The sequence below is a fragment of the Flavobacterium sp. genome (genome assembly GCF_043756175.1).
Lineage (GTDB): Bacteria > Bacteroidota > Bacteroidia > Flavobacteriales > Flavobacteriaceae > Flavobacterium.
Map to the genome: position 1 here is coordinate 1 of NZ_JAYURN010000112.1, position 57,671 is coordinate 57,671.

Sequence of the window (57,671 nt, forward strand, 5' to 3'; positions counted from 1 at the left end):
TAAAATTAGTATTAGAGAAGCATTATTCTTGTAACTATGTTAGTCTTGAGAAAGGTCTAAATGAATCTAACATTCGTAAGTGGGTTGGGTTTTATAGACCTTTCTCAAGACTAACATAGTTACAAGAATAATGCTTCTCTAATACTAATTTTACACATTCAAGTTTAAATGTATAATCATATTTGACTTTTCTTTCCATAAAAATACCCCCAAATAGTATCTAAACTTTTGGGGGCAGTCTAAAACTGTGATTTTTTTAATTTTTAATACACTAATAGGATAATGACTTCAACAATGAAGTTAATTGTTCAACAAAAATTAAACTTTGAAAAATGAAACAAATTATCACACATTTAATTCTGCTTTTTTCTATTACCACTTATGCACAAGATATTTCAGGTAAATGGAGTGGAATTATTGAAAGCGGAAAAAGCGAACCAGTCGTTTTTAATTTTACTTTTGAAAAAATCGGCGAAAAATATTCTACAATAATAGATATTCCTGCGATGAGGACTACAAATCTTAAACCTAAAGAAACTGTTTTTTCAAAAGCAGTGCTAGTTGTGGATGGATCTAATTTAGGGTTTAGATACCAAGGCAATTTCAATAAAGATTTATCACAAATAGAAGGAACATTTACAGAAGGATTAAATGCTTTGCCATTGGTTCTAAAAAAGGTGCAAATTGAAACTGAACATACTTTTAAAAGACCTCAAGAACCAGTAAAACCATATCCATATATAGAAGAAGAAATAACATTTTACAATAAAGAAGCAAACATAACTTTATCAGGAACACTTACACTTCCTAGCAAAACTGGTAAATATCCCATCGTAATATTAATTAGTGGCAGTGGACCGCAAGATAGAGATGAAACTTTTTATGAACACAAACCATTTTTGGTGCTTTCGGATTACTTAACCAAACAAGGAATTGGTGTACTTCGTTATGATGATAGAGGTTTTGGAAAATCTACTGGAGACCATAGTTTAGCAACCACCAAAGATTTAGCATCAGATGTATTGAGTGCTATTGATTATTTAAAATCAAGAAAAAATGTAGGTAAAATTGGTTTAATAGGACATAGCGAAGGTGCTATTATTGCCCCAATGGTATCCAATCTTAACAAGAACGTCGCTTTTATTATTATGCTGGGAGGTTCAGGAATCTCTGGAAGCGATGTTTCCTTGTTCCTTGCAAAAAAAACAAGAGGTTTTCCTGTACAAGATGAAGTTGCCTATGAATTGGCAATTAAAAAAGCGATTAAAATAGCTGCTGCAGATAAAGATCTAACTGAAATTAAAAAAGAATTAAGAATTCATTATAATGAAGCAATTGTTCCGATGCTTAAACCAATAATTAATTCTGACTCAAAAATTGAAACAATTATTTCAAATTTAATAGAAATAAGAACCACTCCTTGGAACAGGTATTTTTACAATTACAATCCTGCAAATAAACTCGAAAAAATCACTTGCCCTGTCCTTGCTTTAAATGGAAGCAAAGACACGCAGGTTGAACCAAAAATCAATCAAGAAGGAATCAGAAACGCCTTAACCAAAGCAAATAACAAAGATTTTACTGTAAATGAAATTCCAAATCTTAATCATTTATTTCAAGAATGCGAAACAGGTGAAATGAATGAATACAGTACTATAGATCAAACAATAGCTCCATTTGTTTTAAAACAATTATCAGATTGGATATTGGCTCATAGTAAGTAATTTTGATACTAACTAATTTAAGAGAATTTAATGGATAAAAAAGAAAAATTTACAACTGCCATAAAAACTAATGAAGGTATACTATATAAAATATCTTCATTCTATACAGATACTATTGATGATAGAAATGATTTAATACAGGAAATTATTTATAATCTATGGAAATCATATTACAGTTTTAATCAAAAATCGAGTTTTAGCACTTGGATGTATAGAGTGGCTATGAATGTTGCAATATATAATTTAAAAGTAGCAAAAAGGAAAGTAACAACAGTACCAATAGAATCAAAAGATATAGAGTTTAATCAGGATGAAAACCATCATTTTGAGGAAAAATTAAACCTATTGAAGCAACATATAGACAATTTAAACTTATTAGATAAAGGAATTGTAATGCTTTATTTGGAAGACAAAAGTTATCAGGAAATTGCAGAAATTATCGGAATATCTGAAAGTAATGTTGGAACAAAAATAGCACGAATTAAAGAAAAGTTAAAAAAAAAAATAAAAAAACAGGATGATTATGGAATTAGATGATTTAAAAAAATCTTGGAGCGAAGCATCAAACCAAGTAAGAATAGATAACAAAATGATTGACCAAATTACCAAATCTAAATACAAAACAGGTTTAAAAAAAATTATTTATCCAGAAATCATAGGGATTTTAATTTGTATTCTTGCCGCAATTTATATTGGATTACATTTTGATAAATTAGATACAAATCTCTTGAAAGGCACAGGTGTTTTAGCAATTATAATCTTGGTGATATTACCTGGAATTAGTTTAATGAGTCTTTTACAATTCAATACTATTGGAGATTTAAATAAACCTTATTCAGAAACGTTAAAAGATTTTGCGACTCAAAAAAATCGCTTTCATAAATTGTTTAAGATAAATAGTACGTTATCTTATTTATTATTAGTGACTGTAATTGTTTTACTTTCTAAACTTTTTGGAGAAAATGATATTACTAAAAGCAAGTATTTCTGGATTCTTTCTTTTTCATTAGGTTATATTTTCTTGTTGTTTTACTCTAAATGGGTAGCAAAACATTACACGAATTCATTAAAACAAATAGAAGATTTGTTAAATGAATTAAAGCATTAGACAGAAAAACAGCCTACAACAGCAGTTTGACGCAATTTTGGTTTTAACCAAACTTTAAAGATGGTTTGGCATTTGGATGATTTGGCAAATCCGAAAATAGGACTAAATTTAGGCCCTAAATCCGCTGTGGTAGTGGGACGCTATAAAACACCCTTGAGCGGAACTAACCGCTCAAATATATACTAAAAAAAACAATCTCATTTTTGAAAATGTGAGTATAAAACTTTCGTTTTGTAATATAAAATCTTATTTTTACGAGCGTGAAAAAAATAATTGCAATATCGTTTCTATTTGTATTCCTGTGTGCCAATACAGAAATAGGACAATTATTGAAAATTCCAACGTTAATACATCACTATTTTGAACACCACGACCACGAAGACGAGCTCAGCATTTCATTTCTTGATTTTGTAAAAAGTCATTACAATGACAACAATAAACATTCGGATACTGACAAACATGACGAGCATCAAAACTTACCTTTCAAAACAATCAATACAAACGTAAATACGGTTATTGCTTTTGAAAACCAACCAACCATTTCATTCAGAAAACCAATCAGTATTGCTATAAACAATACTGTTCCTTACCACCGAGAATTTTACACTTCCGATGTCTTTGCCTGCATTTGACTTCCTCCCAAATTGAGTTAATGATTTTTTTTATAATACTTAATTAAAAATATTCAAAACCATTTTTGATTAGATATTAAAATGCTATTTGCTATTTATTTGTAGTGAATAGTGCTTTTATCAATTTCATTAATTTCAAATTTATGCTGAATAAAATCATAGAATTTTCTATAAAAAATAAACTAATAATTGGTTTACTTACTGTTGCTCTTATTGGTTATGGCATCTATCAATTTACCAAATTACCCATTGATGCCGTTCCTGATATTACGGACAACCAAGTACAGGTAATCACTTCTGCACCATCTTTGGGCGCAACCGATATTGAAAGATTAATAACCTTTCCAATCGAACAAGCCAATAGTAATATCCCGGGACTGAAAGAAATCCGTAGTTTCTCTCGTTTTGGCTTATCGGTGGTAACGATTGTTTTTGATGATGCAACCGATGTGTATTGGGCAAGACAACAAGTAACCGAAAGGTTAAGTGCTGTAAAAGACCAAATTCCAAATGGCATTGGCGACCCATTTCTTTCTCCAGTAACCACAGGCCTGGGAGAAATCTATCAATATGTGGTTCGAGCAAAAGCAGGATTTGAAAAAAAATACGATGTTACCGAATTAAGAACCATACAAGATTGGATTGTTCGCCGTCAATTATTAGGAGTGGAAGGTGTTGCAGAAGTCAGCAGTTTTGGTGGTAAACTAAAGCAGTTTGAAATTGCTATAGACCCAAATAAACTACAATCCTATAATATTACGATTGCAGATGTATTCACAGCTCTGGAAAAAAACAATCAAAATACAGGTGGCGCTTACATAGAAAAAGGTCCAACTGTTTTATATATCCGAAGCGAAGGATTAATCAACACAATCGAAAACATAAAAGACATTTCTATTAAAAATACCAATAGTGGAAGTCCTTTGTTCATTCGTGATGTTGCCGATGTTCGTATTGGTAGCGCCATTCGCTATGGCGCAATGACTTTTAACAAAAGAGGCGTTCAATCTGGCGAAGTTTCAGGGGCAGTAGTAATGATGTTAAAGGGTGCAAACAGTAATATTGTTATCAAAAACATTAAAGAACGAATTGCACAAATTCAAAAAACATTGCCCGAAGGTGTTATCGTAGAACCATTTTTAGACAGAACAAAAATGGTCAATAATTCAATTTCTACCGTTGGCAAAAACTTAATTGAAGGTGCTATAATTGTACTTTTAGTATTAATCTTTTTTTTAGGAAATATAAGAGCTGGATTAATTGTGGCTTCGGTTATTCCGTTAGCAATGTTATTTGCTGTAATTCTTATGAATATTTTTGGCGTAAGCGGAAATTTAATGAGTTTAGGCGCATTAGATTTTGGACTTATTGTAGATGGTGCGGTAATTATTGTCGAAGCTTGTTTATTCAGTTTACACAGTCGAAAGCAAGGAGAAATTACGCAAAACCAAATGGACGGTGTTGTTTTAGAAACTTCAGTAAGAATGAGAAATGTTGCCGTTTTTGGCGAGTTAATTATCTTGATTGTTTACATTCCAATCTTCACCTTACGAGGTATTGAAGGAAAAATGTTTTTGCCAATGGCACAAACAATCGCTTTTGCTTTGTTTGGTGCTTTTGTTTTGTCATTGACTTATATTCCTATGATGACGGCTTTATTTTTGAATAAAAAAGTAACACATGAACAAAACTTTTCGAATAGAATGATGGCAAGATTAGAAAATTTCTATCAGCCAATTTTAGAAAAAGCATTAGCAATGCCAAGAAAAATAATCGGAACTACATTAGCATTATTTGTTTTAGCCATCATTACACTGTCTTTTATGGGTGGCGAATTTATGCCATCATTAGAGGAAGGAGATTTTGCAGTAGAAACCCGAGTGTTACCAGGAAGTAATTTACAAACCTCAATGACGGCTATTTCACAAGGTGCTAAAATATTATTAGAAAAATTCCCAGAAGTAGAAAAAGTGGTTGGCAAAACAGGAAGTTCCGAAGTACCAACCGACCCAATGCCTATTGATGCTAGTGATATGATGGTTATTTTAAAAGACAAATCCGAATGGACATCAGCATCCACTTTCGATGAACTATCCGAAAAAATGGCAAAGGAACTCGAAGCCGTTCCAGGTGTTTCTTACGGTTTTCAATATCCGGTTCAAATGCGTTTTAATGAGTTAATGACAGGAGCAAGACAAGACGTTGTTTGCAAAATATTTGGAGAAAACCTCGATACTTTAGCATTATATGCCAACAAATTAGGGAAAATTGTAAATACTGTTGAAGGCACTTCCGACCTATATGTAGAAACTGTTACAGGAATGCCACAAATTGTAATTAATTATAATCGCCCAGCAATTGCTCAGTATAATTTGAACATCGAAGACATTAATAAAATAGTAAACACAGCGTTTGCAGGACAAAGTACAGGATTAGTTTATGAAGGTGAAAAACGATTTGATTTAGTCGTTCGTTTGGCTGGTGAAAAAAGAAAAGATTTAGCCGATGTTCAAAATTTATTAATTCCAACGCCAAATGGTTCTCAAATTCCATTATCACAATTGGCAAAAGTAGAAAATACAGAAGGTCCAAATCAAATTCAACGTGAAGATGCAAAACGTAGAATTGTAGTTGGTTTTAATGTTCGTAGTCGTGATGTACAAAGTATCGTCAAAGAATTGCAAGACAAAGTAAGAACAAAAATCAAGTTTCCAGCAGGTTATTATCCTACTTATGGCGGTGCATTTGAAAACTTAAACGCAGCTAAACAACGATTATTAATTGCAGTTCCTATTTCATTAATCCTCATTTTTATTTTATTGTTTTTTGCTTTCAAATCAGTAAAACAAGGATTGTTGATTTATTCCGCAATTCCGTTATCAATGATAGGTGGAATATTCTTTTTAGCATTGCGAGGAATGCCTTTTAGCATCAGCGCAGGTGTTGGTTTTATTGCTTTATTTGGTGTAGCAGTTCTCAATGGTTTGGTATTAATAGCCGAATTCAACCGCATAAAAAAATCAGGCGAAACCGATTTAAAAACAATTGTTCTTCAAGGAACAAGAATACGTTTGCGACCCGTTTTAATGACTGCGCTTGTGGCATCATTAGGATTTTTGCCAATGGCATTAAGCAACGGTTCGGGTGCAGAAGTTCAAAAACCATTAGCAACAGTAGTTATTGGTGGATTAATTATTGCTACATTCTTAACTTTATTTGTCTTACCAATTTTATATATAATGTTTGAAAAAGGAATTAAATTAAAACCAAGAAAGAAAAATTCAATAGCAACAATCATTGTATTGGGAATATTTTTTTCTTTTCAAAATACCAACGCACAGGAAAAAATCTCTTTGGATAAAGCCATTGAAACTGCATTACAAAATAATTTGGAAGTTAAAACCCAAAAACTCAACTCAGACTATTTACAAAAAATGACCAAAACTGGTTATGATATTCCTAACACAGGAATTATTAGCGAATACGGTCAGTTTAACAGTAATGCGAATGATCTAAAAGTGGGTGTTTCGCAAAGTATCAAGTTCCCAACGGTTTACAAAAGACAAAAGCAACTTTTAGTAGCACATGCCAAAACAGGCGAATGGAATGAGGAATTGCAAAGAAAGGAATTGACCAAACAGGTTACAACGGTGTTTTATGAAATGGTTTATTTGAAAGAAAATGAAAAACTATTGCAAAAAAGCGATAGTATTTATGCTGAATTTTTAAGAAAATCGACACTTCGTTTTGACAAAGGCGAAAGCAATATTTTAGAAAAAGCAACTGCCGAAAACCAATCGGGGCAAATCAAAATACAATTACAAGAAGTACAAAGCGATTATAAAACACTTCAAACACAATTCAAATATCTTTTGAATGACGATAAAGATTTTGTGCCGTTTTCCGATAAATTTAAAATGACTTTTGACGAAAAATTAGCAAATAACACAATTATAAATTACCCAAGTATTAAATTATTCGAGCAAGAAGTAACCATTAATAAAGCCGAAATTGCATTAGAAAAATCAAAAAAAATGCCTGAACTCATTGGTGGTGTGTATTGGCAAACATTCAAAGCAAATACTAATTTTCAAGACAGTTACAACGGTGTTTACGGACAGTTTGGTGTTGCTTTACCCCTATTCAATTCATCTTTTAACAACAAGAAAAAAGCATTAGAAATCAATACTCAAATCGCCGAAAATGATTTGAATAACGAAAAACTAAAACTGCAAACACAGTATCAAGAATTGCTTCAAAAGTATAAAAACCAAAAAGCAATTATTGACTATTACGAAACAAAAGCATTAAAAAACGTAGATTTAGTAACCAACGCAGCTAATAAAAAATTCATCAATGGCGACATTAATTATTTAGAATGGGTTATGCTTATCAATCAAAACACAGAAATCCAAAATAATTATATTGAAGCCGTTAGAAAGGGAAATGAAACCATAATTAATTTAATGAACTTAACATCAAAATAAAATGATCAATATAAAACAATCAATACAAGAAAATAATAAAATTAAAGTGAATATCGTCATTTTCTCTTTTCTATTTTCTTTGCTCTTTGTTCTTTTTTCTTGTGGAAACAAAAAATCCGACGAAGAAACAACCGAAAACGCAACTATAGAAAACACAACAACACTTACCGATGCACAAATAAAAAATGCTGGTATTCAAACAGGAAAAATCGAACAAAAAGAAATTTCTGCCACATTAAAACTGAACGGCAAAATAGATGTACCACCACAAAATTTGGTTTCCATCAGTGTTCCAATGGGTGGTTATTTAAAAAGCACCAAATTGTTAGAGGGAATGTATGTAACCAAAGGGCAAGTTTTGTGCATTGTTGAAGACCAAAAATACATTCAATTACAAGAAGACTACCTTTTAGCCAAGGCAAAAATTGGTTATGCCAAAGCTGAATTTGAACGTCAAAAAGATCTCAACCAAAGCAAAGCCAGTAGCGATAAAGTATATCAACAAGCGCAATCCGAATACAATTCACTAGCTGTAATGGTACAATCCTATGGCGAAAAATTGAAATTTGCAGGAATAAATCCAAATAATGTTTCAGTAAACAGCATTTCGAAAAGCATCAATGTGTATTCGCCAATAAGTGGTTATATTTCTAAAGTCAATGTAAACACAGGTAAATATGTAAACCCGAGCGACATTTTATTTGAAATTGTAAATCCTTCCGATATTCATTTAGCATTGACCGTGTTTGAAAAAGACATTAATAAATTGTCAATTGGTCAATCTTTAATGGCTTACACCAATACCAATCCCGAAAAAAAATATCCTTGTAAAATCATATTAATTGGCAAAGATTTTACAGAAAATAGAAGTACAGAAATGCACTGTCATTTTAATAACTACGATAAAACACTTTTACCAGGCATGTATATGAATGCCGAAATAGAAATAAAAAGTCAACAATCTAATGTATTACCTTCAGATGCCATTGTAAGTTTTGAAAACAAAAATTATGTTTTTCTAGCCAAAGCAAACAAACAATTTGAAATGAAAGAAGTAACTGTTGGAAATACAGAAAATGAATTTACTGAAATTCTTTCAGACGATTTGAATGACGCAAGTATTGTAATAAAAGGGGCTTATGCACTTTTAATGAAAATAAAAAATACAGAAGAAGAATAACAATTTAGTAAATAAATAAAAGGGCATCCTATAACACATGCTAGAACTCTTGCCCGTTTTTTTGGTAAATTGTTCGTTCCGTTTTCATAACTTCGTTTTTTCTAATGAAAAAAACTCTGTTCTCAAACCGCCACGAGTGGAAAAAAATCGTATTATTAATTCTTTTTTCTAAATTATCTTTTTCTCAAAATTTAGAGAATGAGAAAATAAAACTTACTAAATATAAATTAAAAGTTTAGATACATTTATAATAAAGACGATTTGTGGACAAAAATGTATTTAATTATAAACGGAAAAGAAAAATTAATAAAAAAACGGAAATTTAAAAAATAACGACAGCTAATAAGAATTCCTATGTAAAGCACCATAAAGTCTTCAACAACTTTCAATACAGTGACTTACCCCAAAATTGCGAAAAAACAATATTAAAAATAAGATCATCAAACAAAAAGATAAATTATTCAACCATTTTGAAAAGTACATCAAATTAAATGATGAACTAAAAGTTGCACTAATTGACAAGATAAGTTTTGTTTCTTTTAAGAAAGGCGAAATAGTTCATAACGCAGACAAAATATGCACAAAATCCTATTTTATCCAAACAGGATTGTTCCGTACTTATTTTATTAAAGAAGGAAAAGAAATTAGCGAATATTTTCCAGCAGAAGGAGAATGGAGTAATTCGCCTAGAAGTTTTAGAACAAGAGCATTGGATATATACTATATTGATGCTATAGAAGATACTGATGCATTATGTTTAGATGTAAATGATTTAATGTATTTATTTGAACATTTTCCAGAAATGGAACGCTATGCTAGATTATCAATGGGAACAGTTTTTGGTCACTTTATGGAAAGAATAACTTCAATGCGATTTACAACTGCAAAAGAAAAATACATCCACTTTATTGAAACTTATCACGACATTCATCACAGAATTCCACTAGGAATGATAGCTTCCTATTTAGGAATCACCCAAGAAACGCTGAGCAGAATTAGATCTGAAAGATGATTTTTTGATATACATCAAAAGTTAATAAGTTTATTTGCTTCAACTTTGTGAAAACTTTAAAACTTTAAAAAATGAATATTTTAAAATTATTATTTGTAGTACTTTTCACAATTAGTTCAATTTTTATTTATGCACAAGATACAATTAGAACAAAAAATGTTGAGGCCATTTTATATCTCGGAAAAAACAAAAAACAACCTTTAATAGTTGGGCTTGGTGGCTCAGAAGGAGGAAATGCTTGGACAAGTGATTATTGGAAAAAAACTCGAGAACAGTTTATAGAAAAAGGTTATGCCTTTTTGGCAATTGGTTATTTTGGTTGTAAAAACACTCCTGCTATTTTAAATAAAATTGCAATTGATGATGTACACAATGCCCTACTTGAAGCTTCAAAAAACAAAAAAATAAATAAAAAGAAAATTGCCATTGTTGGTGGTTCTCGCGGTGCAGATTTAGCACTGTTAATCGGAAGTTATTACAAAGACATAAAATGTGTGGTAGGTTTAGTTTCAAGTCATGCTGTTTTTCCTGGACACACTCGAGAATTTAATTCTTCTTGTTGGACATTTCAAGGAAAAGAACTGCCTTTTATTCCTGTAAATGACGAAGCAGTTCCATTTTTGATTAAAAGAAATTTAAGAGGCTCCTTTGAAGCAATGCTAAAAGACACTATTGCAGAAGATAAAGCGTTGATAAAAATTGAAAACATACAAGGCCCAATTCTTTTGATTTCGGCAACTAAAGACGAAATTTGTCCGTCGACACCGATGGCCGAAAAAATGATTACAAGATTAAAATCATTCAATTTTAAATATAATTTCAATCATATTCCTATTGATGGTAGTCATTCAGAATCAATAAAACACTTTGATTTGGTTTTTGATTTTTTAGAAACAAATTTTAGGAAAAATGATAATTTAGGACTTAATTAAAGATTTTTTTGTATTTGGAAGTTCGGTTTCAAATCGATATTTTTGGTTAAACAAATCCCCAACAACAGCCAAACATTAAAATATTGACAAACATTAACTTTTAAGACATATAAAATGAAAAAAATAATCCCTCTTTTATTTTTATTTATCATTTCTTGTTCAAAAAATGAAGATTCAGTTACAAACAATCCTAATGGGACATTGGTTGATCGTGATGGTAATACTTACAACACTTTAAAAATAGGCAACCAAACATGGATGTTAGAAAACTTAAAAACAACTAAATATAACGACGGAACGCCAATTCCTAAATATGAATTTCCAATCACTTTGAATAGTACCGCTTACTATCAGTGGGCTAATACAGAAGATTTAAACAATGTATTTCTCGAAGATTTACCATTTGATTACTATGGTGCAATGTATAATGATAATGTATTAGAAAGTGGGAAACTGGCACCTTCTGGATGGAGAATACCAAACAAACAAGATTTCGGAATTTTAGAAAATTATCTAAAAACACATGGATTTAATGACAGTGAAGGTAAAGCTTTAAAATCTAAAACAGGATGGCATCGTGCTCTATTTGGTAACGATAACGATGCCATTGGTTTTAAAGGCCTACCAAATGGGTATGTAGATATTTTTGGAACATCTATAGCAAGTGAAATAATATGTACGTGGGCTACATCAAATAAAAATTTAGGTAATTTTAGCAGAACAGTTGTAAACTTAGTTAACGATGAAAACACTATTATTTATTCAGAAAACGATATAAATATGGGTGCAGGAGTTCGATGCATTAAAGAGTAAATTCTGGACAAACTGCAGTTTTAAGAAATTAGAGTCATGAGACTTAATTTGAAAAATTGAAGTTTAATAATGATTTGACATCTAAAAAAAAGAAGTTATAATTTAGTCCAATTTTAGCTAAAGAAAATAAACTTAGATTTATATAGTTTTTCATTCAAAACTCAAACCGTAGTTGAACGACTATGGTTTTTTTAATTTCCGTATTCAAATTAGCTAAAGAAATACCGAGTAATCGCACCGAATCTTTCATACGTTCTTGGTATAATAATTCTTTGACCGTTTCAAATATAATGCCTTTATCAGACACAAAATAAGGTAAGGTTTTACTACGGGTTTGTTGGGTAAAATCAGAGTATTTTATCTTTAATGTAATGGTTTTTCCTGCAATTTTGTGCTTTTGAAGCCTTTTTTCGAGTTCAGCAGCAATTCGTTCCAATCGTTCTGCCATAAATATTTCGGAAGTAAGATTGGTATCAAAAGTATGTTCGGCAGCGACCGATTTTGTAGTTCGATTTGGTTTTACTTCACTGTTGTGAATGCCACGCACGATCTTGTAATACTGAGCACCACTTTTGCCAAAATGCTCCTCGAGATATTCAGAAGTTTTTCTTTTTAAATCTTTTCCTGTAAAAATACCGTGTTGGTACATTTTTTCGGTAGTTACTTTCCCAATTCCGTAGAATTTTTTGATATCTAAAGCTTCCAAAAAAGGTTCGATTTCTTCTGGATTTATGGTTTTTTGCCCGTTGGGTTTGTTATAATCGGAAGCAATTTTTGCCACAAATTTATTAGCCGATATTCCTGCCGAAGCCGTTAGACCAACTTGTTCGAAAATGCGTTTTCTAATTTCTTGTGCAATCAATGTGGCGCTAGGATTTCCTTTTTTGTTTTGGGTAACATCTAAGTAAGCTTCGTCGAGCGATAAGGGTTCGACCAAATCCGTATATTCATAAAATATCTTTTGAATATTTTTAGAAATCTCTCGGTATCTATCAAAACGTGGCGGAACGAAAATTAAATCAGGACAGTTTCGCTTGGCTTGTGCGCCGCTCATCGCACTTCGAACACCAAACTTTCGGGCTTCGTAACTTGCTGCCGAAACAACACCACGAATTTCGCTTCCACCAACAGCCAATGGTTTTCCCTTTAGATCAGGATTGTCCATTTGCTCGACCGATGCATAAAATGCATCCATATCGATGTGGATTATTTTTCGTTGTGGATTATCGGACATGGTACAAATTTATAATTATTTCACAGAGATTCACAGAGAAAGCACAGAGGTTCACAAAGTTTGTTTTTAAAAAATAGATTCCAGCCTTCGCGGAAAGACAAAGTTCTTGCTATGAATGTTCTTCGAAATTACTGTCTTTCACGCGAAGGCAGGAATCCAAAATAATGGTTTAGTTTGTTTCTTAAAAATCATATCTTTGGCACCTGAAACCCATAGCCCAGATTACTTCACTACACATTTATTTTAATAGGAGTTCAGTGAACGTTGTTTGCAACGGAAATCCTTTTGCTTTTTTCTTTAAAAAGGAAAAGATTGTAACGAATAGCTGGGCACGAGCGTCAGCTAACTGGCGAAGCAAATAGCTCCTAAAAAATGATAGAAATAGAACGTAAATTTTTAGTTTTAAATAATGATTTTATTGCTTTGGCTGTTGCCAAAAATAGAATCGTACAAGGTTACTTAAATTCTAATCCTGAGAGAACAGTTCGTGTAAGAATTAAAGGAAGTAAAGGTTTTTTGACTATAAAAGGCAAAGGAAACGACTCAGGAACAACAAGATTAGAATGGGAAACCGAAATCCCATTAGCAGAAGCCGAAAAATTATTGTCTATTTGCGAAAATGGTATAATTGACAAAATTAGACATGAAATTCCATCAGGAAAACACATCTATGAAGTTGACGTTTTTGCTGGAGAAAACAACGGTTTGGTTGTTGCTGAAATTGAATTATCTGCCGAAAACGAAAGTTTCGAAAAACCAAATTGGCTGGGTCAAGAAGTTACTGGCGACAACAGATATTACAATGCCTATTTGAGTAATAATCCTTTTGGGAGTTGGTAAAATTATTTTTTCTTCATCACTTCGATAGTTACCGATGTTTCTCCTCCGCCTTTATTAGATGTTATTTGCATAAATGCACGTCGGGATAAGTCTATTTCTCTACCTCTTACAAAAGGGCCACGATCGGTTACTGTAACAATGACATGTTTTCCGTTGCGCTCGTTTGTAATACGTAAGATGGTTCCAAAAGCAAATTTTCTATGCGCTGCCGTGAGTTTATTATTATCGAAACGGGTGCCACTTGCCGTACGTTTTCCGTGAAATTTTTTTGCATAATAAGAAGCGTGGGCTTTTCTTTTATATAGTTTATAAGTAAAATCACCTTCAATAAGTAGACTGTCTATCGCTACAGTGTCAACCTTGACAGTATCCTGAACTGGTCTTGTAGAAAAAGATTGCTTGTCGAATTTTTTGAACGAAAAATTAGAAATCAGTATCGCTGCTATTGTTGTGGTAATTACCAGAAAAAATTTATCTTTCATCATAATTTTAATTAATTATTATTACACACTTGTCAAATACCATACCCAAAAAGAAAAAAGTCTTAATAAACAAGACTTTTTTAAATTATTAGAACCACAATGACCACGGAATTTTACTTAATATAAGTAACAATCCTAGTCCATAAAAAATTGTAATTGCTTTAAACTTATTTTTACCTTCTAATGCTTTTTTATGTTTAGACCAACCTATCGTGATTAGTACGATGGCTATTATATTAGTTAATGGATGCTCTAACGAGGTTAGTCTCAAAGCGGCGTTTTTCATCTCGCCTAAAGCTGACAACCCCAAAGGCGACAGAAAATACAAAACCAACCCTACGGTAAGTTGTATGTGCGTCACTATAAGAGCAAATAATGCAATTTTCTTGTCTTTTGCGAAAAATTCTCTTTTAGATAAGAATCCTAAAGTACTATTTGCAACCGTTACAACTAGAAGTAATAAGGCTAAATATGCCCATCCTGAGTGAAATTTTTGAATAAATTCGTACATATTTTTTGTTTTAGTTTAAACAAATATAAACAAAAAACAGAACGAATTTAAATCTTAAAAAACAAAAACATAGCCCTATAAAACCTTAACAAATAATTGATGTTTTTTTGGCGCACTATTTGAATTAATTTTATATCTTTACATTATTATACATTTCGATGAAGAAAAACTACATTTATATTACATTTTTTAGTCTTTTGTTTTCGTTGAGCGCTTTAGCTCAAGACGGAAAGCAGTCTTCATTGGCAACAAAAACCCAAGAACAACAGTTTGATAATCTAAATGTATATCCCAATCCGACAGGAAATGGGCGTGTATATATTACCTCAAAAACTACCGAACCTAAAGATGTTGAGATTTTTGATGTACTAGGAAAACGTGTAATGCAAATCACAATTGTTACAAAAGAATTGAATGTATCTTCACTTTCCCCAGGTGTTTACATAATAAAGATTAAGGAAGGCGAACAACGCGCCACCAGAAAACTAATAATCAAGTAATTGACTGTTAGCTAATTTTTAAAATTTAAAATTTAATATTTTATTTACATACGTTTCTTTTATCTTGAAGAAATTACTTAGTATCTTTGTAGTCCAAATTTAAAAAATAGGAAAAATGAAAAAAATTTACTTTTTAGGAGCTTTATTAGCTTGTACTTTGTCTTTTGGACAAACAATTTTAAATGAAGATTTTAATTATACTGTTCCAGGAAACATAGGAGGAAACTCTGGAGTAACTGCTCCCTTAGACGGAATTGCAGTAAACAACTGGATAACACATAGTAATACTTCGGGAAACACAGGTACTATTGATTTGGTTTCTGGAAGTTTAAACTATACAGGGCTTCAAGTTTCTACTGGAAATAGAGTTTTATTACCAGGTTCAAATGCGACTGTGCCTAGAGATATTAACAGAGCTATCACTACTTCTGTAACTACAGTCTATTATTCTCTTTTACTAAATGTTGTAGACAATTCTCAATTAAGCACAACCACTCCAAACTATTTTACTGGAATTGGAGCCACTGCAGGTATTAGTGTAACTACGTTGGGAGCTAGACTTGGAGTTTATTCAACAAATGCTGGTGCAAACTTCAGGTTAAGTATACAAAATATATCTGGAGGAACTCCAACTTTTACTGACTTTGCAACAGACCTAGCATATGGGACCACTTATTTAGTTGTTGTTAAATATGATAGAGCTGCTATTCCAACTGTTGCATCTTTATGGGTTAATCCTGCTTCTGCAAGTTTTGGAGCAACTGAACCAGTAGGATCAGTAAGTAATAACTCAGGAACAGGGACATTTACTACTTTTGCTTCTGTTTTCTTAAGAAACACTGCGGCTACGCCAAAAGTTGAAATTGACGAATTTAGAATCGGACAAACTTGGGCAGATGTAACTCCTCAAAATTTATCTAGAAATGAGTATGGAAATATTAACGGTTTAAATATATATCCAAATCCTGCTAAAAACTTATTAAACATTACTTCTGATAGTTTTGAATCAAAAACTGTAGCAATTTATAATGTCTTAGGAAAAGTAGTTCTTTCTGCAAATGTGACTAATGCTCCAATAAACGTTGCTTCTTTAAGTAAAGGTGTTTATGTAGTAAAAGTTACTGAACAAGGTAAAACTGCTACAAGAAAATTAGTTATCGATTAATTCTTTTTTAAATAGATTAGAAAGCTCCAATTTATGTTGGAGCTTTTTTATTTTATGTACTTTTGTAAAAAAAAGACTTGATTTCTTCAGCCGATATATTTAGTATTTCAAATCAGAAGCAATTTGAAAAAATCGCTTTGAAAATTTTTCGTTATCAATACGAGAATAATTTGGTATATCATGAATTTTGTGATTACCTAAAAACCGACGTTCATAAAGTAAAAACGATACAACAAATTCCATTTTTGCCTATTCAGTTTTTTAAAAGTCATGCCGTTCTTTCAAATTCAAATCCTATTGAAGCTACTTTTAGCAGTAGTGGAACTACGGGAATGATTACCAGCAAACATTTAGTTACAGATGTTTCTTTGTATGAAGACAGTTACCGCAATGCATTTTCGCAATTTTACGGAAATATAGAAGATTACTTAGTTTTGGCATTGCTCCCATCGTATTTAGAGCGCGAAGGTTCTTCGCTAATTTATATGGTCGATGATTTGATAAAGCTGTCAAACAATTCTGATAGTGGTTTTTACCTGCACAATCACGAGGATTTAATTAAAAAACTCATTGCTTTAGATAATGAAGGACAAAACGTAATCCTTATTGGTGTAACTTATGCTTTGTTAGATTTGATTGAAAAACAGAAATTTGACCTAAAAAATACCATTGTCATGGAAACTGGTGGTATGAAAGGCAAACGCAAAGAAATGATTCGAGAAGAATTACACGAGCAACTTTGCGATGGTTTTGGTATAAATGCGATACATTCTGAATACGGAATGACCGAATTGCTTTCGCAAGCGTATTCTCTTGGAAACGGCGTGTTTGAATGTCCTAATTGGATGCAAATCTTAGTTCGTGATACAGAAGATGCTTTAACTTACGTTGAAACCGGAAAAACTGGTGGTATTAATGTAATTGATCTAGCCAATATAAATTCTTGTTCGTTTATTGCCACTCAGGATTTGGGCAAGAAATACTCAAATAATACGTTCGAGGTTTTAGGACGTTTTGATAATTCAGATATTCGTGGTTGTAATCTGATGGTTCTGTAAAAACAGATTTATACCGTTTTATCATTGAATTTACTGAAATAACAAACACATACTTTGTCATTCCGAGGAACGAGGAATGACAAAGTACTCAACAAATATGACAGTGTTTTTAAAGCTAAAATGGGATTATCTCACAATTACACCATCTACAAACAAAATTGGCACTTCTTCTAACGGATTATCGTTTGCAAAATTAGTTTTGAAAATAAATTTCTTGTCGTATAAAGTATTCCCAATAAAGTAAGTTGCCATAAACTCATTATTAAGTCTGAGGACACTTTTTTCGATCATTTCGACTTTTTTTACCGAAACTGGAGGAACTTCTACAAAAGCGTGACGAAGTGACGAAGTTTTTTTCATTTCTCCATCAATAGTTCCAAATGCTTTCGAGACTAACATGACACCATCAAGCTGAAAATCGGAATCATTTATAAGGTAGATATTCCATATTTTTTCCATAAAGTCATCGCTCCATTCTTGGATTGCGGCTAGGAAAACATTTTCTACGGTTGGTATATTGATGTCGGATTTCATTTTAGATTGGTTAGATTTTTAGACTTCTTAGATTTCTAGAAATAATGTTGAATTCACACAAATGTTTAGCCCAGATAGAAACGAAAAGCCTTTTGAGTCTCGTTGCATTTTTTTCTGACAAGAAAGGGCGACTGAAAGAAGCTCCTTTTGTGGCTTGAAAAAAACAAACGAGAAGAAAAAGCTTGTAGTGGATAGCTGGAATATGCTCCTAATCTTCGACAAGCTCAGATTGACAATTGATTATATATTTGACTTAAATTGCTCTAGGAAACGAACGTCGTTTTCGTAAAACATTCTGATATCACCTATTTGATAAAGTAACATAGCAATTCTTTCTATTCCCATTCCGAAGGCAAATCCGTTGAATTCGTCGGGTTCGATACCGCAATTTTTTAGAACATTGGGATCGACCATTCCGCAACCTCCTATTTCTAGCCAGCCAGTTCCTTTTGTGATACGGTAATCAGTTTCTGTTTTTAGTCCCCAATAAATATCTATTTCGGCACTTGGTTCGGTAAACGGAAAGTATGACGGACGTAATCGAATTTTCGATTTTCCGAACATTTCTTTTGTAAAATATAACAAAGTTTGTTTCATATCGGCAAAGGAAACGTCTTTGTCAATATACAATCCTTCCACTTGATGAAAAATACAGTGAGAACGCGATGAAACGGCTTCGTTACGAAAAACGCGTCCTGGCGAAATGGTTCTTATAGGCGGTTTGTTGTTTTCCATATAACGCACTTGTACTGATGAAGTGTGCGTGCGCAACAAAATATCTGGATTAGTTTGTATGAAAAATGTATCTTGCATATCGCGAGCTGGATGATATTCTGGCAAGTTTAATGCTGTGAAATTATGCCAATCATCTTCGATTTCTGGTCCTTCGGACACGTTGAATCCGATATTTGAGAAGATGTCGATAATTTGGTTTTTCACTAATGATATTGGGTGACGAGAGCCTATTTTTATAGGTTCTGAAGGACGTGACAAATCGCCATAGAAGCTTTTTATTTCTTCTTTGCTTTCAAGATCTTCCTGAATGGTTTTTACTTTTTCTTCAGCAATTGTTTTTAATAAATTGATTACTTGACCAAATTCCTTTTTCTGATCGTTTGGCACATTTTTGAATTCGGCAAAAATATCTTTAACCAATCCTTTACTTCCTAAGAATTTGATTCGAAATTCTTCGAGTTTTTCTTTATTTTGCGTCGAAAATTCTTTTGCTTCGGCAATGTATTCTTTAATCTTGTCTGTCATCGTTCAGGTAATAAAGGTGCAAATTTAATGAATTTTCACCAATTTATTCAATTAGTTTTTTCTCTAAAAAGTAGTTTACAATAGCATCTTTCATAAGCACCGATTGTTCTCCTGCTTTTAATGGCGGTAACTCTTCTTTTACTTTATAATGAGGCCAGCCGTCGTTATCGAAAAATTCGAATTCGTAGTAACCATAAGGCTCTAACAAACGACAAATAGCAATGTGCATCAGGTTTAGTTTTTCGTCTTTTTTATAAGTTTGATGAAATTTCCCTAATTCTTGTACACCAATTAAATAAATGATGGCATCTAAATCTAAATCTTCTCCTTGCGAAAATTGATCTGATAATATGTTTACAAGCTGTTCCCAGCGTTCTTTGAGTTGTATATCTCTTGACATTTTAATTTTATATTTTAGATTTCGGATTTGCTTCGCCAGTTCGCTGGCGCTCGGGTTAGATTTATTCTAAAAAACAAAATCTTTCTTGGCTGTAAAGATAGTGAGTTGTATTTGGAATAAACAATTTTGATATATTTGATAAAAATAAATTTATGGGGATTATTGATATTATTTTAGGAGCTTTATTGGTTTTTGGGTTTTACAAAGGTTTTAAAAATGGACTTTTTGTAGAATTAGCTTCTTTGATTTCGTTTTTTGTTGGAATTTTTGTTGCGATCAAATTCTCTTATATCATGAGTGATTTTCTCGGAAAACATGTTTCTTGGTCGCCTAAAACCATTCAAGTTTCTGCATTTATCGTTACTTTATTACTTGTTGTTATTGCGATTCATTTTCTGGCCAAAATTTTTACAGGAATAGCAAGTTTTGCTTTTCTGGGCTGGGCAAATACTTTGGCAGGCGGTTTTTTTGCTACTATTAAAACTGCTTTGCTAATTGGAATTGTATTGAGTTTGTTTCAAAAAGTGAATATAAATTACATGATTGTATCTAAAGAAACACAGGAAAACTCTATACTTTTTAATCCTTGTATAAAAACATCGGAAACTTTATTGCCGACATTAACGGATTGGTTTACGAATTTGAAAGAGAAAGTTGCAGATGATAAAGAGCTAGTATATGAAAATTGTGAACTAGAAAGATTCTTGAAAGATTTAAAAACTCCAAAACTCGCAAAAGAATTATTCGAAAATAAAGCTAAGAATGATGTCAGAGCTCTTGAATACTTTGAAAAATTAAAAAGTTTAGACAAATGTGAACGAATTTTCTATTTTAAAGTGATTACAAACTCATATGAAATTGCTGATGGTGCTTATGCAGAAGGTTTAGGATATTCTGGACTTGATTATATTGAAACAAATACTGTAGATTTTCTAAATTATTTTGAAAATGAAAAATTCTTCACTACGAATGATTTAAAAATTTGGGCTAAGATAATAATGTTAGAATTTTCTTTAGAATATGACAATGAAAAAAATACAAATATTTTAAACAAATTCATTTCAAAGATAAATCAAAATTGTAAAGATTGTAATACATCTCAAAAAGAAACATTAAAAAAGTTTAGTTATTATTTGTCTCAAGAATGGAAAAATTATTTAGCTAAACAATAAAGTCTACAGATACAAATCCAGTACTTAATTATGATTTCTTTCTTTTATTTTTGAAATAAATAAAAACTCCAATAAGTAATATTAATAGATAAACATAAAACCAACGAGAAACTTCGAGGCGTGAACCTGTCGTTACAAAAATATAATCTGTATGATTTTCGGGAATAAATCCACCTTTTGTTTGTAATAGTATTTGCATAGATAAATTTACTTCAACTCCTTAAATAGCACTTTTTTCTATCCAACCTTGTTTTAAATCTAAAAGCTGTATTTTTTTGTAATTATTTAAGCTTTCTAAAACAAAAACTTTGGTTCCTGCATGAAGCACAAAAGCATCTTGTGCCGATGATTTTGGTTCGCTTTTTACAAATGTAATGTCTGCAAAAATAATAGCTGGTCTGTCATTATTGCTTTGGTTTTTCTCAAAAAATCCTGCAATTGTTTTTATATAACCTGCTTTCAGAAGTAATATTTCAATTTTTACATTTTCTTTCTCATTCTCGCCACAGGAATATCCAATTGCTCACGGTATTTCGCAATGGTTCTTCGGGCTATAGGATAGCCTTTTTCTTTAAGAATATCTGCCAGTTGGTCATCTGGCAAAGGTTTACTTTTGTCTTCTTCTGCGATGACAGTTTGAAGAATATTTTTAATTTCGATAGTAGAAACTTCTTCTCCTTGGTCGTTTGTCATTGCTTCCGAGAAGAATTCTTTAATTAGTTTTGTCCCATAAGGCGTGTCTACATATTTGCTGTTTGCTACACGCGAAACTGTCGAAATATCCAACCCAATCATGTCCGCAATATCCTTTAGAATCATTGGTTTTAGGTTGGCTTCATCGCCATCTAGGAAGTACTCTTGTTGAAAATGCATTATAGCATTCATCGTAACATACAATGTTTCCTGACGTTGTTTTATAGCATCGATAAACCATTTTGCAGAATCTAATTTTTGCTTGATAAACTGAACCGCATCTTTCTGCGCATTCGATTTGTCTTTAGAATCCTTATAAGTTTTCATCATGTCCTGATAATCTTTCGAAACATGAAGTTCAGGTGCATTTCTTCCGTTTAAGGTCAATTCTAATTCGTTATCTACAATTTTTATAGCAAAATCAGGCACCACGTGTTCGGTCATTTTGTTACTTCCAGTAAAAGCACCACCTGGTTTTGGGTTTAATCTCTCGATTTCGTCAATTCCATTTTTAAGTTGCTCCCTAGAAACTGAGAATTTCAATATTAATTTGTCGTAATGTTTTTTTGTAAATGCTTCGAACTGATCTTGAATAATACTAATTGCCAAGGCAACAGATTCAGTTGGTGTTTTGTGTTTCAATTGCAATAACAAACATTCCTGTAAATCTCGAGCTCCTACTCCTGAAGGTTCTAATTCGTGAACAATATGCAGAATTTTTTCGACTGTTTTTTCATCGGTATAAATGCCTTGCGTAAACGCCATATCATCGACAATATCTTGTATTGTTCTTCTGATATAACCCATATCATCGATACTCCCAACCAAAAACTCAGCAATATCACGCTGATCATCGGTCAAGATAAAAGTATTTAACTGATTTATTAAATCTTGATGAAAACTAACTGGAGCAGATAATGGTGATTCTCTCTCTTCATCATCATCACTATAATTATTGGCTTGCGTTTTGTAATCGGGTGTTTCGTCGTTACTTAAATATTCGTCTATGTTTATGTCGCCAGAGTCGATGCTGTCATTGTCTTCATACTCATCATAATCTTCATTATTATCGAATTCATCTTTTTCGTAAGTTTCTTCTTGATCATCTCCTCCTTCTAATGCCGGATTTTCGTTCATTTCTTCTAATAAACGTTGTTCGAATGCTTGAGTAGGCAATTGTATTAGCTTCATCAACTGGATTTGTTGTGGAGATAATTTTTGAGATAATTTGAGATTTAGAAACTGCTTTAACATTTTGTGTTCAGGGTTTAGAAGATTTAGAAGGTCAGAAGGTTTAGTTCTAGAAACACTCTAAACTTATAAACCTTCTAAACTTCCTAAATTATTTTTTTAAAATTCCGCATTCATTGGTGTTCTAGGAAAAGGAATTACGTCACGAATGTTTGTCATTCCAGTTACAAAAAGAACCAAACGCTCGAAACCAAGTCCGAAACCTGAGTGAACAGCGCTTCCGAAACGGCGTGTATCTAAATACCACCATAATTCTTCTTCATCAATTCCTAGTGCTTTCATTTTTTCGACAAGAACATCAAAACGCTCTTCTCGTTGAGATCCACCTACGATTTCTCCAATTCCTGGAAAAAGGATATCCATGGCACGAACTGTTTTTCCATCTTCGTTCAAACGCATGTAAAATGCTTTGATATTTGCTGGATAATCAAATAAAATCACAGGACATTTGAAGTGTTTTTCAACCAAATAACGTTCGTGTTCACTTTGCAAATCGGCTCCCCATTCGTTAATAATATAATTGAATTTTTTCTTTTTATTTGGAGGACAATCTCTCAAAATATCAATCGCTTCGGTATAAGAAACCCGTTTGAAATTGTTTTCTAAAACAAAATTTAGTTTTTCTAACAAAGCCATTTCGCTGCGTTCCGCTTGTGGTTTCGATTTTTCTTCGTCTAATAAACGACCTTCTAAGAATTTCAAATCGTCTGGACATTTGTCCATCGTGTATTTTATTACATATTGAATAAAATCTTCGGCCAAGTCCATATTGTCAGTCAAATCATTGAAAGCCACTTCTGGTTCGATCATCCAAAATTCTGCCAAATGGCGAGAAGTATTCGAATTTTCGGCTCTAAACGTAGGTCCAAAAGTATAAATCTGACCCAAAGCCATGGCAAAAGTTTCTCCTTCCAATTGTCCCGAAACCGTTAGATTGGTTTCTTTTCCGAAGAAATCTTCTTTGTAATTTACTTTTCCTTCTTCAGTTCTTGGTGTATTGTCGAAAGGTAAAGCGGTTACTTTAAACATTTCTCCAGCTCCTTCCGCATCAGATCCTGTAATAATTGGTGTATTTACATACACAAACCCTTTTTCTTGAAAATAACTATGCACAGCATATGACAAAACCGAACGCACTCTCATAATCGCCCCAAACATATTTGTTCGAACACGCAAATGGGCATTTTCACGCAAGAAATCTAAACTTGGTTTATTTTTAGGTTGTATTGGGAATTTCTCAGCATCAGAATCGCCAAGAATTTCTAATTTCAAAACTTGAACTTCATATTTCTGACCAGCACCTTGACTTTCTACTAAAGCACCAGTTACAGAAACAGCAGCGCCAGTTGTAATACGTTTTAGTGTTTCATCAGCGGTATTTTCAAAATCGACCACACACTGAATATTATGAATAGTCGAACCATCGTTCAAGGCTATAAACTGATTGTTTCTAAAAGTTCTTACCCAACCTTTTACATTTACTTCTTGAAGTGTTTGAGTGCTATTTAGTAAGTCTAAAATTCTTGTATGTTTCATTGTATTTTGATAATTGTAATATATTGTTGCAAATATAATTGATTTGTTGTAATTTTTAGAAGCTATTTCCCGCTATCCGTTCCAATCTTTTGCTTTTTAAAGGAAAAAGCAAAAGGATTTCCACTGCTATCAGGGCTAGTATCGCTGGGATTATTCATTATTTTTGAATTTTCATCAAAAACAGAAACTATTTTTTATTTTCTAACTCATCAACTTCTTCATCGGAATGTTCTAAAATATCGATAGTTGGTTTAATAAATTCTTGTTCGTTCGACAGTGTTTTGTTTAATGACAACACAAGTGCTGGCAACAAAACCAAGTTAGACAACATTCCGAAGAACAGTGTTATTGCGACCAATCCTCCAAGTGCTACGGTCCCTCCAAAACTAGACAACATAAACACCGAAAATCCGAAAAACAAGACTATCGACGTATAAAACATACTGATTCCAGCATCGTTAAACGTGGCTATAACTGATTTTTTTATCTTCCAATCGTTTCTAGCTAATTCTAATCTGTATTGGGCAAGAAAACGTAAAGTATCATCGACCGAAAGTCCGTAAGCAATTCCGAAAACTAATATGGTTGATGGTTTTAGTGGAATTCCTAAAAAGCCCATTAATCCTGCTGTAAGAACTAAGGGTAATAAATTTGGGATTAACGATACAATCACCATTTTGACAGAACGAAACATAATTAAAACCAATAATGAGGTGATAAGAAATGCAAAAGCCAATGATGACAGTAAATTATCCAACAAATATTGCGTTCCCTTCTGAAAAACCGACGCCTTTCCTGTAACAATAAAATTGTATTGCGGTGATGGAAATAATTTATTGGCTTTGGCTCTAATTTGAGCTTCGATAGCATTCATTTTTTCACCATTTTCGTCTTTAATAAAAGTCGTAATTCTGGCAAATTGTCCTGTCGAATCTACATAACTTTTCATCAAATTTTCTTTCGAATTTTGCATAGCATTTTTTGCATACGACAAAATAAAAGCTTGTTCTTGTTGTGTTGGTAATTCATAATATTCGGGATTTCCGTTATAATAAGCTTGCTTCGAATATTTAACTAAATTTACTATTGACAGTGGTTTTGCTAATTCAGGAATTTCTTGAATCGTTTCTTCGAGTTCTTCCATGCGTTTGAGCATCGATAATTTCATGACGCCTTTTTTGCGTTTGGTGTCAATCATTATCTCCAATGGCATTACACCATCAAATTCTTTTTCAAAGAACCGAATATCATCAAAAAAAGCTGTACTCTTGGGCATGTCTTCAATAATACTTCCTGAAATTCGCATTTCATAAATACCAACTATCCCAAGAATTAATAATAAAATAGCAGTGATGTAAACTCCCACACGATTGTACTTTACGGTTCGCAAAATCCAATCCATGAATGAAGTAAGATATTCTCGTTCTAAATGTCCTAAATGTCTAGGAATTGGTGCAGGAATGTAACTGTGAAATATTGGAATAATAATTAAACACAAAACATAAAGCGCAATAATATTTATCGAAGTCACGACACCGAACTCTGTTAGCAAAACATTATTAGTTGCAATAAATGTTGCAAATCCTAACGCTGTTGTCAGGTTTGTCATTAGTGTTGCCGTTCCTGTTTTTGTAATAACACGTTGTAGCGCCTTGGCTTTATTGGCGTGAATTTTGTATTCTTGATGGTATTTGTTAGTCAAGAAAATACAGTTAGGAATTCCGATAACAATAACTAATGTCGGGACAAGCGCCGTGAGTACCGTGATTTCGTAACCTAACAATCCTAACAAACCGAATGACCACATAACGCCAATAATTACAATAATTAAGGAAATTATGGTTGCTCGAAATGATCTAAAAAAGAAAAAGAAAATAAGCCCTGTAATGAGTAATGCAGCACCAATAAACAAACCTATTTCGTCTAGAATTGTTTTTGCGTTTAATGTTCGAATGTATGGCATTCCTGAAGTTCGAAGATCAACACCAGTTTCACTTTCAAACTTTTCAATTTCAGGAATTAATTTGTTAAGTACAAACTCTTTTCTTGCTTTTGTATTGATTATTTTTTTGTCTAAATATATTGCCGATCGGATTGCAGCTGATTTTTTATTAAACAGCAAACCTTCATAAAAAGGCAATTTATTTAATAATTCAGATTTCACTTGCGACAAATAAGCTTGACTTTTAGTTTTATTAGCATTTATTAATGGGGTAAGTTCAAACTTTTCGAGCGAATCATTTTTAACCAATTTCTTTAAATTACTAATAGAAATTACTAAATCAACCTCTTTATGAGATTGAATAGTAGTCATTAAATCACTCCAAGCTTTATAAACTTTTGGAGTGAATAATTTTGGGTCTTTAGTTGCAATTACTACAAGATTGCCTTCTTCGCCAAAGTTTTTTAAGAATGATCTATAATCTACATTTATCTGATCATCAAACGGAATAAGGTTGGCTTCGGTTTGTGTGAATTTAATGTTTTTCCATTGCATGGAAAATAGGATTGTAATAATTACAATTCCTGATAAAAAAACAATTCTATTTCTAAGGATTACTCGGGCAATAAACTCCCAAAAACCTATACTTAACATCTTTTTCATAAAATCTAAAATGGAAAGCAAAGGTAATTAAAACCTATAAAGTTTAACTGTTTAAATAAAAAGTTTTAATGTGTTAATTCTCTTAATATTAATTTTAAGTGATTAATTTATTGAATGTTTTTATTTGTAGGTGAATTTTGTCATCTTTGTAAAATATAAAGCTGATAATTCTCCTGTTTTTTTATGAAAAATTTAAAAAATGCATTGTTTTATTTTACTGTTACTGGCGTTTTTACGGCTTTAATATACTGGGTTGTTGGACAAGGTAAAAGCCTAGAAATTGGAAGAAAAATTATCGCTCCTTCAGCAAAAAATACAGAGTGGAATCAATTTTTAGATTCGCTAACACATAATTTACACCATCCTTTGGCCATTTTATTAGGCCAAATAATTACCATAATTATTGTGGCTCGTTTTTTTGGCTGGATTTTCAAGAAAATTGGTCAACCATCAGTGATTGGAGAAATTATAGCAGGTATTTTTCTTGGCCCATCAGTTGTAGGAATGTATTTTCCAGAGTTTTCATTGGCATTATTCCCAATAGAATCTCTTGGAAACCTTCAATTCTTGAGTCAAATTGGACTAATCCTCTTCATGTTTGTTATAGGAATGGAATTAGACCTGAAAGTACTAAAAAACAAAGCCAATGAAGCTGTTGTAATAAGTCATGCCAGTATAGTTATTCCGTTTGCGTTAGGAATTTCTTTAGCATATTTTGTATATCATAAATTTGCACCACAAGGAGTCGAATTTCTGTCTTTTAGTTTGTTTATGGGAATCGCAATGAGTATTACTGCATTTCCGGTTTTGGCAAGAATTGTACAAGAAAGAGGAATTCATAAAACAAAATTAGGAAGCATCGTGATTACTTGTGCCGCCGCTGATGACATTACAGCTTGGTGCTTGCTTGCTGTTGTTATTGCCATTGTAAAAGCTGGAACATTTGAAAGTTCTCTTTACGTTATTGGTCTAGCAATATTTTATGTTTTGATCATGTTGTTTCTAATAAAACCATTCTTCAAACGAGTAGGCGATTTGTATTCGAACAACGAAAATTTAAGCAAACCTGTTGTTGCCATTTTCTTTCTAACACTTATTTTATCATCTTATGCAACCGAGGTCATAGGGATTCATGCACTTTTTGGTGCGTTTATGACAGGTGTTATCATGCCAGATGTATCTAAATTCAGAAATATTTTTATCGAAAAAGTTGAAGATGTTGCCTTAATACTTTTACTTCCCTTATTTTTTGTTTTCACAGGGTTGCGTACACAGATAGGATTGATTAACGATCCTTATTTATGGAAAATTACGGGATTTATTATTTTAGTTGCAGTCGTAGGGAAATTTGTGGGAAGTGCCCTTGCTGCTAAATTTGTAGGCCAAAACTGGAAAGACAGTTTAACAATTGGCGCCTTAATGAACACCCGCGGATTAATGGAACTAGTCGTTTTAAATATTGGTTACGATTTAGGAGTACTAACTTCTGAAATGTTTACCATGATGGTTATTATGGCATTAGTTACCACATTTATGACTGGGCCAGCTCTGGATTTAATAAACCATGTTTTTAAAGAGAAAGAAACATTAACTCCAGAAGATGTAATTGAAATTAATAAATATAAAATTCTTATTTCGTTTGGAAACTACGAAAAAGGAAAATCATTGCTTCGATTGGCAAATAGCTTAATCAAAAAACAAAAAGAAGTTTCTACCATAACTGCAATGCATCTATCGGTTAGTGATGAAATGCATGGTTTTAATCTTGAAGACTATGAAAAAGAAACTTTCATTCCTATCCTTGAAGAATCTAAATCATTAAATCAAGATATAAATACGATATTTAAAGCAACAATCGACATTGAAACCGACATTGCGGACATTGCCAATCATGGTGACTATGACTTACTGTTAGTAGGATTAGGAAAATCTATATTTGAAGGAACTTTACTTGGTAAAGTGTTGGGATTTACCACAAGGATAATAAATCCAGACAGACTACTCGATAAGATTACTGGAAAAGAAGGCTTGTTTGCGAATTCGATTTTTGATGAGAGGACACGTCAAATTATTGCCAAAAACAAAACCCCATTGGGTATTCTTGTAGACAACGAATTGAATTATACCGACAAGGTATTTGTCCCTTTCTTTAGCACTGACGATTCTTTTCTGGTTGATTATATTCAAAAATTAGTCTATAATAACAATTCAAAAATTAAAATTATTGATGTAAATAATCAGATAGAAAACAACTTTTTGATAAAAAATGCCATACAAACTTTAGAGAAAACCTACCCAGATAATATTGCCCTAGTAAATGAGGATCAGATACTAAAATCATTCTTAATCAAACAAGATTTGATGGTTATTAGTTTAGATAGCTGGAAGAAATTAGTCGATTCGCAAAGCGTTTGGTTAAGCAATTTGCCTTCTGTTTTAATTATCAAACCTTAAGTTTTAAAGCCCTAAATCAATTTTAATACTTAATTTTATAGCAATATTGTCTTCAAAACTTGGTAATTGGTTTGGTCCATATCTATAAAAAGCAACGAATCCCAATCCTTGATATATTTGATTTAACTCAAATCCAGATTCCATAAAACCTTTCTCAAGTGTCTTAAAGTTTAGGTTTAAATGTCGGTCTAGATTCTCTAAACTTCCAATTCCGTATTTGGTAACAATAGAAAAAACAGGTTTTATTTTTTTGCTAATTTCAAATTTAGGAAACTGATGTTCTAACTGAAAAAAAGCATATTTATTCGAGAAGAACTCATTATAATACATGGTCTCAAAGCTGTCTTTTCCTGCAAAAGTGATGCGCTGTATAATTTTATCTTTGGTCAGATTATTTGGTGAATGATTGTAAACATGCGTTATTGGGACATCGCCAAATGCATAACCACCTTCCATAAGAAACATTAGTTTGTGGTTTGAGTTAAACTTTTTTTTGTAATCAAATCGAAAATCTATTTTACCAAAATCGAAATCATTATTCCATAATTTAAGAATAGTTTTTGAAAACTGAAAAGTAAATTTCGGGTAGTTTTTATCAATCTCAATTGTTTTGTTTGGAGTTTGCATGTACTTACTAAGCGGATTCCATTGCAAGGAAACGGCTAGTACAGTTGTTTTAAATTTATTATACAAATTATCATTTAGTTTGTATAAATAATCAAATCTGGGAATAATATCACTTTGCGAAATTTGCCAAATGCTTTCTGTTTTTGGAATAATTTTAGTTTCAACAAACCCTCTCCAAGTTACGTGATTATAAAAAGTACTAATATTAAACGGCCTCGGATCGTAAATTTTGAAGGTTCGTTTATCAACTTCAAAAGAAGTGCTTGCAATTTCGTTTACATCATCCTTGTACGAAAAACCCAACCAAGTTTCCGAGTGATTATCTACACGAAATGAGTTGGCAATGTATCCTTTAAAAAAACCATCTTTTGTTCCATAAACATAATATCCTTCTAGTTTGTAATTTTTAGAGAGTTTTTCATTCGTAATTCCACCTATGCCTAATCTGAATCCTTCATAATTGTTGTAACGAAAAACATAACGCAAATCGACATCAAAAAAGCCAACTGGATAATAACCTTTGAGCACTTTCCTGCCAATTTTAATTTTGTTTTCGTACTTTCTTTTCTGAATCAAACTGTCTAATGAAAAGTAAGTTGCAACACTCTTAACATCGGTCGAATCATTAAAATAATTATACCAAAGTGGTTCTTTTTTTGAAATTGCATTTTCGCTTATTGTTATGGCAATATCTGGATGTTTTATTTTTTGAATCTCATTGAATCTTGGCTCAAAATAGGTTGTATTAGATTTAATTTCGACAAAATCTGAAGCGTATTTTTTGCCTGTAGGGTTTATTTTAGAATCATTACCCTCAAAAGTAATAGTTTCACCAAGGATCTTAATAGGGAATTTACTGTTTCCTTTTTTTATAGAAAGGTTGCTTTTTATTGGAAACCAATTACCTAGTTCTTTATTGTACTGAAAATTATGATTGGATTTTATTTGTACTAATCCCGAAACTTTCAACTCTATTTTTGCAATGCTAAATTTTTGGGCATCAATAAATAAAATCCCTTCCATCTGATCTATTTTAGATTTTTTTTTGGGTTGAAATGAAACTTTATAAACTTTTCGATTCTCTAAAACACTAGTTTCTATAAAATTATAATTATATTTTCTTAATCCTTTATCAGAAATTGGGCTTGTGTATCCTTTTTCTACTAGTGAATATTTATCATCATAAACCGAAAAAGGCTGTAATTGCAAAGCAAAATATTCGAAAATAGGCTCTTTGAAACCTGCCATTTTTGTAGCCAAGATCCTTTCTTTCTGATGGTTATTTACAACCTGAAATTTTGAAATTTTTTCTGTTTGGTATAGGTGTTGCTTTGAGATAATTTTTTTAAAAAAATAATCGGAAGAGTCTATCTCAGACAATACTTTTCTCTTATGTTTGGTGACAAAAACAGAATCTATTCTGCCTTCTATTAAATCAGGATTTGCGGTAATTATAAGTTTGTTGTAAGCTGTAAATTCGTAATTATTAGGATTGTTTACTCGTTTATACAGAATTACTTTCTTTATAATTGTATCATTATTAGATGTGTTTTCTTGTGCAATAATTTTTATATTAGCAAAAAGGATAAGGAAAAAACATATAAAAGAAAGTTGCTTTTTTGAAGTCATAAATTTTCATTACTTTTTTTGCAGGAATACTTACAAATATAACTTTAATAAATAAAAAATCCGAAGAAATCGGATTAGTTATGTAATTTAAAGAATTGAAGTTTTATTACGACAAAGTAATTGTTGTATTTAGAATAACTTTAGATTTATCGAAAACATTAATAAATAAAATACCCTCTTGTAAATTAGTTACTGGTATTTCGCATTCTACTTTAATAGTTTTATTCTGATATTTAACTTTTTTTGAAGCGCTATAATTTAAAGTTTCATTACCAAATTTTTCGACATTATTACTTCCTAAAACATTGTTTTTAGTATCTATAATTTGAATGTAAAAATCTTTGTTTGTCGATTTTGCCAAATCATTTTCGGCAATCATAAAACTAACTTTTATTAGATTTATTTTGCTGGCTTTGTCAGTTTCGTTTAGTTTCCCAGAACCTTTCGATTTATAGAAATTTGTTTTAAACTCATAAAAATACAACTTTGAGGCTTCGGTAATTTTCTTTGATAACTTGTTGTTAGAAACCGTTAGTGTATCATTTTTTGTTTTTTCTTTAATCAAGCTAGCGCTAGTTTTAGTTAACGTAACATTGGTTTTGGTTAAAACAGCATTGGTACTGTCAATTTTACTTTTATAAGTGTTTATTTCGCTAAGTAATGCTTTAATCCTATTATCGGTAATACTTGCTGTTTGTTTATAATCGACAAGTGTTTTTTCAGTAATACTTTGTGACTTCAAGTCGAGTATAAGCTGTTTTACTTTATTTTGTTCTTTAAGCAATTTATTTGATAATGATTTGTTTGATGTCATTATTTGAGTTAAAAACAATTGAGATTTTTCTAAATCTTTCAGCATATTTTCTTTTTCTTCCCTAAGAGAGATGATTTCTTTTTTTGATTTGCTTGAGGATTTATATGCATAAAAAAGGCTACTTAGCATAATAAGGGACAATAGAATAATTACAATTTTAAAACTTTTACTGTTTTGTTTTTTCTTGTTTTTTTTTGACATTTTTTTTAACTATTTTTTTTTATAAAGCTATTATTTTTATTTCTAATTAAAGTAGATTATTAAACCCTTTTAGCAAGCGTTTCAAATCTGATATTTTTGTCTAGCTTGTAATAGAGTACAATACCTATGAGTCCTATAACCCCCATTAGTAACCAGTTTGAAAAATAATTAAAATTTTCGATAACACTAAGGCCTATTTTTGGGCTTAATATTTGTGCTGCACTAAAACTCATAGCATAGAAAGCCATGTATTTTCCTTCTTGTCCTTGAACAGCTCGTGTAAATGCAAAAGTATTAGAAAATGAAAAAAGCAATATTTGCCCTAAGGTTATTAGAAAAATGCTAACAATTAGTATTGCGACAGATTTTGAAAATAACAAAAAGAAGAATCCTGAAGTCATAAATACCGAACCTAATAATATTATTTTGGTTGCTTCAAAACTTTTCCTTTCTAAAAAACCTATTAATGGCATCTCAAAAAGGAATACTAATAAGCCATTTAATGCAAGCAACATTCCTATTTGAAATTCGTCAAGTTTGAGTTTATCGGAGTTATATTGTGGTATTGTTGTAAATAATTGAAAAAACAAAAAAGCAGTAAGAAAACTTGCAAATAAGAAGATGACAAAGTTAGAATCAAATTTTGAATTTCCGATTGCTACTTTATTCTTTTTTCTGTCTTTATTAATTTTTCTTCGGGCTTTATATATTTTACTTTCATCGATGAGCAACATGAATACAGAAATTGCAACAATGCACGTGATGCCATCTATCCAAAAAAGCATGTCGTAATTGTCTTTTTGTATAACTAATCCCGCTATAACAGGTCCTGATACAATTCCTAAATTTACAGCTAGTCTAATTAAAGTTAATGCTCTGGTTCTGTTTTTTTTGTTGGTAAAATTAGATACCGCAACATACATTGCGGGTTTATACATGTCAGCAATAGCCGTTACTAGAAATAACCCTATGCATATTTCTACAAAATCATATAAAAACATTAAGGAAATAATACCGAAGCCTGTTAAAAAAAGGCTAGACAACATGATAGTGTAAAACCCTAATCTGTCTGTTAGCTTCCCCCCGATCCAATTGCCAAATAATGCACCGACTCCGATACAAACAAACATCCAACCTACTTGAGTAAGGCTAAAAAAAAGGTTTTCATGCAAATATTTAGTTAGGAACAACATTACCATTGCTCCAGCACGATTGATGTAGGTTATGAATGTTAAAACCCAGACTTCTCTTGAGAAACCTCTAAAGCTATCAATGTAGGCGTTGAAATAACTTTTCATTTTATTTGGTTTTTAAATCAAAAAATAGCATTGGGATTCTACTTATCGATTTTGTTATTATAATTGAATAAAATTATTAATATATTTTTTTAACTTTTTTAGATCTATCAGCAATATAAGAGACTAGCCAGGCTATTTGTCCCTCTTTAGCGAAGTATAATTTTTTGTCATTTATTCCCGGAATTGCTTCAAGACAAACTAGAAGGATGTTACTTCCTGAGATTAAATATTTTTGTGAATAGGTTTTCAAAACTTTTTCAGCATCTTTATCAGTTTTAGCTAATTCTTCAAATTTTTTAAAATTATTTTTCAAAATTGCATCATAATTAAGTACATCTTCTAGATTAAACTTATTAAAACTTTCCTTTGCTGCTCCGTTATAAAGCGTATAAAAAGCCCATACTGCTCCACCTGACATAAATACTTTTTCTTTTTCTAAAGCTACCGGACTAGTTCCATACATTGCGTTTATTTGATCTCTTAATGTAGGAAGGAATCCGAATGATTTCTCGTTATATTCCGAAATATCGTCTTTCCTTGTTTTTTTTATTACAGCTTCTGTAAGCGTTATAGTACCATAACTTACACTTAAAGGAAAAAAGACAAATGCATCATCATTCCTTACGTCGACATATCCTCCTTTAGTGTTTCCACCACCAATATCTAAAATCATCGAATCTTTATAATCCGAAGGCGGAACGCAACCTTTTAGCAGCATTTTTCCTTCTGTTTGTGCATCAATAAAATCTAAGTTTTTGTTTGTTGACAGTTTAACTTTATCTATTAGTTCTTTTGTGTTTTTTGCCATAGCAACACCCGAGGAACCAACTATAAATATGTTTTCATCAGTTACTTTAAACTCGTTTTTTATTTTTATATAATTAGAAAGTACTGTAGCCGCTGCCTTATCTATGTCTTCTTTGGCAAGATTACCATCAATAGCTATTCCTTTTGCGATACCAACATTTTCGGACCAATAAGATTTAATAACAAAATCTCCTCTTTTGATGTTTTTAACATCTAAAACAGACATTTTTATACCTTTACTACCTATTTCAATACCTGCAAATAGATTTTCAGGAATAGTTTCTTGCGAGAATAATGTATTTTGAAAAAAGAATAATAAAACAAAGGCGCTAAGAAGTATTTTTTTTATATTCATAGTAGGTAAAGTTTAAAATTAAAAAATAGATTTTACTTTAGTTGGAGAGTAAAAATATCAAAAAAAATAACATAAACGCATTAAATTCTTTTAAATATAAAAAATCCGTTAAGTTTTTTAAAACTTAACGGATTTTTAGGCTTTTTTTTAACTAAAGTTAAACCTTCATTATCTCAGCCTCTTTGACTACTAACAGCTCATCTATTTTTCTAATAAAAGTATCTGTAAGTTTCTGAACGCTTTCTTCGGCGCTTTTACAAATATCTTCTGATGTTCCGTCTTTTTCTAATTTTTTGATATCCGAATTAGCATCTTTACGAACGTTACGAACACCTATTTTAGCATCTTCTGCTTCTGTTTTGGCTTGTTTTGCTAATTCGCGTCTTCTTTCTTCCGTAAGTGGAGGAACACTAATTATGATTAAATCTCCATTGTTCATTGGATTAAAACCAATATTAGCAATCATAATCGCTTTCTCAATTACTTGCAACATGTTTTTTTCGAAAGGTTGCAAAGTGATTGTTCTAGCATCTGGCACACTGATTTTTGCAACTTGCGAAAGTGGTGTTGCCGAGCCATAATAATCTACAAAAACACTTCCTAGCATAGCTGGAGAAGCTTTTCCTGCACGAATATTTAAAAATTCTTTTTCTAAATGGGCAATAGAACCTTCCATAGATTCTTTTGTACTATCGAGAATAAAATCAATTTCTTCAGTCATTTTATTTTAGATTGTTAGACTTCTTGGATTGTTAGGCTACTAAGATTTCTTGAACTAATATAAGTTTTATGAAAGTCTAAGAAGTCTAAAAATCTAAGTTGTCTGATTTATATATTTACTACTGTTCCAATGTTGTCTCCTTTGCAAATTTTAAGTAAATTTCCTTCTTTGTTCATATCAAAAACTATGATCGGTAATTTATTTTCTTGACTTAATGTAAATGCTGTTGTATCCATGACATTTAATCCTTTTTTGAGTACGTCTTCAAACGAAATGTAATCAAATTTTACTGCATCTTTATTTTTTTCTGGATCTTCAGAATAAATACCATCTACACGAGTTCCTTTCAGAATAACATCGGCATTTACTTCAACACCTCTTAGAACAGCTGCTGTGTCGGTTGTAAAATAAGGATTTCCTGTTCCTGCACCAAAAATTACAATTCTGTTTTTCTCCAAATGTCTTACCGCTCTTCTTTTAATGTAAGGCTCGGCAATAGCTTCAATTTTTAAAGCAGTTTGCAAACGAGTAAGCATTCCTTTTTCTTCGAGTGCACCTTGCAATGCCATTCCGTTTATGACTGTGGCAAGCATTCCCATGTAATCTCCCTGAACTCTATCCATACCATTACTTGCACCTGCAATACCTCTAAAAATATTTCCTCCTCCAATGACAATGGCGATTTGAACTCCTAAATCATGAATTTGTTTTATTTCATCAGCATATTCTGCTAAACGTTTTGGATCTATTCCGTATTGACGGTCTCCCATTAGTGCTTCACCACTTAATTTTAGAAGAATTCTTTTGTATTTCATTGCAATTTTGTGCTTGTTATGTACTGCAAATATAAAGATATTCTTCCGTTTTATAAAATTGGTTTTTATTATTTATTAATCTTCCGAAATATGTTTTTTAATAAGGTCATGACCTAAATAAATCATTGGCGTTAAAGCGATTGCAATAATTAGCTTGAAAGTGTATCCGGTTAGTGCCGAAGTAATAAATGTTTCGAAATTTATTTTACCTGGCAACCAAAATGCTATTCCTAAAACAATAAAGGAATCAAATAATTGCGAAATTACTGTAGAACCTGTTGTTCTGAGCCATATTTTTTTGTCACCTGTTTTGTTTTTGAAATACCAAAAAACACTAACATCGATGAGTTGTGAAACTAGAAAAGCTATGATGCTTCCCACGATTATCCACATACTTTGCCCGAAAACGGCTTGAAACTGATTATCATTTACAGGACTAATTCCTTTGGCTGCTGGAATTGCGATTGCAAATAACAAAACTATAAAGGCATAAGCAATTAAGCAGGCGGTTATAAAAGATAGTTTTCGCACTCCTTTTTCTCCGAAATATTCGTTTATTAAATCGGTGGTAATAAAAACGATTGGCCAAGGCAATATTCCGATACTCATGACAAATGAGCCAATTTGTATTAATTTTCCGCCTATAAGTTCTGCAACAACGGCATTGGTAATGAATATTCCTGCTAGAATTACAAAAATAAGTTCTCTTTTGGTTTTGAACATGAATTAGTGTTTTATCAAAGTTAGGTATTTTATTGTTTTAAGTAATTGAACAAAGGTTAATTAATGAAAACATTAATTTTTAAATCAAATTCCCAAAACGCTCGTTTAATTTTGAAAAAAAGTAAGTTGCATTCGTAATTCCAATACTCTCGGCTATTTCTTTTTTTGTAGCATAAGGATTCTCTAATAATAATGTTTTTGCTTTTTGAAAACGAGCTTCCATGATCAGTTCTTGTGTCGTTTGCCCTAAAATTGCTTTCGTTTTTCGGTTTAAAGTACTTTTAGAAATACTTAAATGTAAAGCAATATCCTCAACTCCAAAAGTTGATGAATGCATGTGAGTATAAATTAGTTCATTTAATTCAAGATTAAATTTATTAGCAAAAACTGATAGACTTTCTTTTTCTTCTGTTGCCAAAGTAGTCTCAAATAACTGCAAAATATCTAATGATTGCAACGATTTTTTTATCATTAAATGCAACTCTTCCTCTATAAAAGGCTTATTTAAATAGCCATCAATCCCCAATCGAAGCATATTGAGCTTTCCTTCTTGATCGCTTCTTGCCGTTAATACAATTATTGGTGTTTTTAGCTCAAGTTCTTTGATTTTTACAACCAATCCTTCCCCATCTAAAACAGGCATCATATAATCTGTAATAACAATATCAAATGATTGTTTTTGAAGAATTTCAATTGCTTCTTGCCCGTTTTCGGCTTCGGTTATTTGATAATTTTCTAAAACTTCTTTCAAATAATTTCTCATTTGTAAATTGTCTTCTACAATCAAAACGGATCTATTTAAAGTATTTGATTTATAGACACACATTTCTTTCGGAATGCTTTTTTTAGTACTAATCGTACTCATTTTCGCTTTTGTTGCACAGTATTCAATAGCTTTTTCGGGAATGGTAATCGAAAATATTGTTGCTTCGTTTGGAACACTAGACAACGAAATTTCAAATTGATGCGCCTCTACTATATTTTGAGTAAAAGACAAACCTATTCCACTACCCTGACTCTTGGTAATGTCGTTTTTAGATTGAAAAAAACGATCAAATACTTTATCTAAATCGTATTTTGGGATTCCAATTCCTGAATCCTTTATTGCGATAATCAAGTCCTTTTCTAAAAGAACTTCGATTTCAACAATTCCTCTTTTAGGTGTAAACTTTAAAGCATTGGACAGTAAATTATTGATAGATTTGGACATCAAATCCTCATCTATAAAGACAGAAATTTCAGGGATATTCATTTTTAAATTAAATTGAATTTCCTTTTTTTGAAAGACTTCTTTAAATTCTACATAATGCTTTTTTAAGAAAGGTTGCAAAGAAACCATTTTAGCATCAATTGTAAATTCATTAGAATCAATTTTACTCAAATTAATAATATCGCTAATAATACCTTGAATTAGTTGGATTTGATTATTAATGAGGTTAATTTTTTCTTGATTTTCTTCGACAGAACCTTTTAAATTAATTCTTGATGCATTTCCTTGAATTAAAGTTAATGGTGTTCTGATTTCGTGTGAAAAATTGACAAAAAAGTGCGATTTGAATTCATTAAGTTTATCGAGTTTATTTCTTTGTTCTTCCAAAAGAACTTTATCAGCAATAACTTTATCACGCTCTACTTTTAATAGATTTTCTGTTTTTTCATTTTGCTTTTTAAAATAATTAGTCAAAATATAAAACAAAATGAATAAGCAAACTAAAGCTGGACTATAAAAATTAATAGTAGCGTAATGTTTGAAAAAAGAATTTGGGATAGCAAAACACAAAAGTGCAAGAGTAAAAATACTGTAATTTATTTTCTTATTATCAGTTAGCACTAAACTTACGGCAGGCGCTAAAATTAAGTAAAATTCTAACAATTGTCCTTTTTTTAGGAAATTTCCAAAAACAAAACTATTAACAATAAGCATCATTGCAAACATAAATCGCGCAGTTTCATATTTTCCTTTGGCGTGCAAGTATTGAGCTAAAATAATAACCATTAATTGTAAAAAATGCACAACAACATTCAAGTAAAGAATGGGTGTTTTGATTAAATAATTTAAAAGTAAAATTACCGCAGTAACATACCAACAATAACAAAATGCATTGAACAGTTTGATTCTTTTAATTTCCGAATTGGATTGTATAGAATTACGAATTCCTAATGACACGAATGAGTCAAACCTACTTTTATTCATTTTATTATTTCAAATAATTGGATCCAATTTTAATCAAAAATATACTTTTTATGTGAGAAAACTCAACTTTGAATCAAATGGAAGTTTTGAGACACAAATAAAAGCCAAATGAATCAAATGGATTCTATTTTGATTTACGACGAATTATCAAATATTGCAAATTTGTCTCCTAATCAATAAAACAAATCTTATGAAATCAAAACTATTTTTTTTAGTTCTTTTATGCTCTTTAAAAGCATTAGCACAAATACCTACTACTAATTTAGATAGTGAGTATAAATTTACAAACAATACATTAGACACTTTTGGCACAGCAGAAAATTTAACCAAAACAGGAAGTGCTGCCACCTTTACAACCGACAGATTTGGAGCGGCATCAAATGCTATAAATCTAGCTGGCGACAATTTGAGTCGTGTTCCAGTACAATCAGCAACAAGTCTTAGTATGAGTTTTTGGGTAAAAACAGCTATAAACGATACTAATTTTAGAAATATTATGGAACAATCACAACGAGTTAATACTGCAAATGACTCATCTTCGAGAGGTTGGTATGTTTATTTACGAAACGGAATTGTTAGCTTATCGTGTAATTATTTATGGAGATGGACTGCTAATGGAGGTTTAAATACCTACACAGGTCATACAGGTTGGTGGGATTGTACTTCAAACACCAATATTGCTGATAACAATTGGCATCATGTGACAATAACTATAACCGGAAGAAGCTATTACAATTATGCAGGAGCACCAAATTGGGCATTTGAAAATGTTTATAAAATTTATGTAGACAATGTGCTTAAAAACACGATAACACGAACTTATAATGCAACTACCGCCACTGGTGGAAATGGCACTAGTTCGCCTGATTTTTTACCAAATAACAACCTAATAATGGGAAATAACAGTTTTGGAAATTTAGCCGTTGCAAATAGATATACAGATACGATTGATGATATTCGATTTTATAAAACCACACTAACTCCTGGAAATGTCACTAGTTTATTCAATGAATCAGCTCCACTAAGTAGAAACGATTTCAATTCCTTTTCTAATTTTAGCATTTATCCAAATCCAACAAGCGGAATAGTGACTGTAAAAAGCGTAGAAAATATCGAAAATATTGAAATTATTTCATTAGAAGGAAGAAAAGTAAAATCTTCTCATGAAGCGAAAATAGATATTTCAGATTTATCAAACGGAATATATCTCATGCAGATAAAAACTATTGACGGAAAATTAGGAATTAAAAAAATAATAAAAGAATAGGCAAGTTGTTTTTATAAAAAAATCCCATTTCAAATAAATGAAATGGGATTTTGTATTTAATTTTGGAATAAATTATCCTAAAGCTGCTCTTTTGAAACCTGTTACAATTAAGTTAGCATCGATCGATTTAACATAATTAGCAACACTCATTGAGCTATCTTTAATATAATCTTGGTTAACTAAAGTGTTGTCTTTAAAGAAACGACCTAATTTACCTTTTGCAATATTTTCGATCATTGCTTCTGGTTTTCCTTCTTGACGAAGCATATCTTTAGCAATTTCTATTTCTTTAGCAATAACTTCTGCGTTTACTCCAGCTTCGTCTAATGCGATTGGATTCATTGCAGCAGCTTGCATTGCTACGTTTCTTGCAGCTTCTTCGATACCGTCTGCTTTTGCAGAGAATGAAGTTAAAGTTGCAATTTTGTTTCCTGAGTGAATGTAAGACCCAACGAAAGCACCTTCTAATTTTTCGAAAGTTCTAATTTCTAATTTTTCTCCGATAACTCCTGTTTGCTCGATTAGTTTATCAGCAATAGTAATACCATTAAAATCAGAAGCTAAGAATTCTTCTTTGTTGTCAAAATTTAAAGCGAGATTTGCCATTTCAACAGCCATTTTCACGAAGTTTTCGTTCATACCTACGAAGTCAGTTTCACAGTTTAATGTGATAACAACTCCAGCAGTATTGTCAGCATTTACAACAGCAATTGCAGCTCCTTCAGTAGATTCTCTATCTGAACGGTTTGCAGCTACTTTTTGTCCTTTTTTACGTAAATTTTCGATTGCTAAATCAAAATCTCCATCTGATTCAACTAAAGCTTTTTTACAATCCATCATTCCAGCTCCGGTGATGGTTCTTAATTTATTTACGTCTGCAGCAGTGATAGTTGCCATATTTATTATTTTTATTAGTTATAAAAAAAATTACGAATTACAAATTACGAATTACGCTAAAAAACTCGTAATTGATAATTCGTAATTCGTAATTAAATAATTACTCTTCAGTTTTAGCAGCTTCAGCTACAATTGCTTTTTCGTCAGCTTTTGTATCTGTAACTTCTTCTTGAGCAACTTCTTCAGTAGTAGCGTCAGCTTCTTTATCAGATGATCTGTTTGCAAGACCATCAATAATAGCTTCAGTTACTAAAGTTAAAATTTTATCGATTGATTTAGAAGCATCATCGTTTGCAGGGATAACGTACTCAACAAGACGTGGGTCAGAGTTGGTATCTACCATTGCGAAAACTGGAATGTTTAATTTTTGAGCTTCTTTAATTGCGATGTGTTCAGCTTTGATATCTACTACAAATAATGCAGCAGGCAATCTTGACATATCAGAGATAGACCCTAAGTTTTTCTCTAATTTTGCACGCAAACGATCCACTTGTAAACGTTCTTTTTTAGACAAAGTCATAAAAGTTCCGTCTTTTTTCATGCGGTCGATAGTCGACATCTTCTTAACAGCTTTACGGATTGTAACAAAGTTTGTTAACATTCCACCAGGCCATCTTTCAGTGATGTACGGCATATTTGCAGCAGCAGCTTTTTCAGCTACGATGTCTTTAGCTTGTTTTTTGGTAGCTACGAAAAGTATTTTTCTACCTGATGCAGCGATTTTTTTAAGAGCTTCATTAGCTTCTTCAATTTTTGCTGCAGTTTTATATAGATTGATAATGTGAATTCCATTACGCTCCATATAGATGTAAGGAGCCATGTTTGGATCCCATTTTCTAGTCATGTGTCCGAAGTGAACACCTGCTTCTAGTAAGTCTTTAACTTCTATTTTATTTGCCATTTTGTAATAGTTTACGTTCTGTTGAATTAGCAATGATTAAGTAGCGATTGTGTAATCAGGTCTTAACCATTTAGATGCTAAACTAGTTTCCTGCCTCGACAGGAAGAGCAACAATAACTTAGTTTTTAATAAAAAAATATTAACGTTTAGAGAATTGGAATCTCTTACGGGCTTTCTTCTGACCGAATTTTTTACGTTCAACCATTCTTGGGTCTCTCGTTAGTAATCCTTCTGGTTTTAAGATTGCTCTGTTTCCTTCTCCAACTTCACACATTACTCTTGCTAAAGCCATTCTTACTGCTTCTGCTTGTCCTGTGCTACCACCTCCGTAAACATTTACTTTTACATCATAGTTAGTTACATTTTCTGTCATTGACATTGGTTGTAAAACTTTGTACTGTAAAGTAGCTGTTGGGAAATAAGTTGCAAACGCTTTTTTGTTAACAGTGATTACTCCTGTTCCTTCCGATACATAAACACGTGCAACTGCACATTTTCTTCTACCGATTTTGTGAATTGCTGCCATTACTTAAGATCGTTTAGGTTAACTGTTTTAGGTTTCTGAGCGCCTTGTTTGTGCTCTGATCCTACAACAACATTTAAATTTCTAAAAAGCTCAGCTCCTAATTTATTTTTAGGTAACATTCCTTTTACTGCTTTTTCTACTAATAGAGCAGGGTTTTTTGATTGCAAAACTTTTGCAGTCAAACTTCTTTGTCCTCCTGGATAACCTGTGTGACGGATGTAAGTCTTCTCGTCCATTTTGTTACCTGTAAGGTTGATTTTCTCTGAGTTGATAACAATTACGTTATCTCCGCAGTCCACGTGTGGTGTGTAACTTGGCTTGTACTTACCTCTAAGGATCATAGCGACCTTTGATGCAAGACGACCTAAGTTATGACCATCAGCATCTACAACAATCCACTCTTTTGTGATAGTGGCTTTGCTTGCAGATTGTGTCTTGTAGCTTAATGCGTCCATAATATTATTTTAATTAAACATTCCATTCCCAATAAAGGGAGTGCAAAAGTACGATTATTTATTTTAAATGCAAATAGGAAAGTAAAAATTCTTTTTTATTGCTTTTCAGAGAGTTACAAATCTTTTCAAACTATATTTATTTTAAAACTTTCTTCATGCATATGCTACATTCTATTCCTATATACTGTCCGTAATTTTCTGTTATAGAATATCCTGATTTTTTATATAGTGCTACAGCATTTGTTAGTGCTTTATTGGTATCGAGTATACAAGCAACATAGTTTAATTCTTTTGCCCAAAGCTCTAATTCTGATAAAATAGCAGAAGCAATTCCTTTTCCACGATACTCTTCATGTACAAACATTCTTTTTATTTCTGCAATTCCAAGTTCGTATTCTTTGAATGCTCCACAACCTATTGCGATGCCATTTTCATAACAAACCACCACATTGTTTATGCTATCAATCTGATTGTACTGATCAAAGTAGGCATGTTCTTCTCCATCAACAATCTTCAATACTTGGTCGAGTAATAGTATTAGGTTTTTGAAATCTGCATTTTGAGATGATGTACGGGTTATGGTCTGCATTTTAGTATTTTAAGTTTAATTATTTGATTTGTTCATTTTGACCAAAATAAAATATTTTTTTTAGCCCCGATTGCAGTGAAAATCCTTTTTTGAGGCTTTTCGCCGAAAAAAAGATTGTAACGTAAAGCGGGATTAGCTCCTAAAATAATTACAGCCATCAAATTTGACAGCTGTAATTATTTTTAATGTTCAATTGACTACTACGATCCACACATTTCACAATCTTCTGGACCAGCATTTTTGGCTAGTTCGATCATGGCTCGGTATTCTTCGTTTGTCATTGCGGTAGTTACTACTTCGACCTCAGCTAAAACTGGTTGCTCTTTTACTTCGATAGCAGCAATGGGCTCGGCTTTTTTGTCGTTGTTTAATGTGAATTTTATCGCATCGACAGCCGCTTTTGTTCTCAAATAATACATTCCAGTTTTTAAGCCTGATTTCCAAGCGTAAAAGTGCATCGATGTTAATTTCGAGTAATTGGCGTCTTGCATAAACAGGTTTAACGACTGTGATTGATCTACGAAATATCCTCTGTGACGTGACATATCGATAATGTCTTTCATAGACATTTCCCAAACAGTTTTGTACAATTCTTTCAGATCTTGCGGAATATTCAAATTCTGAACAGAACCATTTTCACGCATTAATTGTTGTTTCAAATCTTCTGTCCACAAGCCACGTTCTACTAAATCGTTCAATAAATGCTTGTTTACTACAATAAATTCGCCAGATAAAACACGACGTGTGTATATATTTGAAGTATAAGGTTCGAAAGCTTCGTTATTTCCTAAAATTTGAGAAGTTGAAGCTGTTGGCATTGGCGCAACCAAAAGTGAGTTACGAACTCCATTTTTCATTACTTCTTTACGCAAACTTACCCAATCCCAACGACCAGAAAGTTCTTCGTCTTTCATTCCCCACATATTATATTGGAATTCTCCTTTAGAAATAGGTGATCCTTCAAAAGTAGAATATGGGCCTTCTTCGATTGCCATTTCCATAGATGCGGTTACGGCTGCGAAATATAACGTTTCGAAAATTTCTTGATTCAGTTTTTTTGCATCATCACTTGTAAACGGTAAACGTAGCATAATGAAAGCATCAGCCAAACCTTGCACTCCCAAACCAATTGGACGATGGCGTTTGTTAGAATTTTCTCCTTCAATTACGGGATAATAATTCCTGTCAATAACTTTATTCAAATTTCTAGTCACTCGTTTGGTTACCGTAAATAGTAAATCGTGGTTGAATTTTCCATTTTCAACGAACATTGGTAACGATAATGAAGCCAAGTTACAAACGGCAATTTCGTCTTTCGATGTATATTCCATAATCTCGGTACACAAATTCGACGACCGAATGGTTCCTAGATTTTTTTGGTTTGATTTACGATTTGCAGCATCTTTGTACAACATGTATGGCGTTCCAGTTTCAATTTGTGATTCTAGAATTTTTTCCCACAATTCATGTGCTTTGATCGTTTTTCTTCCTTTTCCTGCTTTTTCGTAATCGGTGTACATTTTTTCGAATTCTTCGCCGTGCACATCGTATAATCCTGGACATTCGTTAGGACACATTAAGGTCCAATTACCGTTTTCTTCGACACGCTTCATGAATAAATCTGATGTCCACATCGCGAAAAATAAATCTCTCGCACGCATTTCCTCTTTTCCTGTATTTTTTTTCAAATCCAAGAAGTCGAAAATATCTGCATGCCAAGTTTCTATATAAATTGCAAAACTTCCTTTACGCTTTCCTCCACCTTGATCTACATAACGAGCGGTATCGTTGAAAACACGTAGCATTGGAACAATTCCGTTCGATGTTCCGTTAGTTCCACGAATGTAAGAACCTGTTGCGCGAACATTGTGAATAGAAAGTCCAATTCCACCCGCTGATTGTGAGATTTTAGCCGTTTGTTTTAAGGTGTCGTAAATTCCGTCGATACTATCGTCTTGCATTGCCAAAAGGAAACAAGATGACATTTGCGGTTTTGGTGTTCCTGCATTAAATAATGTTGGTGTAGCGTGTGTGAAAAACTTTTTAGACATTAAGTCGTAAGTTTCTATTACCGATTTTAAATCATTTAGGTGAATTCCAACCGAAACACGCATTAACATGTGTTGCGGGCGTTCAACTATTTTTCCGTTTATTTTCAACAAATAAGAACGTTCTAGGGTTTTGAAACCAAAATAATCGTAATTAAAATCTCTTGTATATATAATGTGTGAATTTAAAAACTCAGCATTTTCTTGAATAACATTATGTACTTCTTCCGACAACAATGGTGCTTCTTGTCCATTTCTAGGATTCACGTAATGATACATTTCGTTCATCGTTTCCGAGAAAGATTTGTTCGTATTAGAGTGTAAGTTCGAAATCGCAATTCTCGCCGCTAGTTGCGCGTAATCTGGGTGTGCAATGGTCATAGAAGCCGCAGTTTCTGCCGCTAAATTGTCTAATTCTGATGTCGAAACACCATCGTAAAGCCCCTCAATTACTCGCATAGCTACTTTTACAGCATCTACTAAATCATTCAATCCGTAACACAGTTTTTTAATTCTTTCTGTGATTTTGTCGAACATTACAGGCTCTTTGTGCCCATCTCTTTTTACTACGTACATAATTTGTTTGTTTTGTGAAAAAGCAAATCCCTTTGCAGTTTCGGGTTATTTGTAATCTGTCATTGTAAGAAACGAAGCAATCTCACGATTGTTATCGATTCTCATTTTTTTTGGGAAGCCAATCCCGCTATTCGCTTCAATCTTTTGTCTCGTTCCAAAAAAACGAGACAAAAGGATTTCCACTGCTATCGGGGCTAAGCTAATTTTCAGATTTGGGGGCTTTACTGAAAATTTCGGTATTTATTTGGTTTGGTTGTATTATTTTATTTAAAAATCAGCATCAAAACTAATTTTTTGTGCTTCAGAATCGGTATTCATGACGCCTGCTTTTTGGTATTCTGCTACTTTCTTCTCGAAGAAGTTCGTTTTTCCTTGCAACGAAATCATATCCATAAAATCGAAAGGATTTGATGTGTTGTATTCTCTATCACAACCTAATTCTACGAGTAATCTGTCAGCAACAAATTCTAAATATTGCGTCATTAGCACAGCATTCATACCAATTAATGAAACTGGTAAAGATTCCGTAATAAATTCTCTTTCAATATTTAAAGCATCAACAATAATACTTCTAATTCTTTCTTTTGGCACTTTGTTAACTAAATGATGGTTATGCAAATGCACTGCAAAATCGCAATGAACACCTTCGTCACGAGAAATTAATTCGTTCGAAAAGGTTAATCCTGGCATTAACCCACGTTTTTTCAACCAATAAATTGAGCAAAACGCACCCGAAAAAAAGATTCCTTCAACTGCTGCAAAAGCAATTAAACGCTCTGCAAACGAATCAGATTCTATCCATTTCAAAGCCCAATCTGCTTTTTTCTTGATGGCTGGAAAAACTTCTAAGGCATTAAATAATTCATCTTTTTCAGTTTCATCTTTTACATAAGTATCGATTAATAATGAATATGTTTCAGAATGAATATTTTCCATCATGATTTGAAAACCATAAAAGAATTTCGCTTCAGCATATTGCACTTCATTTACGAAGTTTTCGGCCAGATTTTCGTTCACAATTCCGTCCGACGCAGCGAAAAATGCTAAAATATGTTTTACAAAATAACGTTCGTCATCAGATAATTTGTTATTCCAATCGTTTAAATCTTGAGACAAGTCGATTTCCTCAGCAGTCCAGAAACTAGCTTCCATTTTTTTGTACCATTCCCAAATATCGTGGTGTTTTATCGGAAAAATCACAAAGCGATTTTTGTTTTCTTGTAAAATTGGTTCTACGAAAGACATAGTTTGTTGGTTTTTATTGTATTATAAAAATTGATTTTGTATCGATTTTGGTTTACAAAGATTGGAATTTGAATCTGTAAATGAAAGAGATAGTTATTCACAATTGCCTTGAGTTTTTAACAAAGCATAGTTTTGTAAACACTTTCTGTAAAATTAATAAATAACTGTAATTCAATTACTTAAAAACGAAAAAAAAGGTAAGGTATTGTAAAATAAGGGATTTATTTTTAGCTCTAAAAACCAAAAACTATTCGTTTTTTAGTTCTTCGGCAACCTTCTCTAGTTCGGCATACCAGTTTTGGCCAAAGCGACGAATAAGTGCTTCTTTTACAAATTTATATACTGGAACTTCGAGTTCTTTTCCTAATGAGCAGGCTGGAGAACAAATATCCCATTTGTCGTAATTTACAGCTGCAAATTCGGTAAAATCTTTAACACGAATTGGATACAAATGACAAGAAACCGGTTTTTTCCAATCGATTATTCCTTGATTGTAAGCTTGTTCGATTCCGCAAAGTGCCGTTTTACCATCAAAAATGACATAAGCACAATCTTTCTCGTCAATAAGCGGAGTTTCTTGACCTCCATCGACTCCAATATGCCAGGTTCCTAGCGCTTCAATTGCGGCAATCCCTTCTGGTCGTAGTAAGTGCTTTATCTTTGGGTAAATTTCTTCTAGAATTTTAGTTTCCTCATCAAGTAATGGCGCGCCAGCATCGCCATCGACACAACAAGCGCCTTTACACGCTGATAAGTTGCATACAAATTCTTTTTGAAGAATGTCTTCCGATACGATTGTTTTACCTAGTTGAAACATTTTGCAAAGGTAGTTTAAACTTTTTGAGTTACAAAAATTTATTATAAATACTCAGCTTGCTTTGCCAGTCTTTTGTTATAGTTATTATATGAAGAATCACAAAGTTTACACAGAGATAAACGAAGAAAAACATCATTATAACTACAGTCAGCAAAGAAAATTTAATTGTACTTTTGTAAAATAAAAATAGTGATTATGTTCGAAATTAGCTGGAAGGAAATTGTAACGGTAAGTATGGTTTTGTTTGCCGTGATTGATATTATTGGAAGTATTCCTGTGATTGTAGATTTACGCAGTAAAGTGGGGCATATTCACTCTGAAAAAGCTTCGATTGTTGCGATGTTTATCATGATTACGTTTCTTTTTGTGGGTGAAGAATTGCTACATCTGATAGGAATTGATGTTAATTCTTTTGCTGTCGCAGGTTCGTTTGTCTTGTTTTTTCTGGCATTAGAAATGATTTTAGGTATTCGATTATACCGAGATGAAGAAGCAAAAACGGCTTCGATTGTACCTATTGCTTTTCCGCTAATTGCTGGTGCGGGAACGATGACAACTTTGCTGTCGCTGAAATCTCAGTTTCATACTATTAATATTATTATTGCAATTTTACTAAACATTATTTTGGTTTATGCGGTTTTGAAATCGTCTTCTAAAATCGAAAAAATGTTAGGCGTTACTGGTTTGGGAATCATTAGAAAAGTGTTTGGCGTCGTTTTATTAGCTATTGCTGTTAAATTATTCGCAGCTAATGTTAAAGGCTTGTTTCTTTAACCGAAATTTTAGTATTTTTGACCTATAAATAATTTCATATGAAAATCTTTACTTATATCATTATTGCATTAGCTACTATTTTTATCGGCATCAATTTTACTAGACTCGATTTTAGTAATTTATTGGAAGGCGAAAGTCTGATTGCGATTATAGGAATTATTGCCATAGTTTGCGCTGTAGTTATTTTACTTATTTTTAGATTGTCTAAATCTATCGAAGAGAAATTAAAAAATCAATAAATGTTTGATGTTTTAATTATTGGCGGAGGCGTTTCGGGTGTTTCTTGCGCTTTGGTTTTAGGTTCTGCTCACAAAAAGGCTTTTGCTCAGGACAAAAAAATTGCCATTATTACACACCAAAAATCATCATCGCTTCAAGATGCTATTTTTTACAATGCTTATGGTATTCATTCTGGAAAATTAGGTTCTGAAATCCTTACCGAAACCACTACGCAATTACAAGAAAATTATCCTCATGTTACGCAAATAGAAACCGAAAAAGTCGTTTCTGTGGCTGGCGAAGCGGGGAATTTTGTGATTGTTACCAATAAAAACACGTACCAAACTAGAATTATTGTAATAGGAATAGGTTCTTCAAGCTTATTCTCGATTGAAGGTTTACAACAATATATTGAACCCCACAATAAGTCATTGGCAGATAAAAACAGAATTCAACTAAAAAATACGGATCAAAAAGTAGCTGACGGAATTTATGTTGTTGGCTCTTTAGCCGGACACCGAAGTCAGCTTGCGATTGCCGCCGGAAGTGGTGCTGCAGTTGCTACCGATATTCTTACTTTATGGAATAATGGTATTGAAACGCATGTTCATGATAGTGTGAGGGAGTAGGTTTTTATTTAAACGATTAGAAGTATAAAAAAAACTTCAAAAATTTAAAAAAAAACCAATAAAACTACTGTTATGCGATTGTGCTTTAATTTTTGGTATTCAAGTTCTAATATTTACCAAATAAATTAGTCCCTTTTAATAATCTTATCTTTTCAACCATAGCATTCCGTTTAATAACAACTTTCTCAATTAATGACATTGCTTTTTTAAATTCAATTGCTCCAATTAATTCAAAAGCATATTCATAAGAAGTTAAAATATCTCCCTTTGTTAATTCTGGAAATTTTTGCAGAATTTCTTTCTCCGAACCTCCACCTCCATGAGCCAATAGTCTCAATATCTCCCTAACAGAAACGTTTTTCCCTTTTATAAGTACTTCTGAATATAAAGCATCACCTTTTCCTGCTGATAATTTATCTTCTAAATTCATTTTATTCTATTTAAAAATCTTAACCCAAAAACCTTTAATTCTTCAAAGCTTCCTTTACCATCACATCATCTTTTAGTACAACCTGATAATACTGGCTTTCGCCTAATAATTGTCGACAAAACTCGGCCGAAATATAACGTTTGATGTAGTTTTTGCTCGAATCTAAATCGATAAACGAATCATTCAATTCAAACATTTTTTTGAAACTATTGTAATACAAATCCGAACCTTCTATTTTAGTGATAATTTGGGCAAAAGTCAGGTTAGAAAACTGGTTTCTGTGACGGTCTAATTCTTTAAAAACAAAATTAGAAACCAATCCAGATTGCATAATCATAGGGATTATTTCGTTCCCTTTTGTAGATTCTAACGAAACAAAAACATCGGGTACAATACCGCCACCGCCATATACAATTCTGCCTTTTGGAGTTTTAAACTTTAAAGGATCAGCAATTTTTATACTGTCTTTAGCATACAATTCGCCGTTTTTGTAACGGTTCATAAACTCGTTAAGGTATTCTTCGTTTCCGTCTTGGTATGACTTCTGAATAGAACGTCCAGTTGGCGTATAATATCTCGCAATAGTTAATCTCACGGTGCTTCCGTCTTCGAAAGGCATTTCTCGTTGCACCAATCCTTTCCCAAAAGAGCGACGGCCAACGACCAAACCTCTATCATTATCTTGTATCGCGCCAGCTAGAATTTCGCTTGCCGAAGCCGAATTTTCGTTGATTAGTAAAGTGACTTTTCCATTCTCGAAAACACCATCGCTTGTAGCAAAAGTTTTATCGATACGTTTTTTCTTGTTTTTAGTAAAAACAATGAGTTTTTTGTCTTTCAAGAATTCATCAGCAATAGAAACCGCTTGATCAAGATAGCCACCACCATTGTCTCGTAGATCGATAACTAGCGAATTTGCACCTTGTTTTTTTAGTTTATTTAAACCAATTTTAAATTCCTTATACGTTGTTTCAGAAAAGCGATTCAACTTTATATACCCTGTTTTTTTAGTGAGCATGATAGCAATATCGACGCTTTTTAGAGGGATAACATTGCGGATTACTTTCAGATTGAATTTTTTGTTTGTCGATTTTCTAAAAACTGTCAGAATTACTTCGGAGTTTGGCTCTCCTTTTAGCTTTGAATATAGCTTTTCGGTGGTAATTTTTTTACCAAAAAGCTTTTCGTTATTGGCCGATAAAATTCTGTCACCAGCCTTGATTCCTGCTTTTTCTGAAGGTCCGCCTTCTACAGGTTTGATGACTGCGATGGTGTCATTATTTACAAAAAAGTTAACGCCAATACCTACAAAATCACCCTTCATGCTTTCGGCAACACCTTGTGCTTCATTACTTGCAATATAAACTGAATGTGGATCGAGTTTACCTAAAATTCCGTTTACGGTTTGGTCTACAATCGAATCGGTATTTACATTATCTACATATTCGTCATTTATAAAATCGATCAGTTTGTTGAGTTTTTGTTTGGATTGATTCTCAGTATTTAGCTTTGTCGAAACTGGAATTCTAACAAAAATACCGCCCAACAAAAATCCAACCGCTATTGCGGCAAAAATGAATAACGGAAAATATACTTTATCAACTTTCATTTAGAAAATGTATTGTTTATTCAATTTCTTGAATCCAATCTACCTGAACGCCTGCTTTTTCTAGGAATTCTAACCCTGAATTGTCTTTATAACCTTCCATATACACAACTCTTTTTATTCCCGATTGGTGTATTAGTTTGCTACATTCTTTGCATGGCGAAAGCGTAATGTATAAAGTAGCACCTTCGCAAGTCTGTGTCGATCGGGCTACTTTTAGTATCGCATTTGCTTCGGCGTGAAGCACATACCACTTAGTGAGTCCTTCTTCGTCTTCGCAACAATTTTCGAAACCTGATGGAGAACCGTTGTAACCATCGGAAATTATCATTCTATCTCGTACAATAATCGCGCCAACTTGCTTGCGCTTGCAATAGGAAAGTTTGCCCCATTCTTTTGCTAATCGCAAATAGGCTTTATCGTATTTGTTTTGTTTTTTCTCTTTCATCTCGTTTTTTGAACGAGACAAAAGTAAATCATTTTTTGAGTTGAAATGTTAATTGAGAATATTTAACTATTTTTTAGTTTACTGAGGTTAAAATGGTTGCTCTAATATCCCTTATTACTTCACTTGGTTTCTATTTTTATGGAGTTCAGTGAACTTCGTTTGAAATGAAAATCCTCGTCTCGTCTTTTTCGGACGAGGCGAGATTGTAATGGAAAGAAGGAATACGATTTGCAAAAACACCCAAGCTTTTCGCTCCTAAAAATAAATTATCTACTCCAAACTGGACTTTGAATGATTAACGGAATGACTACTCCTATTATAAATGCCGACATAACGAGTGTCCAGTCTCTTTTGGAAAATCTGAAAACAGTTTGCACTATATAAGAGATAATTAGAATGACAAAAACGACTATTATTTGAGCGGTTTCTATTCCTAAAGCAAATTCCGATAGTGGCAATAGTTTATCGGTTGCGTTACCTGGTAAAATAGTTTTGAAATAGTTAGAAAACCCTAATCCGTGAATGATTCCGAAGAATAATGTTATAAAAGCTAAGAGGCTAATTCCTTCGCCTTTGTTATTTTTTCCTGCTGTAAAAAGGTTGAATAATGCTACCAAGAGGATTGTTATGGGAATTATAAATTCTATCAGATTGGCTTTAATATAAACCACACCAAATAAAGAAAGGATTAATGCTAATGTGTGTCCTAATGTAAAAAGTGAAATGAGAAGTAGTAATCTTCTCCAGTCTTTGAAAGCGTAAGGAACGGTTAGTGCAATTAGAAATAAAACATGATCGTAAGCGCTTATATTGAGCACATGTTTTAAGCCGATATTAAAATATAACCAGAATTCAGACATAACAATAGATTTTGGGATTACCAAACTTACAAATTATTTTTTATTTATCTGTTTTTAAAATTTGTTTCTCTGTTAAAGTATTTTAAAAATGATTTCAAAAAAATGAAGAAATGAGTATATTTGTATAAATTAAAACAAATATTATGTCTTTTTCAGATTTATTCGATAGCGAATTTAAAACAAGAAATAAAGGTCATTTTTCTGCCATTGTTCGTGTAGCAATTGCCGATGGTAATTTGAGTGCAGAAGAAAAACAATTTTTAGACAAACTAAAAACACGTTTAGAGATTTCTGATGCCGAATATGAAGAAATTTTAGAAAACCCTCTAAAATACCCTATTAATCCTCCAGTTTTACACTCACAAAGATTAGAGCGTTTGTACGATTTATCTAGAATGGTGTATGCAGATCAAATTCTTGGACCTAAACAAAAAGAAATTCTTACTAAATTTACACTCGCATTAGGATTTACACCGGGAAATGTAAGTTATATCGTAGATAAAGCGATGTCACTTCTTATGTTAAACGTAGATTTAGATACATTTTTATACGAAATGCAACACATGAATAAGTAAACAACTTATATGTTTTATAACAAAAAATACATCGAGAATTTTCAAATTTACTATGGGTTTTTTATTTAAAATCAGACCGATATTTATATTTCGATTATATTTTAAAAGTCAAAACTGGTTTATTAGCATGATTTACTAAACCTTCGCTGATACTTCCGTTAAAGAAATGATACAAACTTGTTCTTCCATGTGTGCACATTCCTATTAAATCGGCATTGACACTACTTGCGAAATTTAAAACGCCAGTTTCAATGTTTGAATCATTATATATGTGCAACGAATAATTTGTGATTGAAAAATCTGAAACAAATTCTTTCATTATTTTTTGTGCCGCATGAGAAGTTTTAAAACTATTCGGAGTATTTATCATAACTAAATCTAGGTGCGATCCAAAAACATTGGCAAAAGCAATAATTTTTTCGAATGGTTTTTTTACTTCTTTAGAAAAATCTGAAGCAAACACAAAACGATCAGTTTTAAAATTATTTGTATCGTGTTTAATCACTAAAACTGGAGCTTCTGATGTTCTTACAATTTTTTCGGTGGTGGAACCTATAAGTAATTCTTGAAAACCTGATGTCCCGTGGGAACCCATTACAACAAGATCTATATCGTGTTTTTTACTTGATTTTATAATTCCTTCAAAAGCACTTTCGAGCTTAACCGCTTCACTTACTTTAATCCCTTCCAGATAATCACGAGTCAAAACTTCTTCTAATTTTTCGTGCGCTTTATTTATAAAAAGGGCGATTTCTGGAATTGCTGCACCACCACTCACGGCGTCTGCCATTTGCGAAGGAATCTCTAACATGTGTACTAAAAAAATTTCTCCGTTTGTATCTCTTGCAATTTGCGCAGCCACTTTTAGAGCGTGTTCAGCATTTTCTGAAAAATCGGTAGGAACTAATATTCGTTTCATAATATTTGGTTTTTAGGTTTGATAATGTTTGCTATTTAAATCTTTATTAAAGATAGGGAATTATTTAACACAAATCAAAATTTCGTAAATTAAAAAAAAGTAGTATATTTGCACATTATTAAGCAGTTTATCTAAATAATGAGGGAAGCACTGCTTCCCTCTTTTTATACAATATGACATTTAAAGAAAAAGTAAAAGACCTTTTAGAAAGCGGTTTGGCAGAATATCCAAGCTTGTTTTTAATTGATTTAAACATCAACGATGCAAACAAAATTGTTATAACTTTAGATGGCGATAATGGCGTTCAATTACAAGATTGCATCAATATTAGTAGAGCAATCGATAACAATTTAGATAGAGAAGAAGTTGATTTTGCTTTAGAAGTTGCTTCAGCTGGAGTTTCATTACCATTAAAGTTAGTTCGTCAATACAAAAAAAATATTGGAAGAACTTTAAAAATAAAAACTACATCTCAAACCATTGAAGCTTTGCTTTTAGAAGTATCGGATGAAGATATTACGGTAGAATGGAGTTCGAGAGAACCAAAAAAGATAGGAAAAGGAAAAGAAACAGTAGTGCATAACGAAAAAATCGCTTACGCGGATATTCAAGAAGCTATAGTTATAATCATATTTTAAATTAAACGAGTTGGCATGGAGAATTTAGCATTAATAGATTCATTTTCGGAATTTAAGGACGACAAATCAATAGATCGCCCAACGCTTATGGCGATTTTGGAAGATGTGTTTAGAAACGCATTGAAGAAAAAATACGGTTCAGATGATAATTTTGATATCATTATCAATCCTGATAAAGGTGATATGGAAATTTGGCAAAGAAGAGTAATTGTAGCTGATGATGATTTAGATTTAGATCACCTTGAGATTACACTTACTGATGCAAGAAAAATTGAACCCGATTTCGAAATTGGCGAAGAAGTTTCTGAAGAAGTAAAATTAATCGACCTTGGAAGAAGAGCTATTTTAGCATTGCGCCAAAATTTGATTTCAAAAATTCATGAACATGACAACACTAATCTTTACAAACAATTTAAAGATTTAATTGGAGATATATATACCGGAGAAGTTCATCACGTGCGCCCAAGAGTAGTAATTCTTGTAGATGACGAAGGAAATGAAATTATTTTACCAAAAGAAAAACAAATTCCGTCTGACTTTTTCCGTAAAGGAGATAATGTTCGTGGAATTATTGAATCTGTTGAATTAAAAGGAAATAAACCTCAAATTATTATGTCTAGAACTTCGGAGAAGTTTTTAGAAAAATTGTTTGAACAAGAAATTCCAGAAGTTTTTGACGGGTTAATTATGGTTAAAAACGTAGTTCGTATTCCTGGTGAAAAAGCAAAAGTAGCTGTCGATTCTTACGATGATCGTATCGATCCAGTTGGTGCTTGTGTGGGAATGAAAGGATCACGAATTCACGGAATTGTTCGCGAATTAGGAAACGAAAATATAGATGTTATTAATTATACGACGAATACTCAATTATACATTACAAGAGCATTAAGTCCTGCAAAAGTATCTTCTATTAAAATTAATGAAGAAACAAAACGTGCTGAAGTTTTCTTGAAACTAGAAGAAGTTTCAAAAGCAATTGGACGTGGAGGACACAACATCAAACTTGCCGGTCAATTAACTGGCTATGAACTTGATGTGATTAGAGAAGGAACTGTAGCTGCCGATGATGATGTAGAATTAACAGAATTCTCAGACGAAATCGAAGCTTGGGTTATCGAAGAATTTGCAAAAATTGGTTTAGATACAGCAAAAAGCATCCTAAGTCAAGATGTAAACGACTTAGTAAGAAGAACCGATTTAGAAGAAGAAACTATTCTTGAAGTAGTTAGAATATTGAAAGAAGAATTTGAAGAGTAAATTCTTGATTAGCATACGCATACCACAATAAAAAGATAATATAAAAAGATTTTATGTCTGAAGGTACAATAAGAATAAACAAAGTTTTAAGGGAATTTAATATCTCGTTAGAAAGAGCCGTAGATTATCTAAAGGATAAAGGACACGTAATTGAGTCAAATCCTAATACGAAAATCTCTGACGAAGTGTATAATGTCCTGTCTAATCAATTTGCTGGAGACAAAGGAA

Annotated in this window: 54 protein-coding genes (1 of these 54 running past the window's edge); 23 read left to right on the forward strand and 31 right to left on the reverse strand. The window is 32.2% G+C overall.

The features are described from left to right. Positions 1 to 332 precede the first annotated feature (332 nt). The 9 genes from ACH2BP_RS08930 to ACH2BP_RS08970 all read left to right on the forward strand — a co-directional run bounded on the left by ACH2BP_RS08930 (position 333) and on the right by ACH2BP_RS08970 (position 11,888). Positions 333 to 1,724: an alpha/beta hydrolase family protein gene (locus tag ACH2BP_RS08930; RefSeq protein WP_395059073.1), complete on the forward strand. Its 1,392-nt coding sequence runs from the start codon at positions 333 to 335 to the stop codon at positions 1,722 to 1,724. Positions 1,725 to 1,754: 30 nt separating this feature from the next. Then, complete coding sequence (locus ACH2BP_RS08935; protein WP_395059075.1) at positions 1,755 to 2,261, forward strand: RNA polymerase sigma factor; 507 nt, start codon at positions 1,755 to 1,757, stop codon at positions 2,259 to 2,261. Then, a complete protein-coding gene (locus ACH2BP_RS08940; protein WP_395059077.1) occupies positions 2,248 to 2,832 on the forward strand; it encodes a hypothetical protein in 585 nt (194 codons plus the stop codon). The genes ACH2BP_RS08935 and ACH2BP_RS08940 overlap by 14 nt, the downstream gene beginning before the upstream one ends. Before the next feature lie 260 nt (positions 2,833 to 3,092). Then, positions 3,093 to 3,464: a hypothetical protein gene (locus ACH2BP_RS08945; RefSeq protein ID WP_395059079.1), complete on the forward strand. Its 372-nt coding sequence runs from the start codon at positions 3,093 to 3,095 to the stop codon at positions 3,462 to 3,464. A gap of 143 nt (positions 3,465 to 3,607) precedes the next feature. Next, on the forward strand, positions 3,608 to 7,951 hold the full coding sequence (locus ACH2BP_RS08950) for a CusA/CzcA family heavy metal efflux RND transporter (protein WP_395059081.1): 4,344 nt from the start codon (positions 3,608 to 3,610) through the stop codon (positions 7,949 to 7,951). 1 nt (position 7,952) lies between these two features. Further along, positions 7,953 to 9,131, forward strand: a complete 1,179-nt coding sequence (locus tag ACH2BP_RS08955) for an efflux RND transporter periplasmic adaptor subunit (protein ID WP_395059083.1) — start codon at positions 7,953 to 7,955, stop codon at positions 9,129 to 9,131. A gap of 409 nt (positions 9,132 to 9,540) precedes the next feature. Next, a complete protein-coding gene (locus ACH2BP_RS08960) occupies positions 9,541 to 10,143 on the forward strand; it encodes a Crp/Fnr family transcriptional regulator (protein WP_395059085.1) in 603 nt (200 codons plus the stop codon). A 71-nt stretch (positions 10,144 to 10,214) separates the two neighbouring features. After that, entirely contained in the window at positions 10,215 to 11,075 is an 861-nt protein-coding gene (locus tag ACH2BP_RS08965; protein ID WP_395059087.1) for an acyl-CoA thioester hydrolase/BAAT C-terminal domain-containing protein, read from the forward strand. A gap of 114 nt (positions 11,076 to 11,189) precedes the next feature. After that, the gene (locus ACH2BP_RS08970) at positions 11,190 to 11,888 is read left to right on the forward strand and encodes an FISUMP domain-containing protein (RefSeq protein WP_395059089.1); all 699 of its coding nucleotides are present in this window, start codon (positions 11,190 to 11,192) and stop codon (positions 11,886 to 11,888) included. A 154-nt stretch (positions 11,889 to 12,042) separates the two neighbouring features. Here ACH2BP_RS08970 and dinB read toward each other — a convergent pair whose 3' ends face one another. Then, positions 12,043 to 13,122 carry a DNA polymerase IV gene (dinB, locus tag ACH2BP_RS08975; protein ID WP_395059091.1) on the reverse strand — a complete coding sequence of 360 codons (1,080 nt, stop codon included), beginning with the start codon at positions 13,120 to 13,122 and terminating at the stop codon, positions 12,043 to 12,045. Between the two features lie 372 nt (positions 13,123 to 13,494). Between dinB and ACH2BP_RS08980 the strand changes: the two genes are divergently transcribed. Beyond that, positions 13,495 to 13,962 carry a CYTH domain-containing protein gene (locus ACH2BP_RS08980; RefSeq protein ID WP_395059093.1) on the forward strand — a complete coding sequence of 156 codons (468 nt, stop codon included), beginning with the start codon at positions 13,495 to 13,497 and terminating at the stop codon, positions 13,960 to 13,962. A gap of 2 nt (positions 13,963 to 13,964) precedes the next feature. On the opposite strand, the gene ACH2BP_RS08985 is transcribed toward ACH2BP_RS08980, so the two are convergent. Next, positions 13,965 to 14,447: a septal ring lytic transglycosylase RlpA family protein gene (locus ACH2BP_RS08985; protein WP_395059095.1), complete on the reverse strand. Its 483-nt coding sequence runs from the start codon at positions 14,445 to 14,447 to the stop codon at positions 13,965 to 13,967. Between the two features lie 85 nt (positions 14,448 to 14,532). Further along, complete coding sequence (locus ACH2BP_RS08990; RefSeq protein WP_395059097.1) at positions 14,533 to 14,955, reverse strand: hypothetical protein; 423 nt, start codon at positions 14,953 to 14,955, stop codon at positions 14,533 to 14,535. Positions 14,956 to 15,113: 158 nt separating this feature from the next. Between ACH2BP_RS08990 and ACH2BP_RS08995 the strand changes: the two genes are divergently transcribed. The 3 genes from ACH2BP_RS08995 to ACH2BP_RS09005 all read left to right on the forward strand — a co-directional run bounded on the left by ACH2BP_RS08995 (position 15,114) and on the right by ACH2BP_RS09005 (position 17,678). Next, positions 15,114 to 15,455 (forward strand): T9SS type A sorting domain-containing protein, encoded by a 342-nt coding sequence (locus ACH2BP_RS08995; RefSeq protein WP_395059099.1) that lies wholly within the window; start codon positions 15,114 to 15,116, stop codon positions 15,453 to 15,455. A gap of 115 nt (positions 15,456 to 15,570) precedes the next feature. Beyond that, positions 15,571 to 16,620: a T9SS type A sorting domain-containing protein gene (locus ACH2BP_RS09000; protein WP_395059101.1), complete on the forward strand. Its 1,050-nt coding sequence runs from the start codon at positions 15,571 to 15,573 to the stop codon at positions 16,618 to 16,620. A gap of 77 nt (positions 16,621 to 16,697) precedes the next feature. Continuing rightward, positions 16,698 to 17,678, forward strand: coding sequence for an acyl transferase (locus tag ACH2BP_RS09005; protein ID WP_395059103.1), 981 nt, complete (start codon positions 16,698 to 16,700; stop codon positions 17,676 to 17,678). A 126-nt stretch (positions 17,679 to 17,804) separates the two neighbouring features. Here ACH2BP_RS09005 and ACH2BP_RS09010 read toward each other — a convergent pair whose 3' ends face one another. From ACH2BP_RS09010 to ACH2BP_RS09020, 3 genes are all read right to left on the reverse strand, one after another. After that, the gene (locus tag ACH2BP_RS09010) at positions 17,805 to 18,212 is read right to left on the reverse strand and encodes a hypothetical protein (protein WP_395059105.1); all 408 of its coding nucleotides are present in this window, start codon (positions 18,210 to 18,212) and stop codon (positions 17,805 to 17,807) included. Between the two features lie 240 nt (positions 18,213 to 18,452). Next, the gene (gene pheS / locus ACH2BP_RS09015; RefSeq protein ID WP_395059107.1) at positions 18,453 to 19,472 is read right to left on the reverse strand and encodes a phenylalanine--tRNA ligase subunit alpha; all 1,020 of its coding nucleotides are present in this window, start codon (positions 19,470 to 19,472) and stop codon (positions 18,453 to 18,455) included. A gap of 43 nt (positions 19,473 to 19,515) precedes the next feature. Further along, positions 19,516 to 19,872 carry a hypothetical protein gene (locus ACH2BP_RS09020; protein ID WP_395046695.1) on the reverse strand — a complete coding sequence of 119 codons (357 nt, stop codon included), beginning with the start codon at positions 19,870 to 19,872 and terminating at the stop codon, positions 19,516 to 19,518. A 152-nt stretch (positions 19,873 to 20,024) separates the two neighbouring features. On the opposite strand from ACH2BP_RS09020, the gene ACH2BP_RS09025 reads away from it, so the two are divergent. Continuing rightward, positions 20,025 to 21,044, forward strand: a complete 1,020-nt coding sequence (locus ACH2BP_RS09025) for a CvpA family protein (protein WP_395059109.1) — start codon at positions 20,025 to 20,027, stop codon at positions 21,042 to 21,044. Between the two features lie 28 nt (positions 21,045 to 21,072). Here ACH2BP_RS09025 and ACH2BP_RS09030 read toward each other — a convergent pair whose 3' ends face one another. From ACH2BP_RS09030 to ACH2BP_RS09045, 4 genes are all read right to left on the reverse strand, one after another. Continuing rightward, on the reverse strand, positions 21,073 to 21,243 hold the full coding sequence (locus ACH2BP_RS09030) for a hypothetical protein (protein ID WP_395059111.1): 171 nt from the start codon (positions 21,241 to 21,243) through the stop codon (positions 21,073 to 21,075). 281 nt (positions 21,244 to 21,524) lie between these two features. Continuing rightward, positions 21,525 to 22,991, reverse strand: a complete 1,467-nt coding sequence (gene rpoN / locus ACH2BP_RS09035; protein WP_395059113.1) for an RNA polymerase factor sigma-54 — start codon at positions 22,989 to 22,991, stop codon at positions 21,525 to 21,527. Between the two features lie 96 nt (positions 22,992 to 23,087). Beyond that, positions 23,088 to 24,524: an asparagine--tRNA ligase gene (gene asnS, locus ACH2BP_RS09040; protein WP_395059115.1), complete on the reverse strand. Its 1,437-nt coding sequence runs from the start codon at positions 24,522 to 24,524 to the stop codon at positions 23,088 to 23,090. Between the two features lie 187 nt (positions 24,525 to 24,711). Further along, positions 24,712 to 27,129, reverse strand: a complete 2,418-nt coding sequence (locus tag ACH2BP_RS09045) for an RND family transporter (protein ID WP_395059117.1) — start codon at positions 27,127 to 27,129, stop codon at positions 24,712 to 24,714. A gap of 183 nt (positions 27,130 to 27,312) precedes the next feature. Between ACH2BP_RS09045 and ACH2BP_RS09050 the strand changes: the two genes are divergently transcribed. Then, complete coding sequence (locus ACH2BP_RS09050; protein ID WP_395059119.1) at positions 27,313 to 29,583, forward strand: cation:proton antiporter; 2,271 nt, start codon at positions 27,313 to 27,315, stop codon at positions 29,581 to 29,583. Positions 29,584 to 29,586: 3 nt separating this feature from the next. On the opposite strand, the gene ACH2BP_RS09055 is transcribed toward ACH2BP_RS09050, so the two are convergent. The 8 genes from ACH2BP_RS09055 to ACH2BP_RS09090 all read right to left on the reverse strand — a co-directional run bounded on the left by ACH2BP_RS09055 (position 29,587) and on the right by ACH2BP_RS09090 (position 39,767). Next, the gene (locus ACH2BP_RS09055; RefSeq protein WP_395059121.1) at positions 29,587 to 31,839 is read right to left on the reverse strand and encodes a DUF5686 family protein; all 2,253 of its coding nucleotides are present in this window, start codon (positions 31,837 to 31,839) and stop codon (positions 29,587 to 29,589) included. Positions 31,840 to 31,945: 106 nt separating this feature from the next. Then, complete coding sequence (locus ACH2BP_RS09060) at positions 31,946 to 32,698, reverse strand: hypothetical protein (RefSeq protein WP_395059123.1); 753 nt, start codon at positions 32,696 to 32,698, stop codon at positions 31,946 to 31,948. A gap of 215 nt (positions 32,699 to 32,913) precedes the next feature. Next, positions 32,914 to 34,152, reverse strand: coding sequence for an MDR family MFS transporter (locus ACH2BP_RS09065; RefSeq protein WP_395059125.1), 1,239 nt, complete (start codon positions 34,150 to 34,152; stop codon positions 32,914 to 32,916). Positions 34,153 to 34,228: 76 nt separating this feature from the next. Beyond that, positions 34,229 to 35,314: an exopolyphosphatase gene (locus ACH2BP_RS09070; RefSeq protein WP_395059127.1), complete on the reverse strand. Its 1,086-nt coding sequence runs from the start codon at positions 35,312 to 35,314 to the stop codon at positions 34,229 to 34,231. Positions 35,315 to 35,471: 157 nt separating this feature from the next. Further along, the gene (gene frr / locus ACH2BP_RS09075) at positions 35,472 to 36,035 is read right to left on the reverse strand and encodes a ribosome recycling factor (RefSeq protein ID WP_395059129.1); all 564 of its coding nucleotides are present in this window, start codon (positions 36,033 to 36,035) and stop codon (positions 35,472 to 35,474) included. A 107-nt stretch (positions 36,036 to 36,142) separates the two neighbouring features. After that, the gene (gene pyrH / locus ACH2BP_RS09080) at positions 36,143 to 36,850 is read right to left on the reverse strand and encodes a UMP kinase (RefSeq protein WP_395048012.1); all 708 of its coding nucleotides are present in this window, start codon (positions 36,848 to 36,850) and stop codon (positions 36,143 to 36,145) included. Positions 36,851 to 36,925: 75 nt separating this feature from the next. Then, positions 36,926 to 37,573: a queuosine precursor transporter gene (locus tag ACH2BP_RS09085; RefSeq protein WP_395059131.1), complete on the reverse strand. Its 648-nt coding sequence runs from the start codon at positions 37,571 to 37,573 to the stop codon at positions 36,926 to 36,928. 79 nt (positions 37,574 to 37,652) lie between these two features. Beyond that, entirely contained in the window at positions 37,653 to 39,767 is a 2,115-nt protein-coding gene (locus tag ACH2BP_RS09090; RefSeq protein WP_395059133.1) for a response regulator, read from the reverse strand. A 190-nt stretch (positions 39,768 to 39,957) separates the two neighbouring features. Here ACH2BP_RS09090 and ACH2BP_RS09095 point away from each other — a divergent pair, with 190 nt between their 5' ends. Beyond that, positions 39,958 to 41,034 (forward strand): T9SS type A sorting domain-containing protein, encoded by a 1,077-nt coding sequence (locus tag ACH2BP_RS09095; RefSeq protein ID WP_395059135.1) that lies wholly within the window; start codon positions 39,958 to 39,960, stop codon positions 41,032 to 41,034. Between the two features lie 72 nt (positions 41,035 to 41,106). Here the strand turns inward: ACH2BP_RS09095 and tsf are convergent, their stop codons facing one another. The 8 genes from tsf to ACH2BP_RS09135 all read right to left on the reverse strand — a co-directional run bounded on the left by tsf (position 41,107) and on the right by ACH2BP_RS09135 (position 49,088). Beyond that, a complete protein-coding gene (tsf, locus tag ACH2BP_RS09100) occupies positions 41,107 to 41,931 on the reverse strand; it encodes a translation elongation factor Ts (RefSeq protein WP_395059137.1) in 825 nt (274 codons plus the stop codon). 100 nt (positions 41,932 to 42,031) lie between these two features. Then, the gene (gene rpsB / locus ACH2BP_RS09105) at positions 42,032 to 42,832 is read right to left on the reverse strand and encodes a 30S ribosomal protein S2 (RefSeq protein ID WP_395059213.1); all 801 of its coding nucleotides are present in this window, start codon (positions 42,830 to 42,832) and stop codon (positions 42,032 to 42,034) included. Positions 42,833 to 42,971: 139 nt separating this feature from the next. Continuing rightward, entirely contained in the window at positions 42,972 to 43,358 is a 387-nt protein-coding gene (gene rpsI / locus ACH2BP_RS09110; protein WP_011962624.1) for a 30S ribosomal protein S9, read from the reverse strand. Beyond that, the gene (gene rplM, locus ACH2BP_RS09115) at positions 43,358 to 43,813 is read right to left on the reverse strand and encodes a 50S ribosomal protein L13 (RefSeq protein ID WP_011962625.1); all 456 of its coding nucleotides are present in this window, start codon (positions 43,811 to 43,813) and stop codon (positions 43,358 to 43,360) included. The genes rpsI and rplM overlap by 1 nt, the downstream gene beginning before the upstream one ends. A gap of 136 nt (positions 43,814 to 43,949) precedes the next feature. Continuing rightward, complete coding sequence (locus tag ACH2BP_RS09120; protein WP_395059141.1) at positions 43,950 to 44,402, reverse strand: GNAT family N-acetyltransferase; 453 nt, start codon at positions 44,400 to 44,402, stop codon at positions 43,950 to 43,952. Positions 44,403 to 44,602: 200 nt separating this feature from the next. Beyond that, positions 44,603 to 47,026 (reverse strand): ribonucleoside-diphosphate reductase subunit alpha, encoded by a 2,424-nt coding sequence (locus tag ACH2BP_RS09125; protein ID WP_395059143.1) that lies wholly within the window; start codon positions 47,024 to 47,026, stop codon positions 44,603 to 44,605. Positions 47,027 to 47,293: 267 nt separating this feature from the next. Next, positions 47,294 to 48,271, reverse strand: a complete 978-nt coding sequence (locus tag ACH2BP_RS09130) for a ribonucleotide-diphosphate reductase subunit beta (protein WP_395059145.1) — start codon at positions 48,269 to 48,271, stop codon at positions 47,294 to 47,296. Positions 48,272 to 48,518: 247 nt separating this feature from the next. Beyond that, entirely contained in the window at positions 48,519 to 49,088 is a 570-nt protein-coding gene (locus ACH2BP_RS09135; protein ID WP_395059147.1) for a DUF3109 family protein, read from the reverse strand. Positions 49,089 to 49,283: 195 nt separating this feature from the next. Here ACH2BP_RS09135 and ACH2BP_RS09140 point away from each other — a divergent pair, with 195 nt between their 5' ends. The 3 genes from ACH2BP_RS09140 to ACH2BP_RS09150 are packed head-to-tail and all read left to right on the forward strand — an operon-like array spanning position 49,284 to position 50,710. Next, complete coding sequence (locus ACH2BP_RS09140) at positions 49,284 to 49,862, forward strand: MarC family protein (RefSeq protein WP_395059149.1); 579 nt, start codon at positions 49,284 to 49,286, stop codon at positions 49,860 to 49,862. A 38-nt stretch (positions 49,863 to 49,900) separates the two neighbouring features. Further along, positions 49,901 to 50,101, forward strand: coding sequence for a hypothetical protein (locus ACH2BP_RS09145; protein WP_395059151.1), 201 nt, complete (start codon positions 49,901 to 49,903; stop codon positions 50,099 to 50,101). Beyond that, positions 50,102 to 50,710, forward strand: a complete 609-nt coding sequence (locus ACH2BP_RS09150; RefSeq protein WP_395059153.1) for an FAD-dependent oxidoreductase — start codon at positions 50,102 to 50,104, stop codon at positions 50,708 to 50,710. Positions 50,711 to 50,816: 106 nt separating this feature from the next. Here ACH2BP_RS09150 and ACH2BP_RS09155 read toward each other — a convergent pair whose 3' ends face one another. From ACH2BP_RS09155 to ACH2BP_RS09170, 4 genes are all read right to left on the reverse strand, one after another. Then, entirely contained in the window at positions 50,817 to 51,140 is a 324-nt protein-coding gene (locus ACH2BP_RS09155) for a DUF433 domain-containing protein (protein ID WP_395059155.1), read from the reverse strand. 34 nt (positions 51,141 to 51,174) lie between these two features. After that, the gene (locus ACH2BP_RS09160; RefSeq protein WP_395059157.1) at positions 51,175 to 52,749 is read right to left on the reverse strand and encodes a S41 family peptidase; all 1,575 of its coding nucleotides are present in this window, start codon (positions 52,747 to 52,749) and stop codon (positions 51,175 to 51,177) included. Positions 52,750 to 52,765: 16 nt separating this feature from the next. Next, positions 52,766 to 53,194 carry a deoxycytidylate deaminase gene (locus tag ACH2BP_RS09165; RefSeq protein ID WP_395059159.1) on the reverse strand — a complete coding sequence of 143 codons (429 nt, stop codon included), beginning with the start codon at positions 53,192 to 53,194 and terminating at the stop codon, positions 52,766 to 52,768. Between the two features lie 266 nt (positions 53,195 to 53,460). Then, the gene (locus ACH2BP_RS09170; RefSeq protein ID WP_395059161.1) at positions 53,461 to 54,054 is read right to left on the reverse strand and encodes a HupE/UreJ family protein; all 594 of its coding nucleotides are present in this window, start codon (positions 54,052 to 54,054) and stop codon (positions 53,461 to 53,463) included. 143 nt (positions 54,055 to 54,197) lie between these two features. On the opposite strand from ACH2BP_RS09170, the gene ACH2BP_RS09175 reads away from it, so the two are divergent. Continuing rightward, a complete protein-coding gene (locus tag ACH2BP_RS09175; RefSeq protein ID WP_395059163.1) occupies positions 54,198 to 54,629 on the forward strand; it encodes a TerB family tellurite resistance protein in 432 nt (143 codons plus the stop codon). Between the two features lie 94 nt (positions 54,630 to 54,723). Here ACH2BP_RS09175 and ACH2BP_RS09180 read toward each other — a convergent pair whose 3' ends face one another. Next, on the reverse strand, positions 54,724 to 55,548 hold the full coding sequence (locus ACH2BP_RS09180) for a universal stress protein (protein ID WP_395059165.1): 825 nt from the start codon (positions 55,546 to 55,548) through the stop codon (positions 54,724 to 54,726). A 173-nt stretch (positions 55,549 to 55,721) separates the two neighbouring features. On the opposite strand from ACH2BP_RS09180, the gene rimP reads away from it, so the two are divergent. The 3 genes in view from rimP to infB are tightly spaced (at most 53 nt apart) and all read left to right on the forward strand, a layout consistent with a single transcriptional unit that may run on beyond the window. Beyond that, entirely contained in the window at positions 55,722 to 56,186 is a 465-nt protein-coding gene (gene rimP, locus ACH2BP_RS09185; RefSeq protein WP_395059167.1) for a ribosome assembly cofactor RimP, read from the forward strand. 15 nt (positions 56,187 to 56,201) lie between these two features. Next, complete coding sequence (gene nusA / locus ACH2BP_RS09190; protein ID WP_395059169.1) at positions 56,202 to 57,443, forward strand: transcription termination factor NusA; 1,242 nt, start codon at positions 56,202 to 56,204, stop codon at positions 57,441 to 57,443. A gap of 53 nt (positions 57,444 to 57,496) precedes the next feature. Next, positions 57,497 to 57,671: the beginning of a translation initiation factor IF-2 gene (gene infB, locus ACH2BP_RS09195; RefSeq protein ID WP_395059171.1), read on the forward strand. It continues 2,699 nt past the right edge of the window; only the first 175 of its 2,874 coding nucleotides appear in the window; the start codon lies at positions 57,497 to 57,499; its stop codon lies off the right edge, out of view.

Bases quoted from the DNA above. Each gene is read 5' to 3' on its own strand.
- ACH2BP_RS09050 (WP_395059119.1), top strand. From the start codon at position 27,313: ATGAAAAATTTAAAAAATGCATTGTTTTATTTTACTGTTACTGGCGTT.
- ACH2BP_RS09145 (WP_395059151.1), top strand. From the start codon at position 49,901: ATGAAAATCTTTACTTATATCATTATTGCATTAGCTACTATTTTTATC.
- nusA (WP_395059169.1), top strand. From the start codon at position 56,202: ATGGAGAATTTAGCATTAATAGATTCATTTTCGGAATTTAAGGACGAC.
- ACH2BP_RS09125 (WP_395059143.1), bottom strand. From the start codon at position 47,026: ATGTACGTAGTAAAAAGAGATGGGCACAAAGAGCCTGTAATGTTCGAC.
- ACH2BP_RS09085 (WP_395059131.1), bottom strand. From the start codon at position 37,573: ATGTTCAAAACCAAAAGAGAACTTATTTTTGTAATTCTAGCAGGAATA.
- ACH2BP_RS09065 (WP_395059125.1), bottom strand. From the start codon at position 34,152: ATGAAAAGTTATTTCAACGCCTACATTGATAGCTTTAGAGGTTTCTCA.
- ACH2BP_RS09170 (WP_395059161.1), bottom strand. From the start codon at position 54,054: ATGTCTGAATTCTGGTTATATTTTAATATCGGCTTAAAACATGTGCTC.
- ACH2BP_RS08935 (WP_395059075.1), top strand. From the start codon at position 1,755: ATGGATAAAAAAGAAAAATTTACAACTGCCATAAAAACTAATGAAGGT.
- ACH2BP_RS08995 (WP_395059099.1), top strand. From the start codon at position 15,114: ATGAAGAAAAACTACATTTATATTACATTTTTTAGTCTTTTGTTTTCG.
- ACH2BP_RS09165 (WP_395059159.1), bottom strand. From the start codon at position 53,194: ATGAAAGAGAAAAAACAAAACAAATACGATAAAGCCTATTTGCGATTA.
- ACH2BP_RS09020 (WP_395046695.1), bottom strand. From the start codon at position 19,872: ATGTCAAGAGATATACAACTCAAAGAACGCTGGGAACAGCTTGTAAAC.
- ACH2BP_RS08940 (WP_395059077.1), top strand. From the start codon at position 2,248: ATGGAATTAGATGATTTAAAAAAATCTTGGAGCGAAGCATCAAACCAA.
- asnS (WP_395059115.1), bottom strand. From the start codon at position 24,524: ATGAAACATACAAGAATTTTAGACTTACTAAATAGCACTCAAACACTT.
- ACH2BP_RS09030 (WP_395059111.1), bottom strand. From the start codon at position 21,243: ATGCAAATACTATTACAAACAAAAGGTGGATTTATTCCCGAAAATCAT.
- ACH2BP_RS09135 (WP_395059147.1), bottom strand. From the start codon at position 49,088: ATGTTTCAACTAGGTAAAACAATCGTATCGGAAGACATTCTTCAAAAA.
- ACH2BP_RS08990 (WP_395059097.1), bottom strand. From the start codon at position 14,955: ATGTACGAATTTATTCAAAAATTTCACTCAGGATGGGCATATTTAGCC.
- ACH2BP_RS09120 (WP_395059141.1), bottom strand. From the start codon at position 44,402: ATGCAGACCATAACCCGTACATCATCTCAAAATGCAGATTTCAAAAAC.
- ACH2BP_RS09070 (WP_395059127.1), bottom strand. From the start codon at position 35,314: ATGAATATAAAAAAAATACTTCTTAGCGCCTTTGTTTTATTATTCTTT.
- ACH2BP_RS09090 (WP_395059133.1), bottom strand. From the start codon at position 39,767: ATGAATAAAAGTAGGTTTGACTCATTCGTGTCATTAGGAATTCGTAAT.
- ACH2BP_RS09045 (WP_395059117.1), bottom strand. From the start codon at position 27,129: ATGAAAAAGATGTTAAGTATAGGTTTTTGGGAGTTTATTGCCCGAGTA.
- ACH2BP_RS09155 (WP_395059155.1), bottom strand. From the start codon at position 51,140: ATGAATTTAGAAGATAAATTATCAGCAGGAAAAGGTGATGCTTTATAT.
- ACH2BP_RS09175 (WP_395059163.1), top strand. From the start codon at position 54,198: ATGTCTTTTTCAGATTTATTCGATAGCGAATTTAAAACAAGAAATAAA.
- ACH2BP_RS08980 (WP_395059093.1), top strand. From the start codon at position 13,495: ATGATAGAAATAGAACGTAAATTTTTAGTTTTAAATAATGATTTTATT.
- ACH2BP_RS08970 (WP_395059089.1), top strand. From the start codon at position 11,190: ATGAAAAAAATAATCCCTCTTTTATTTTTATTTATCATTTCTTGTTCA.
- ACH2BP_RS08965 (WP_395059087.1), top strand. From the start codon at position 10,215: ATGAATATTTTAAAATTATTATTTGTAGTACTTTTCACAATTAGTTCA.
- pheS (WP_395059107.1), bottom strand. From the start codon at position 19,472: ATGACAGACAAGATTAAAGAATACATTGCCGAAGCAAAAGAATTTTCG.
- ACH2BP_RS08930 (WP_395059073.1), top strand. From the start codon at position 333: ATGAAACAAATTATCACACATTTAATTCTGCTTTTTTCTATTACCACT.
- ACH2BP_RS09025 (WP_395059109.1), top strand. From the start codon at position 20,025: ATGGGGATTATTGATATTATTTTAGGAGCTTTATTGGTTTTTGGGTTT.
- frr (WP_395059129.1), bottom strand. From the start codon at position 36,035: ATGACTGAAGAAATTGATTTTATTCTCGATAGTACAAAAGAATCTATG.
- ACH2BP_RS09150 (WP_395059153.1), top strand. From the start codon at position 50,102: ATGTTTGATGTTTTAATTATTGGCGGAGGCGTTTCGGGTGTTTCTTGC.
- rplM (WP_011962625.1), bottom strand. From the start codon at position 43,813: ATGGACGCATTAAGCTACAAGACACAATCTGCAAGCAAAGCCACTATC.
- ACH2BP_RS09060 (WP_395059123.1), bottom strand. From the start codon at position 32,698: ATGCTGAAAGATTTAGAAAAATCTCAATTGTTTTTAACTCAAATAATG.
- rimP (WP_395059167.1), top strand. From the start codon at position 55,722: ATGACATTTAAAGAAAAAGTAAAAGACCTTTTAGAAAGCGGTTTGGCA.
- ACH2BP_RS09000 (WP_395059101.1), top strand. From the start codon at position 15,571: ATGAAAAAAATTTACTTTTTAGGAGCTTTATTAGCTTGTACTTTGTCT.
- pyrH (WP_395048012.1), bottom strand. From the start codon at position 36,850: ATGAAATACAAAAGAATTCTTCTAAAATTAAGTGGTGAAGCACTAATG.
- rpsB (WP_395059213.1), bottom strand. From the start codon at position 42,832: ATGGCAAATAAAATAGAAGTTAAAGACTTACTAGAAGCAGGTGTTCAC.
- rpoN (WP_395059113.1), bottom strand. From the start codon at position 22,991: ATGTTAAAGCAGTTTCTAAATCTCAAATTATCTCAAAAATTATCTCCA.
- ACH2BP_RS09055 (WP_395059121.1), bottom strand. From the start codon at position 31,839: ATGACTTCAAAAAAGCAACTTTCTTTTATATGTTTTTTCCTTATCCTT.
- ACH2BP_RS09010 (WP_395059105.1), bottom strand. From the start codon at position 18,212: ATGAAATCCGACATCAATATACCAACCGTAGAAAATGTTTTCCTAGCC.
- ACH2BP_RS09180 (WP_395059165.1), bottom strand. From the start codon at position 55,548: ATGAAACGAATATTAGTTCCTACCGATTTTTCAGAAAATGCTGAACAC.
- ACH2BP_RS08950 (WP_395059081.1), top strand. From the start codon at position 3,608: ATGCTGAATAAAATCATAGAATTTTCTATAAAAAATAAACTAATAATT.
- ACH2BP_RS09095 (WP_395059135.1), top strand. From the start codon at position 39,958: ATGAAATCAAAACTATTTTTTTTAGTTCTTTTATGCTCTTTAAAAGCA.
- ACH2BP_RS09160 (WP_395059157.1), bottom strand. From the start codon at position 52,749: ATGAAAGTTGATAAAGTATATTTTCCGTTATTCATTTTTGCCGCAATA.
- dinB (WP_395059091.1), bottom strand. From the start codon at position 13,122: ATGTCCGATAATCCACAACGAAAAATAATCCACATCGATATGGATGCA.
- ACH2BP_RS08955 (WP_395059083.1), top strand. From the start codon at position 7,953: ATGATCAATATAAAACAATCAATACAAGAAAATAATAAAATTAAAGTG.
- ACH2BP_RS09130 (WP_395059145.1), bottom strand. From the start codon at position 48,271: ATGTCTTTCGTAGAACCAATTTTACAAGAAAACAAAAATCGCTTTGTG.
- ACH2BP_RS08985 (WP_395059095.1), bottom strand. From the start codon at position 14,447: ATGATGAAAGATAAATTTTTTCTGGTAATTACCACAACAATAGCAGCG.
- rpsI (WP_011962624.1), bottom strand. From the start codon at position 43,358: ATGGCAGCAATTCACAAAATCGGTAGAAGAAAATGTGCAGTTGCACGT.
- tsf (WP_395059137.1), bottom strand. From the start codon at position 41,931: ATGGCAACTATCACTGCTGCAGACGTAAATAAATTAAGAACCATCACC.
- ACH2BP_RS09140 (WP_395059149.1), top strand. From the start codon at position 49,284: ATGTTCGAAATTAGCTGGAAGGAAATTGTAACGGTAAGTATGGTTTTG.